Origin of the sequence: Rhizobium hidalgonense (assembly GCF_005862185.2) — a bacterium.
Lineage (GTDB): Bacteria > Pseudomonadota > Alphaproteobacteria > Rhizobiales > Rhizobiaceae > Rhizobium > Rhizobium hidalgonense.
Genome location: NZ_CP054027.1, coordinates 2,192,233 through 2,248,621, shown reverse-complemented (window position 1 = coordinate 2,248,621; position 56,389 = coordinate 2,192,233). Strand labels below are relative to the sequence as shown.

49 protein-coding genes, 1 tRNA gene and 5 pseudogenes (2 of these 55 running past the window's edge) are annotated in these 56,389 nt (G+C 61.7%); 26 read left to right on the top strand and 29 right to left on the bottom strand.

Annotated features, from left to right (window positions below):
* The 5 genes in view from FFM81_RS10730 to FFM81_RS10710 are tightly spaced (at most 25 nt apart) and all read left to right on the top strand, a layout consistent with a single transcriptional unit that may run on beyond the window.
* A protein-coding gene (locus FFM81_RS10730; protein WP_138384292.1) for a metallophosphoesterase family protein crosses the window boundary here: on the top strand, positions 1-382 show its final stretch. The gene continues 449 nt to the left of window position 1, outside the view; only the last 382 of its 831 coding nucleotides appear in the window; its start codon lies off the left edge, out of view; the stop codon is at positions 380-382.
* Positions 379-1,587 (top strand): ABC transporter ATP-binding protein, encoded by a 1,209-nt coding sequence (locus FFM81_RS10725; protein ID WP_138384291.1) that lies wholly within the window; start codon positions 379-381, stop codon positions 1,585-1,587. Before FFM81_RS10730 ends, FFM81_RS10725 begins: the two co-directional genes overlap by 4 nt.
* Positions 1,580-2,503, top strand: a complete 924-nt coding sequence (locus FFM81_RS10720) for a carbohydrate ABC transporter permease (RefSeq protein WP_037092926.1) — start codon at positions 1,580-1,582, stop codon at positions 2,501-2,503. Before FFM81_RS10725 ends, FFM81_RS10720 begins: the two co-directional genes overlap by 8 nt.
* Entirely contained in the window at positions 2,500-3,336 is an 837-nt protein-coding gene (locus FFM81_RS10715) for a carbohydrate ABC transporter permease (RefSeq protein WP_003573129.1), read from the top strand. The genes FFM81_RS10720 and FFM81_RS10715 overlap by 4 nt, the downstream gene beginning before the upstream one ends.
* A gap of 25 nt (positions 3,337-3,361) precedes the next feature.
* Positions 3,362-4,627: an ABC transporter substrate-binding protein gene (locus tag FFM81_RS10710; protein ID WP_138384290.1), complete on the top strand. Its 1,266-nt coding sequence runs from the start codon at positions 3,362-3,364 to the stop codon at positions 4,625-4,627.
* Between the two features lie 71 nt (positions 4,628-4,698).
* Here FFM81_RS10710 and FFM81_RS10705 read toward each other — a convergent pair whose 3' ends face one another.
* Complete coding sequence (locus tag FFM81_RS10705; protein WP_138384289.1) at positions 4,699-5,679, bottom strand: substrate-binding domain-containing protein; 981 nt, start codon at positions 5,677-5,679, stop codon at positions 4,699-4,701.
* A gap of 194 nt (positions 5,680-5,873) precedes the next feature.
* On the opposite strand from FFM81_RS10705, the pseudogene FFM81_RS10700 reads away from it, so the two are divergent.
* A pseudogene (locus FFM81_RS10700) lies at positions 5,874-7,690 on the top strand (M16 family metallopeptidase); the annotation flags it as partial.
* Positions 7,691-8,036: 346 nt separating this feature from the next.
* Here FFM81_RS10700 and FFM81_RS10695 read toward each other — a convergent pair.
* Entirely contained in the window at positions 8,037-9,203 is a 1,167-nt protein-coding gene (locus FFM81_RS10695) for an MFS transporter (protein WP_138384288.1), read from the bottom strand.
* 131 nt (positions 9,204-9,334) lie between these two features.
* On the opposite strand from FFM81_RS10695, the gene FFM81_RS10690 reads away from it, so the two are divergent.
* The gene (locus FFM81_RS10690) at positions 9,335-10,246 is read left to right on the top strand and encodes an agmatinase (protein WP_003573121.1); all 912 of its coding nucleotides are present in this window, start codon (positions 9,335-9,337) and stop codon (positions 10,244-10,246) included.
* A gap of 79 nt (positions 10,247-10,325) precedes the next feature.
* Positions 10,326-11,833: pseudogene (locus tag FFM81_RS10685) on the top strand (winged helix-turn-helix domain-containing tetratricopeptide repeat protein).
* On the opposite strand, the gene FFM81_RS10680 reads toward FFM81_RS10685, so the two are convergent.
* The 4 genes and pseudogenes from FFM81_RS10680 to FFM81_RS10665 all read right to left on the bottom strand — a co-directional run bounded on the left by FFM81_RS10680 (position 11,806) and on the right by FFM81_RS10665 (position 15,583).
* Positions 11,806-13,035, bottom strand: coding sequence for an MFS transporter (locus FFM81_RS10680; RefSeq protein ID WP_097533487.1), 1,230 nt, complete (start codon positions 13,033-13,035; stop codon positions 11,806-11,808). The pseudogene FFM81_RS10685 and the gene FFM81_RS10680 sit on opposite strands and share 28 nt — an antisense overlap.
* Positions 13,032-14,136: pseudogene (locus FFM81_RS10675) on the bottom strand (flavin monoamine oxidase family protein). The gene FFM81_RS10680 and the pseudogene FFM81_RS10675 overlap by 4 nt, the downstream one beginning before the upstream one ends.
* On the bottom strand, positions 14,133-14,837 hold the full coding sequence (locus FFM81_RS10670) for a cupin domain-containing protein (protein ID WP_003573115.1): 705 nt from the start codon (positions 14,835-14,837) through the stop codon (positions 14,133-14,135). Before FFM81_RS10670 ends, FFM81_RS10675 begins: the two are co-directional and overlap by 4 nt.
* 2 nt (positions 14,838-14,839) lie before the next feature.
* Positions 14,840-15,583, bottom strand: coding sequence for an SDR family oxidoreductase (locus tag FFM81_RS10665; protein WP_138384287.1), 744 nt, complete (start codon positions 15,581-15,583; stop codon positions 14,840-14,842).
* A gap of 104 nt (positions 15,584-15,687) precedes the next feature.
* Here FFM81_RS10665 and FFM81_RS10660 point away from each other — a divergent pair, with 104 nt between their 5' ends.
* Positions 15,688-16,593 (top strand): LysR substrate-binding domain-containing protein, encoded by a 906-nt coding sequence (locus tag FFM81_RS10660; protein ID WP_138384392.1) that lies wholly within the window; start codon positions 15,688-15,690, stop codon positions 16,591-16,593.
* A 37-nt stretch (positions 16,594-16,630) separates the two neighbouring features.
* On the opposite strand, the gene FFM81_RS10655 is transcribed toward FFM81_RS10660, so the two are convergent.
* On the bottom strand, positions 16,631-17,311 hold the full coding sequence (locus tag FFM81_RS10655; RefSeq protein WP_003573110.1) for a peroxiredoxin-like family protein: 681 nt from the start codon (positions 17,309-17,311) through the stop codon (positions 16,631-16,633).
* A gap of 69 nt (positions 17,312-17,380) precedes the next feature.
* Positions 17,381-20,626, bottom strand: coding sequence for an adenylate/guanylate cyclase domain-containing protein (locus tag FFM81_RS10650; protein WP_097533484.1), 3,246 nt, complete (start codon positions 20,624-20,626; stop codon positions 17,381-17,383).
* 299 nt (positions 20,627-20,925) lie between these two features.
* On the opposite strand from FFM81_RS10650, the gene FFM81_RS10645 reads away from it, so the two are divergent.
* Both FFM81_RS10645 and FFM81_RS10640 read left to right on the top strand, forming a co-directional pair.
* Complete coding sequence (locus FFM81_RS10645; protein ID WP_003573107.1) at positions 20,926-21,384, top strand: pyridoxamine 5'-phosphate oxidase family protein; 459 nt, start codon at positions 20,926-20,928, stop codon at positions 21,382-21,384.
* A 534-nt stretch (positions 21,385-21,918) separates the two neighbouring features.
* Positions 21,919-22,284, top strand: a complete 366-nt coding sequence (locus FFM81_RS10640; protein ID WP_003573105.1) for a hypothetical protein — start codon at positions 21,919-21,921, stop codon at positions 22,282-22,284.
* 30 nt (positions 22,285-22,314) lie between these two features.
* On the opposite strand, the gene FFM81_RS10635 is transcribed toward FFM81_RS10640, so the two are convergent.
* The 3 genes and pseudogenes from FFM81_RS10635 to FFM81_RS10625 all read right to left on the bottom strand — a co-directional run bounded on the left by FFM81_RS10635 (position 22,315) and on the right by FFM81_RS10625 (position 27,765).
* Positions 22,315-24,573, bottom strand: coding sequence for a bifunctional diguanylate cyclase/phosphodiesterase (locus FFM81_RS10635; RefSeq protein ID WP_138384391.1), 2,259 nt, complete (start codon positions 24,571-24,573; stop codon positions 22,315-22,317).
* Positions 24,574-24,925: 352 nt separating this feature from the next.
* Positions 24,926-25,400, bottom strand: a pseudogene (locus tag FFM81_RS33330) (helix-turn-helix domain-containing protein); the annotation flags it as partial.
* Between the two features lie 214 nt (positions 25,401-25,614).
* On the bottom strand, positions 25,615-27,765 hold the full coding sequence (locus FFM81_RS10625) for a mechanosensitive ion channel family protein (RefSeq protein WP_138384286.1): 2,151 nt from the start codon (positions 27,763-27,765) through the stop codon (positions 25,615-25,617).
* A 389-nt stretch (positions 27,766-28,154) separates the two neighbouring features.
* On the opposite strand from FFM81_RS10625, the gene FFM81_RS10620 reads away from it, so the two are divergent.
* The gene (locus tag FFM81_RS10620; RefSeq protein WP_003573097.1) at positions 28,155-29,111 is read left to right on the top strand and encodes an alpha/beta fold hydrolase; all 957 of its coding nucleotides are present in this window, start codon (positions 28,155-28,157) and stop codon (positions 29,109-29,111) included.
* A gap of 153 nt (positions 29,112-29,264) precedes the next feature.
* On the opposite strand, the gene FFM81_RS10615 is transcribed toward FFM81_RS10620, so the two are convergent.
* A complete protein-coding gene (locus tag FFM81_RS10615; protein WP_003573095.1) occupies positions 29,265-29,957 on the bottom strand; it encodes a DUF599 domain-containing protein in 693 nt (230 codons plus the stop codon).
* 451 nt (positions 29,958-30,408) lie between these two features.
* On the opposite strand from FFM81_RS10615, the gene FFM81_RS10610 reads away from it, so the two are divergent.
* Positions 30,409-30,930 carry a PAS domain-containing protein gene (locus tag FFM81_RS10610; protein ID WP_003573093.1) on the top strand — a complete coding sequence of 174 codons (522 nt, stop codon included), beginning with the start codon at positions 30,409-30,411 and terminating at the stop codon, positions 30,928-30,930.
* Positions 30,931-30,949: 19 nt separating this feature from the next.
* Here FFM81_RS10610 and FFM81_RS10605 read toward each other — a convergent pair whose 3' ends face one another.
* Positions 30,950-31,333 (bottom strand): hypothetical protein, encoded by a 384-nt coding sequence (locus FFM81_RS10605; RefSeq protein WP_003573092.1) that lies wholly within the window; start codon positions 31,331-31,333, stop codon positions 30,950-30,952.
* Between the two features lie 70 nt (positions 31,334-31,403).
* Positions 31,404-32,093, bottom strand: coding sequence for a hypothetical protein (locus FFM81_RS10600; RefSeq protein WP_025416197.1), 690 nt, complete (start codon positions 32,091-32,093; stop codon positions 31,404-31,406).
* A 286-nt stretch (positions 32,094-32,379) separates the two neighbouring features.
* On the opposite strand from FFM81_RS10600, the gene FFM81_RS10595 reads away from it, so the two are divergent.
* Complete coding sequence (locus FFM81_RS10595; RefSeq protein WP_097533470.1) at positions 32,380-32,985, top strand: TerC family protein; 606 nt, start codon at positions 32,380-32,382, stop codon at positions 32,983-32,985.
* 18 nt (positions 32,986-33,003) lie between these two features.
* Here the strand turns inward: FFM81_RS10595 and FFM81_RS10590 are convergent, their stop codons facing one another.
* From FFM81_RS10590 to metG, 3 genes are read right to left on the bottom strand one after another with little or no spacing between them, the layout of a single operon-like run.
* The gene (locus FFM81_RS10590; RefSeq protein ID WP_025416198.1) at positions 33,004-33,828 is read right to left on the bottom strand and encodes an MBL fold metallo-hydrolase; all 825 of its coding nucleotides are present in this window, start codon (positions 33,826-33,828) and stop codon (positions 33,004-33,006) included.
* Between the two features lie 4 nt (positions 33,829-33,832).
* Positions 33,833-34,615, bottom strand: a complete 783-nt coding sequence (locus tag FFM81_RS10585) for a TatD family hydrolase (RefSeq protein WP_003573084.1) — start codon at positions 34,613-34,615, stop codon at positions 33,833-33,835.
* A 4-nt stretch (positions 34,616-34,619) separates the two neighbouring features.
* Complete coding sequence (metG, locus tag FFM81_RS10580) at positions 34,620-36,170, bottom strand: methionine--tRNA ligase (RefSeq protein WP_097533468.1); 1,551 nt, start codon at positions 36,168-36,170, stop codon at positions 34,620-34,622.
* 234 nt (positions 36,171-36,404) lie between these two features.
* Here metG and FFM81_RS10575 point away from each other — a divergent pair, with 234 nt between their 5' ends.
* On the top strand, positions 36,405-37,193 hold the full coding sequence (locus FFM81_RS10575) for a sulfite exporter TauE/SafE family protein (RefSeq protein WP_003573081.1): 789 nt from the start codon (positions 36,405-36,407) through the stop codon (positions 37,191-37,193).
* A gap of 1 nt (position 37,194) precedes the next feature.
* Here FFM81_RS10575 and FFM81_RS10570 read toward each other — a convergent pair whose 3' ends face one another.
* The 4 genes from FFM81_RS10570 to FFM81_RS10555 all read right to left on the bottom strand — a co-directional run bounded on the left by FFM81_RS10570 (position 37,195) and on the right by FFM81_RS10555 (position 41,403).
* A complete protein-coding gene (locus FFM81_RS10570) occupies positions 37,195-38,220 on the bottom strand; it encodes a DNA polymerase III subunit delta' (protein ID WP_025416200.1) in 1,026 nt (341 codons plus the stop codon).
* Between the two features lie 8 nt (positions 38,221-38,228).
* Complete coding sequence (tmk, locus tag FFM81_RS10565; protein WP_097533466.1) at positions 38,229-38,909, bottom strand: dTMP kinase; 681 nt, start codon at positions 38,907-38,909, stop codon at positions 38,229-38,231.
* A gap of 131 nt (positions 38,910-39,040) precedes the next feature.
* Positions 39,041-40,234: a D-alanyl-D-alanine carboxypeptidase family protein gene (locus FFM81_RS10560; protein WP_025416202.1), complete on the bottom strand. Its 1,194-nt coding sequence runs from the start codon at positions 40,232-40,234 to the stop codon at positions 39,041-39,043.
* 74 nt (positions 40,235-40,308) lie between these two features.
* Positions 40,309-41,403, bottom strand: coding sequence for a septal ring lytic transglycosylase RlpA family protein (locus FFM81_RS10555; protein ID WP_025416203.1), 1,095 nt, complete (start codon positions 41,401-41,403; stop codon positions 40,309-40,311).
* A 366-nt stretch (positions 41,404-41,769) separates the two neighbouring features.
* Between FFM81_RS10555 and FFM81_RS10550 the strand changes: the two genes are divergently transcribed.
* Positions 41,770-41,973: a hypothetical protein gene (locus tag FFM81_RS10550; protein ID WP_138384285.1), complete on the top strand. Its 204-nt coding sequence runs from the start codon at positions 41,770-41,772 to the stop codon at positions 41,971-41,973.
* Positions 41,974-42,070: 97 nt separating this feature from the next.
* Here the strand turns inward: FFM81_RS10550 and FFM81_RS10545 are convergent, their stop codons facing one another.
* Positions 42,071-42,397: a GYD domain-containing protein gene (locus tag FFM81_RS10545; protein ID WP_003573069.1), complete on the bottom strand. Its 327-nt coding sequence runs from the start codon at positions 42,395-42,397 to the stop codon at positions 42,071-42,073.
* A gap of 259 nt (positions 42,398-42,656) precedes the next feature.
* On the opposite strand from FFM81_RS10545, the gene FFM81_RS10540 reads away from it, so the two are divergent.
* Positions 42,657-42,746, top strand: a tRNA-Ser gene (locus FFM81_RS10540).
* A gap of 50 nt (positions 42,747-42,796) precedes the next feature.
* Here FFM81_RS10540 and FFM81_RS10535 read toward each other — a convergent pair.
* Positions 42,797-43,681 (bottom strand): LysR family transcriptional regulator, encoded by an 885-nt coding sequence (locus FFM81_RS10535; protein WP_138384284.1) that lies wholly within the window; start codon positions 43,679-43,681, stop codon positions 42,797-42,799.
* A gap of 185 nt (positions 43,682-43,866) precedes the next feature.
* On the opposite strand from FFM81_RS10535, the pseudogene FFM81_RS10530 reads away from it, so the two are divergent.
* From FFM81_RS10530 to FFM81_RS10520, 3 genes and pseudogenes are all read left to right on the top strand, one after another.
* Positions 43,867-44,034: pseudogene (locus FFM81_RS10530) on the top strand (3-keto-5-aminohexanoate cleavage protein); the annotation flags it as partial.
* A 99-nt stretch (positions 44,035-44,133) separates the two neighbouring features.
* Positions 44,134-45,123, top strand: coding sequence for a quinone oxidoreductase family protein (locus tag FFM81_RS10525; RefSeq protein ID WP_138384283.1), 990 nt, complete (start codon positions 44,134-44,136; stop codon positions 45,121-45,123).
* A 390-nt stretch (positions 45,124-45,513) separates the two neighbouring features.
* Positions 45,514-45,735, top strand: a complete 222-nt coding sequence (locus tag FFM81_RS10520) for an alkylphosphonate utilization protein (protein WP_003573062.1) — start codon at positions 45,514-45,516, stop codon at positions 45,733-45,735.
* On the opposite strand, the gene FFM81_RS10515 is transcribed toward FFM81_RS10520, so the two are convergent.
* The 3 genes from FFM81_RS10515 to FFM81_RS10505 form a co-directional block, all read right to left on the bottom strand.
* On the bottom strand, positions 45,722-46,564 hold the full coding sequence (locus FFM81_RS10515) for a transglutaminase-like domain-containing protein (protein WP_003573060.1): 843 nt from the start codon (positions 46,562-46,564) through the stop codon (positions 45,722-45,724). The genes FFM81_RS10520 and FFM81_RS10515 overlap by 14 nt on opposite strands.
* A 99-nt stretch (positions 46,565-46,663) precedes the next feature.
* Positions 46,664-47,536 (bottom strand): transglutaminase family protein, encoded by an 873-nt coding sequence (locus FFM81_RS10510; RefSeq protein ID WP_003573058.1) that lies wholly within the window; start codon positions 47,534-47,536, stop codon positions 46,664-46,666.
* A 445-nt stretch (positions 47,537-47,981) separates the two neighbouring features.
* Positions 47,982-48,137, bottom strand: a complete 156-nt coding sequence (locus FFM81_RS10505; RefSeq protein WP_003573054.1) for a hypothetical protein — start codon at positions 48,135-48,137, stop codon at positions 47,982-47,984.
* 533 nt (positions 48,138-48,670) lie between these two features.
* Between FFM81_RS10505 and FFM81_RS10500 the strand changes: the two genes are divergently transcribed.
* Positions 48,671-48,925, top strand: a complete 255-nt coding sequence (locus FFM81_RS10500) for a GlsB/YeaQ/YmgE family stress response membrane protein (RefSeq protein ID WP_003573048.1) — start codon at positions 48,671-48,673, stop codon at positions 48,923-48,925.
* A gap of 76 nt (positions 48,926-49,001) precedes the next feature.
* Here the strand turns inward: FFM81_RS10500 and FFM81_RS10495 are convergent, their stop codons facing one another.
* Positions 49,002-49,283 carry a hypothetical protein gene (locus tag FFM81_RS10495; protein ID WP_003573046.1) on the bottom strand — a complete coding sequence of 94 codons (282 nt, stop codon included), beginning with the start codon at positions 49,281-49,283 and terminating at the stop codon, positions 49,002-49,004.
* 219 nt (positions 49,284-49,502) lie between these two features.
* Here FFM81_RS10495 and FFM81_RS10490 point away from each other — a divergent pair, with 219 nt between their 5' ends.
* From FFM81_RS10490 to FFM81_RS10470, 5 genes are read left to right on the top strand one after another with little or no spacing between them, the layout of a single operon-like run.
* Complete coding sequence (locus FFM81_RS10490) at positions 49,503-51,395, top strand: peptidylprolyl isomerase (RefSeq protein WP_138384282.1); 1,893 nt, start codon at positions 49,503-49,505, stop codon at positions 51,393-51,395.
* 8 nt (positions 51,396-51,403) lie between these two features.
* On the top strand, positions 51,404-52,420 hold the full coding sequence (trpD, locus tag FFM81_RS10485) for an anthranilate phosphoribosyltransferase (RefSeq protein ID WP_138384281.1): 1,017 nt from the start codon (positions 51,404-51,406) through the stop codon (positions 52,418-52,420).
* Between the two features lie 9 nt (positions 52,421-52,429).
* On the top strand, positions 52,430-53,242 hold the full coding sequence (gene trpC / locus FFM81_RS10480) for an indole-3-glycerol phosphate synthase TrpC (protein WP_138384280.1): 813 nt from the start codon (positions 52,430-52,432) through the stop codon (positions 53,240-53,242).
* 1 nt (position 53,243) lies between these two features.
* On the top strand, positions 53,244-53,741 hold the full coding sequence (gene moaC, locus FFM81_RS10475; RefSeq protein WP_138384279.1) for a cyclic pyranopterin monophosphate synthase MoaC: 498 nt from the start codon (positions 53,244-53,246) through the stop codon (positions 53,739-53,741).
* Positions 53,738-54,961, top strand: a complete 1,224-nt coding sequence (locus FFM81_RS10470) for a molybdopterin molybdotransferase MoeA (RefSeq protein WP_138384278.1) — start codon at positions 53,738-53,740, stop codon at positions 54,959-54,961. Before moaC ends, FFM81_RS10470 begins: the two co-directional genes overlap by 4 nt.
* Before the next feature lie 8 nt (positions 54,962-54,969).
* Here the strand turns inward: FFM81_RS10470 and FFM81_RS10465 are convergent, their stop codons facing one another.
* Positions 54,970-55,638, bottom strand: a complete 669-nt coding sequence (locus FFM81_RS10465) for a class I SAM-dependent methyltransferase (RefSeq protein WP_025416209.1) — start codon at positions 55,636-55,638, stop codon at positions 54,970-54,972.
* 108 nt (positions 55,639-55,746) lie between these two features.
* Positions 55,747-56,389, bottom strand: partial view of a DEAD/DEAH box helicase gene (locus FFM81_RS10460; protein ID WP_138384277.1) — the final stretch only. It continues 1,343 nt past the right edge of the window; 643 of the gene's 1,986 nt are visible here — the last part of the coding sequence; its start codon lies beyond the right edge, outside the window — the gene reads right to left on this strand; its stop codon occupies positions 55,747-55,749.

Genomic DNA, 56,389 nt, shown 5'->3' with positions numbered 1-56,389 from the left:
CGCCCACAAACCTCTGTTCGTCGATGCACCGGATGAAGGCGATACCGGCTACTGGAGCGTTCGTCCGGTCCAGCGCCGGCGGCTCTATGATCTGATAGCAGCCCATGACGTGGCGCTGTTTGCCAGCGGCCATCTCCACTGGGCCTGGCAGGGACGTTTCGACAATACCCAGCTGATCTGGGGTCCGTCGGCCGCCTTCATCATCGACAAGATGGAGCGCGAGATGCCGGGCGAGCGCCTGATCGGCGCCGTCGTTCACGAGTTCGATACATCGGTCGAAAGCGAGATCGTCGCCGTCCCAGGCATGACTGCTTATGTGCTCGACGACGTCGTGCACGAGGTCTACCCCCAGGCGGTCAAGCAGCGGGAGCCCGTCGAATGAGCGCGCTTTCGCTTCGCGGCATCGCCAAGGCATTCGGCGGCAACCAGATCCTCAATGGCGTCAGCCTCGATGTCGGGGCGAGTGAATTCATCGCGCTGGTCGGCCCCTCCGGCTGTGGCAAGAGCACGCTGCTGCGCGTTCTCGCCGGCCTCGACCATGCCGACCGTGGTGAGATCCTAATCGGCGGACGAGACATGTCCGGTGTGGCGGCTGCTGAGCGCAACATCGCCATGGTCTTCCAATCCTACGCACTCTATCCGCATCTGACGGCCTCGCAGAATATTGCCGTACCGCTGGCGATGCGCCGCCTGTCGAGAATGGAGCGGCTGCCTTTCGTTGGATCATTGATGCCGGGCCAGCGCGCCACCCGCGCGGCGATCGCCCGCGACGTCCGGGAGATGGCGGCATCGCTGAAGATCGACCACCTGCTCGACCGCAAGCCCGGCCAGATGTCGGGCGGCCAGCGCCAGCGCGTGGCGCTCGCCCGCGCCATGGTGCGCCAGCCGAGCATCTTCCTGATGGATGAGCCGCTGTCCAATCTGGACGCCAACCTGCGCGTCCACGCCCGCGGCGAAATCGTCGAACTCCATCGCCGCGCCGGCGTGCCGACGCTCTATGTCACCCATGACCAGGCGGAAGCGCTGTCGATGGCCGACCGCGTCGCCGTCATGATGGGCGGCCGATTGCTGCAGATCGCAAGTCCTCAGGTCATCTATGACGATCCGGCCCATATCGAGGTCGCCCGCTTCATCGGCCAGCCGCGCATCAACCTGCTTCCCGCCTTTGCCGAAGGCGGTGTCGTTCTCTGCGGCGGCCTGCGGCTGACGCTTGAAAATGCACCCGACAGCAAGATGCCGGTGACGCTCGCCATTCGCCCGGAATTCGTCTTTCTCGCCAAGAGCCGGCACGACGGCCTTGCGGCCCGGATCGAACGCCTCGAATTCCTGGGATCTGACGTCATCCTCCATTGCCGGCTCGACGAGATCGGCGAGACTATCGTCGCCAAGGTGCAGCCGTCCGAAGCCTCCGGGCTTGCGGCGGGCGATGCCGTCGGACTGCGATTGTCGCCAGGCCGCACGCTGATCTTTGCCGAGGACGGCAGCCGGCTGGCCGGCTTCGTTGCGAGTGGTGATGCCGGACTCAGCGCTACTGATGCCGGGCCTGCTGGCAATTCCGATGCCGAGCGGGAGAGGGCGCATGGCTAGCGTCGCCTCCCTGGTCATCCCTGATAGTGCCGCCATTGCGCATCGCCGCAGTGAGGCCCGCATCGCCTGGATGCTGGTGCTGCCGGCGGTCGTCCTGCTGTTTCTCTTCGTGCTGTTGCCGGTCGCGGCTGTCGTCGCCCTCGGTTTCACCGACTTCGAACTCGGTTACGGCAAGTTCCGTTTCGTCGGCTTCGAAAATTACGCGCACCTGATCACCGACCGCACCTTTCGCAAGTCGCTGTGGAATACGACGGTCTATACGGCGATCGTAGCACCGGTCTCGATCCTTCTCGGCCTCGGCATCGCCATGCTGATCGAGAGTGAGACCGCGGCGCGCAGCTTCTTCCGCACCGCCTACTTCCTGCCGGTCGCCTCGCTGATCGTCGCCATGGCGACCGTCTGGCAATATATGTTCCACCCGACGATCGGCCCGGTTAACGCGCTGCTGGCGCTTGCGGGATTGCCCGGCCCGAACTGGCTGGGCAGCTCCGGCACGGTGCTTTACAGCCTGTCGATCATCGGCGTCTGGCAATCGGCCGGCTTCAACATGGTGCTATTCCTGGCCGGGCTGACGGCGATCCCGCGCGAGCTTTATGCGGCAGCCGAAGTCGACGGCGCCAGATCCTCCTTCGACCGCTTCCTGCTGGTCACCTGGCCGATGCTCGGACCGACGACGCTTTTCGTCATCACCATCAGCATCACCAATGCGGTCAAGGTCTTCGAGACTGTGAAGACGCTGACCGAGGGCGGCCCGAACAAGGCGTCTGAGGTGTTGCTCTTCACGATCTACCAGGAGGGCTTCGTCTACCTGCGCGTCGGCTACGCCTCGGCAATGACGGTGGTGTTTCTGCTGATCCTCGTGGTGCTGATGTTCCTGCAATACCGCATTCTCGACCGCCGGGTGCATTACACATGATGGCGAGCGCTTTTTCCCTCGGCAGGATCATCCGCCTGAGCCTGCTTTCCGTCGGGGCGATCATTTTCCTCGCGCCCTACATCTTCATGATCTCGGCGGCCGGCAAGACGCAGAGCGACATCTTCACTTCGTCGCTGTCGCTGATACCGGCGCATCTCGCCTATGCCGAGAATTTCGCCAAGGCCCTGAGCCGGGTGCCGATGGCGCGGCTCTTGTGGAACGGCGTCGTCGTCTGCGGGCTGATCTTCTTGCTCCAGGTGCTGGTGGCGATCCCCTGCGCCTACGCCATGGCGAAGCTGCGCTTCGCCGCCGCCCGCGCCATGATGGTGTTGGTCATGCTCGGCCTTCTCGTGCCGATCCATGCGACCGCGCTGCCGCTCTATGTCGCTTTCAACAGTACCTCGCTGCTCAACAGCTATGCCGCTCTGGTCGCGCCCTTCACCATTTCGGTCTTCGCGATCTTCATGTTCCTGCAGTTCTTTCGCGCAATGCCCGACGATCTCATCCATGCCGCCCGTCTCGACGGCATGTCGGAGCTCGGCATCGTCGCCCGCGTCATCGTGCCGAATGCCTGGCCCGCGGTCACCGCCTTCGCCATCTTCTCGGTCGTCGCCCATTGGAACGATCTCTACTGGCCGCTGATCGTCATCAGCAAGCAGGACTATGCCACGCCACCGCTTGGGCTGATGTATTTCCGCGCCGCCGAAGCCGGCGACGATTACGGCGCGCTGATGGCCGCGACCCTCATCATTACCCTTCCCCTCGTCGCCGCCTTCCTGCTTGCGCAGAAGCGGTTCGTCGAGGGCATCACCATGACCGGTCTCAAAGGCTGACCGGCTTCAACCAGGAGAACGAGCGATGAAACATATCACCCAGCTTCTCGCCGCAGCGGCCGTCTCGATGGCAATCGCGCTTCCGGCGCATGCCGAAACGACGCTGACGGTTCATTACCCGATGCCGGGTTTCTTCAAGGACGTGATGGACACGATCTCGAAGAAATTCATGGCTGAGAACCCCGATATCAAGATCCAGTTTGCCAGCCCCTCGGCAACCTATGAAGAAGGCATCCAGACGATCCTTCGCCAGGTCGGCACCAGCGAAATGCCCGACATCACCTTCATCGGCCTGAACCGCCTGCGCATGCTCGACGAACGCGACGTCGCCGTCGACCTCGGCCCGCTCGTCAAGAAGGACGGCAACATGGCCGAGCAGGGTTTCTCCGACACGATCCTCAAGCTTGCCCAGGTCAAGGGCAAGCAGGTAGGCTTGGCTTTCGCCACCTCCAATCCGATCATGTATTACAACGCCGATCTCGTGAAGGCGGCCGGCGGCGATCCCGACAATCCGCCGAAGACCTGGGACGAGGTCATCGCCCTCGGCGGCAAGATCAAGGCGCTCGGCAACGGCGTCGACGGCATCGATTTCCGCTGGCAGGGTGACGACTGGATGTTTTCCGCACTGCTTTTCGGCGCCGGCGGCAAGATGTTGAGCGACGACGAAAGCAAGGTTGCCTTCAACGGCCCGGAAGGCGAAAAGGCCGTCGAAGTTCTGCATCGCCTCGTCACCGAGGGCGGCATGCCCGTCTTCACCAAGCCTGCCGGCGAACAGGCTTTCGCAGCCGGCAAGGTCGGTTTCGAATTCCAGACAACGGGCGCGCTGCGCAACACCATCAAGAATGTCGGCGATAAGTTCGATCTGCGCACCGCCAAGATCCCGCTGATCGATCCGGTCAACGGCCGTCTTCCCACCGGCGGCAACGCCGTCGTCATCCTGACGCATGACGCCGCCAAGCAGGATGCTGCCTGGAAGTTCGCCAAATTTGCCGCCGGCCCCTACGGCGCCTCCGTCGTCGTGCCCGGCACCGGCTATGTCCCGAACAACGAGCTTGCCGCCAAGTCGCCGGAATATCTCGGCGACTTCTACAAGCAGAACCGGCTGTTCCAGGCAGGCCTCAGCCAGATGCCGGTGATGATCCCGTGGTATGCCTTCCCGGGTTCCAACGGCGTCAAGGTCACGCAGACGATCGTCGACAATCTCTCGCGCATCGTCGACCAGTCGGCCGAGCCGAAGGAAGCGCTCGACGACGCGGCCGCCGATGTCGAGGGCATGCTGCCGCGCAGCTGATGATCCTGCCCGTCAGGGAAGAGGGTAGGGCCGCCACGCCAAGCGCGTGGCGGCCCTTTTGTTTCGAAGCTTCAGATGGCGCGCACCGTGCCACCGCGGCGAAGCGTATAGGCGACATCGAGATGGCGGGCAGGGGCGGCGTTCTCTGCCATGTCGAGCAGCAGCGAGGCGGCTGTCGCCCCCATGCTGGCATCCGGCATTTCGATTGTCGTCAGCGGCGGATCGATCAGCCGGCCGATGGCGATGCCGTCGAAGCCGGCGACCGAAACATCCCCCGGCACCGACAGCCCCTCGCGCTTCAGCGCGCCGATGACGCCGAGCGCCAGAAGGTCGTTGGAGGCGATGATCGCCGTCGGCGCAAGCGAGGTCATCGCAGTGCCGAGATCGAGCTGGTCATAGCCGCCGACGAAGGGGATCTGCACGGCGTCGAGCGGTGTCAGTCCGTTCTCCGCCATGGCGTCGAGATAACCCCGGTGGCGAAGGCGGGCGCGGTCGGAAGCGGCGAAATTGCCGGAGAGGAAGAGAATGAGGCGATGCCCCATGCCAATCAGGAAGGTGGCGATCTCGCGGCCGGCGCCGCGATTGTCGGCGGTGACGGCCGCCGGAAACTGCGCGGTCGGCAGGTTGTTGAGCAGCACGGTCGGCGGCAGCCCGGCCAACAGCGCCTCGCTGGTCGAGGGATCGCAGACGGTCAGGATCAGCCCGGTTGGCCGGTCGTTCAGAAGTGCTGCGACGGCATCGGCCTCGCGCCCCGGATCGTAATTCGACTGGGCGATCAACACGCCATGGCCGGCCACCAGCATGCGGTTCTGGATGCTCGACAGCGACGAGGCAAAGACCGGATTGGTGATGCTTGGAATCAGCACGCCGACCACCGGCCTGCGCCCGATCCGCCCGGCGGAGAGGCCGGCCGGGCGATAGCCGAGTTCTGCGGCGGCGCGGCGCACCTTGCGCACCATCAGCTCGCTCGCCGGTCCATTGCGGTTGAGGACCCGGCTTGCCGTTGCCAGCGAGCATCCGGCCCGGAATGCGACCTGCTGCAATGTCGCCATCGAAAACGCCTCCTGGTGACAGATAAGGCGCAATCCCTTAGGAGCCTTCGATGACATTGGTCTGACATTGGGTGAGGCGCTAGCCGAAGTTTTCGCTTCTCGTCGTCTCGCACACAGGGAAGTTGAAGAAAAATGCAACCTGTGGAATAGTCAGATCAACGCAATCCCCCCTTCACGCTCATCCCTGGACAAGAATGTTTCACAAAATGGAATGCTCCGCCGCCTGGCGGTTTCTCGCGACGGTCGCCCTTGTCGCAAGCTTCGCGTCGTCGACCTATGCGGACACCCTGTCCACGCCCTGGCCGCAAACGCAAAGCGACCTCCAAGCCGACACCAACGTCCATTTCGGCACGCTTGCCAATGGAATGCGATTTGCGATCATGCGCAATGCCACGCCACCCGGGCAGGCAGCGATCCGCCTTCGTATCGGCTCCGGCTCGCTTGAGGAAAACGACAACCAGCAGGGCCTGGCGCATTTTCTTGAGCACATGGCCTTCAAGGGTTCGACACATGTCGCCGAAGGGGAGATTATCCGCATTCTGCAGCGCAAGGGCCTGGCCTTTGGGCCTGATACCAACGCCCATACCTCTTATGATGAGACTGTCTATGCGCTCGATCTTCCCGAGGTCGATGCCGACACGGTTTCGACGGGCCTGATGCTGATGCGGGAGACGGCGAGCGAGCTGACCCTCGATGCCGGCGCCTTCGATCGCGAACGCGGCGTCATCCTGTCGGAGGAGCGGCTGCGCGACACGCCGCAATATCGCGCCGGGCTCGGAATCATGAATTCGTTGCTCGCCGGCCGGCGCGCGACCATGCGCGCGCCGATCGGCAAAACCGACATCATCAGCAATGCCCCCGTGGATATTGTCCGTGATTACTACCGGGCCAATTACCGGCCCGAGCGGGCAACGCTGATGGTTGTGGGCGATATCGACCCCGCGGCCATGGAAATCGAAATCCGGCAACGCTTCGGCGACTGGAAGGCCGTGGGGCCGCCGCCTGCAAAACCGGATCCTGGCACATTGGAGACGAAAGGCGAAAGCGCGGACGTCCTCGTCGTTCCCGGCGGCATGACCAGCATACAGATCGCCTGGACGCGTCCCTATGACGCCGCGCCCGACACGTTCGCCAAGCGCCGCGCCGGGTTTATCGAAGATCTCGGCCTGTTGGTGCTCAAGCGTCGGGTGAGCACCATCGCCAGCAAGGCGGACGCCCCTTTCATCAGTGCCGGCGTCGGCTCCCAGAATCTGCTCGATTCCGCGCATGTCGTCCTGATCGCGGCGAATTCCGAGCCGGATAAATGGCAGGCGGCGCTCAAGACCATTGATCAGGAACAGCGGCGTATCCAGGAATTCGGCGTTGCGCAGGCAGAGATCGATCGCGAAATCCTCGAATACCGCTCTGCCCTCCAGGCTGCCGCAGCTGGCGCCGCGACGTGCACGACCACCGACATCGCTTCCATGCTGGCGAGCAGCGTCGATGACGATCAGGTTTTCACATCGCCCGCCCGTTGTCCGCCGCTAAGCCGGAAGATTTCGAGACGCTGTTCCGGCCTATGGTTTCCAACGGCCCGATCGATATCACCATCGTCGGCGACGTCACGGTGGATGGCGCAATCCGGATGACAGCTGAAACCTTCGGCGCTTTGCCGCCGCGGCCGGAGGCAGCGCCGAGCAATGATTGGGGTGACTTGCGTTTTCCGGCGGCGAACAAGACGCCCGTTTTGCTGACCCATAGCGGCAGGGCGGATAATGCGGCCGCTGCCTTCGGAGTTCCGATCGGCGATTTGCTCTCCGATCTGCCGCGGTCGTTCACGGCCAATATCGCCACCCAGATTTTCCAGAACAGGTTGATTGACCAGTTTCGTATCGCCGAAGGCGCAAGCTACGTCCTGGAGGGTGACGCAAAACTGTCACGGGAAATTCCCGGCTATGGCTACGCATTTTTCTACGTCGAAACGGAGCCGGCAAAGATCGCGCGCTTCTATGCACTTGTCGCTGAAGTCGCCAACGACCTGCGGTCGCATGGTGTCTCTTCGGACGAGTTCGCACGCGCCCGGGAACCGATCATCGAGACACTGAAGCACCAGCGGCAGAGCAACGAATATTGGATTGAATATCTGCGCGGCGCTCAGACGGATGAGCGCCGCTTAGACCGGATACGCGACAATCTCAGCGGCTACGACAAGATCACCCCCGAGGATATCCGCGAATTTGCCGCGACCTATTTCAACCCGGAAAACTTCTGGAAGATGGAAGTGCTGCCTGCGGCGGTACGATAGGCGCTTCGAATGGTATAGGTTGAACCGTCGCCAGCAAACGGAGGTCCGCTGCGAGCACAAGGAAATTCCGCGATCAGCTCCGCCGTCTCTCGGCCATCAGAGACACTGCCAGGACGCAGCTGAGCAGGCCAAGGGAGGACGGCAGCCCTTGATGTCCGATCAGTTGCATCGCCGATCCTGCCGCGGGCGAGCCCGCCATGCCGCCGACGCCCCAAGCCAAAGCGAAGGCGGCGTTGCCGGCGATCAGGGCCTTGCCGGTAAAACGCTCGCCGAGCTGGATCAGCGATAGGGTGTAGATCCCGAACGAGACCCCGCCCCAGACGAAAACCAGTGGCCAGATCAGCCATGCGTCGAAGACCAACGGCAGCAGCAGGCAACCGGCAAGGCAAGCCAGGACGCAGAATGCCATGGTGGGCTTCGAGCCGAACAGTTCGGCGAGGCGACCGAGCAAGATCTGCATAACGGCATTACCGGCGATGAAACATGTGAGCAGCGAAGCGATGCGTCCCTCGGCGCTGCCGAGCGCCGCGCCATAGACTGCGAAGAGAGAAAGCAGGATCTGTTCGAAGGCGGCAGCTGTGAAAACCGCAAACAACAGCAGCGGCGCCAGCACGAGAAAGCCGCCCAGCGATGTTGCCTCGCCTTCACCAGGCATCTTTGGCACGCGTGGCGCGACGGCAATCACGATGAAACCGCAGGCGAGGAAGGCCGCGATGCCGATCACGAAGGGCGGCCAGCCCTCCGTGCCGGTGAGGCCGAGCGACAGCGGCCCGATGGCGAAGCCTGCTGAAACGATCGACGAATAAAGGCCCATGATACGGCCGCGCCGCAGCGCCGGCGTGATCGAGATCAGCCACGTCTCGCTGATCACATATAGCGGATTGGCGAAGACGCCGAGCAGCAAGCGCAGCGGCATCCAGGCCCAAACATTCTGCATTAAGCCAATCACAATCAGGGTGAGGGCGGCCAGGATCGCACACAGAATGGCCAGCCGCGCCCCGCCCAGGCGCCGCGACAGCGCCGGAATGAAGGGCGCCGATACGATGAAACCCAGCGGCGTCATCGCCGCCGACAGGCCGATCAGGCCAGATGTCGTTCCCTGCCGCTCCAGGATGAAGCTCAGCAGGGGATAGGTCAGCCCCTGCGCCACGGCGAATACCGTGACGGTCGCGATGATCCCAGCCATCGCCGCCCATGGGATGCGGGCCCTCGTCGGTGATGGGATAGTTTCGGCACTCATGCAGATGTCCTCGCTCAAGAGGATGAATTCTGCGGGAAATGGCGAGCGCCGTAATTAAGGTCTCCCAAAAAGTTCTCAAAAATTTCCAAAAGGGCTAAACAAGTCAGGATCGAACGCAGGACTATCAGGAAATGACCGCCTCACCCACTTTTCTCGGCCTTCCCAATCGCCTCGCTGATGATCGTTTGCCCCGCGCGGTGATTTTCGCGGCTGCCCACGGCACCACCTATCCCGGCAAGGACAGCAGCGGCTATGCCTTGGCCGCCGGCGCCATCCGTACTGCAAGCCAGATCGATGCCGGGCTCGTCGAGCACTGGGATTTCGATCTCGGCGGTCCGCTGTTCGGAGGCAAGCCGATCTCATGCATCGACGCCGGCGATGTCGAAACCACCATGCACGACAATATCGGCAACAGGGCTCGGATCGAGGCGAAGACGCGTGAGCTATTGGCGCTGCCGGCCATACCGATCCTGCTCGGCGGCGACTGTTCCGTGACCATTCCGTTCCTTGCCGGCTTTGCGGCGCAAGGGCCGGTCTGGGTCCTGCAGATCGACGCCCATATCGACTGGCGCGACGGGGTGCATGGCGAACAACACGGCTATTCAAGTCCGATGCGCCGAGCGAGCGAGATGCCGCATGTCGCCGGCATGGTGCAAGTCGGCCTGCGCAGTGTCGGCAGCGGGCGCACCGCCGACGTCGAAGCGGCGCAACGCTATGGCAGCTGTTTTGTGACCGCTCGCGAGGTTCATAGCCAGGGCGTCGGCGCCGCCCTCCAGCATATCCCGGACGGAGTGCAGGTCGTCGTCACCCTTGATTGCGACAGCATCGATCCGGGCATCATTCCGGGCGTGGCGGCGCGTACCCCCGGTGGCCTCACCTACACGCAGGTGATCGACCTGATCGCCGGCCTCGGCAGACGGGCGAGGATCGCGGGATTCGATCTTGTCGAGCTCTATCCTCCCGCCGACATCGCCGGCCTGTCGGCGCTCACCGCCGCGCGGGTCCTCGTCAATGCGATCGGCGCCATCGTCCGGCAGACTTGATCCTGCTTCGCACAGCGAGCCACGTGTATGGGATCACGAGCGAGTTTCATCCAAGCTTTAAAGACTCTAGGATAAGCCTATGCAGGAGTTTCATTTTGCCTTTGGTCCGTTCGTGCTTGATCCGGCTGCGGGAACGCTCCTTCGGAATGACGATCCGGTTGCCGTCGGCCATCGCGGGCTGAAGCTGCTAGCGGCGCTCGTCGGGCGCGCCGGCGAAATTCTCGGCAAGGCGGAGTTGATGGATGCGGCCTGGCCCGGCAGGGCCGTCGAGGAGGGCAACCTCACCGTCCAGATCGCGCAGCTGCGAAAGCTGCTTGGCCCGGCTGCTGACGGCCGCCAGTGGATTGCCACGGTTCCGCGCGTCGGCTACCGCTTTACCGGGGCAATGCATCAGCTCGGCGCCGTCAAGCCGAAAGCTTTGCCGCTGCCCGACCGGCCATCTATAGCTGTGCTGCCCTTCGTCAGTATCAGCAACGATCCGGAGCAGGAATTCTTCGCCGATGGGTTGACGGAGGACCTGATTACCGACCTCTCCAGGATCCCGGGCTTGTTCGTCATCGCCCGCAATTCGGCTTTTTCCTACAAGGGAAAGGCGGTCGACGTGGGAGAGATCGCCGAGGAACTCGGCGTGCGTTACCTCCTCGAAGGCAGCGCCCGACGCGCAGCAGGGCGGGTGCGCATCAATGCCAAGCTGATCGACGCCGTCAGCGGCGATCACCCATGGGCGGAACGCTTCGATCGCAGCCTCGACGATATCTTTGCCGTTCAGGACGAGGTGACGGAGAAGATCGTCGAGGCGCTGCTCGGGCGGCTGCGCGCACCACCGCCGCGCAAACGGCCAAGCAGCCTCGAGGCTTACGATCTCTGTGTGCGGGCGCGCAGGCTGATGGACGATTCCCCGCAGGCGGCTGAGGAGGCGCATCTGATGCTAACACGCGCCGTCTCCCTCGACCCCGATTATGCCGAGGCCTATCGCTGCTTGCCATGAACCACTGGATGGGATGGGTTCATAGCGGCGGGCCGACGGAATCCCGCCGTAGTCTTGCTATGGAACTGGCGCGCAAGGCTGCCGCGATCGATCCCAACGATGCCGGCTGCCGTTGGGTCCTGGCTTACCTGCTTGCTTATGATCGCGATTTCGAAAAAGCGGATGCCGAATTCGCCAAGGCGATCGAGCTCGATCCGAACGAGGCCGATACTTTTGCGGCGCTATCCGACATCACCGTCCTTGCCGGCCGGGTCGGGGAGGGGCTCGAACACATTCGCAAAGCGTTCCGGCTGAACCCGTTTCCGGCAAGCTGGTACTATCTGACGCTCGGTCAGGCGCAATATGCGGCCGGGCAATATGCTGCCGCCGTCGAGACGCTGCGCCGCGACGAGACCTATCGCACAAGCTCACGCCGTTTCCTGGCGGCAAGCCTTGCCCAGCTTGGGCGGCTCGACGAGGCTCGCGCCGAGACCGACCTCTTCCTCGTCGCGAACCCGCATTTTTCCATCCGTCACTGGGCAGAAACCGAGCCGTTCCGCGACGCTCGAACGCGCGAGCATTTCGTCGATGGCTATCGTAAGGCCGGTCTTCCCGAATGATCGCCGGGCCGCGCCGCCCGCCAGACCAGCGGAACCAGCACCAGGGCGGCGGCCGGAAGGACGATCCAGTTGATCGTCTCCCAGCCGGAGCTATGGAGAAGCGACCCGGCTGAGAAAGATGCGCAGGCGACCGTACCGAAGACCATGAAGTCGTTTGCGCCCTGCACCTTGCTGCGTTCCGCCGGCGTGTGGCAGTCGGCCACCATGGCGGTTGCTCCGATGAAGCCGAAGTTCCAGCCGATGCCGAGCAGAACCAGCGAGAGCCAGAAATGGGCGATGTCGAAGCCGGAGAGCGCGACGGCCGCCGAACTTCCGATGAGAAGCAGGCCGACGGCCGCGACGCGTTCCTTGCCGAAGCGCACCATCAGGCGGCCGGTAACGAAGCTCGGGGCATACATGGCGAGAATATGCCATTGGATGCCCAATGCCGCCTGGTCGATCGAGTGACCATGCCCGACCATGGCGATCGGCGACGCCGTCATGACGAAGGTCATCAGCCCGTAGGATACGACACCGGTTGCCATGGCAAGGAGATAGCGCGGGGATGTCAGGATCTGGAAAAGGGGCCGCTCCGGCGCGCTTTCCGATGCATGAGCCGGCGGCGGCGTCGATGTGCGAAGCATGAGCAGCACCGGAAATGCCACGGCTGCAAGGACGGCCTGACTGAAGAAGCTTCCGGCGAAGGGCGTTCCCGGAAGCGCATCGCGGGTCCAAATTACCAGTTGCGGGCCTATGATCGCTGCGATCAGGCCACCGACCATGACGCGGGCGATCGCCTTCTGGCTCTGCGCCGCGGTGGTATTGTCAGTCGCGGCAAACCGGTAGCTTTGTACGTAGGAGGAATAGAAGCCTGCGAGACAGGTGCCCAGGCAGAACACAAAAAAGCTGGAGAGCATAATCCCCAGCGCAGCGATCAAGCCCGAAACCACGCCGATCACCGAGCCCAGCAGATATCCGGACTTGCGTCCGAACCGACGCATCACCCAGGCGGCAGGCAGGGTCCCGAGCGCCAGCCCAAGGCTGAGAAGGCTGACGGGAAGCGTGACCAGATCGGGATCGGTCGACAGATGCTGCCCGACCAGACCGCCGAGCGAGACGATGATCGGAGCATTAGCGCCACCGAAGGCCTGTGCAACCGTCAGGACCCAGGAGTTGCGCTTTGCGGCTGCCGGGTCGGCCGAGGCTTGATGCATCACGTTCATCTGGAATCCATCTTCGACAGGATGTCGGCGACCGCGCGACCGGCAGCGACGACTGCGCCGGCGAGATAACCAGGTTCGGAAGGACTTGTCTCGCTTCCCGCCAGGATGAGGCGGTCCTTCCACAGGCCAGACACCCATTGCGAGTTTCCCGGCAGCGGATGCCCGCCGCCCACACGGTCGGCGGCGGTGGCTGTCAGCGGATCGGCCGCCCAGTCCTTCAGCAGAACCGCTCGAGGCTTGAGGGCCGCTGAGCCGAACAATTTGGAGAGTTGTGCCAGGCAGGCTTGTTTCAAAGTCTCCTCGCCGAGCGCAGCGCGCTGATCTGCGCCGACACCTGGGAAGCCGAAGAGGGCGGCCTTGCCCGAGGCGGTCGTCGCGTCATGGATTTCCACCAGCGGTCCCACCATGCTCTGCGCGGTGCCCGACAAGCCGGCTGTTCGCCAGAATGGTTCGTCGTAGACGGCAAAAAACTTCGCGTGCGGAGCCATCCATGTGGCGGTGTCGCGCCAGCAGGCGGCGGTTGCCTTATCCTGCTCCGGGCTGAAGCTGACGGTCGCTTCCAGCAGCCGGGGCGGGAGGGCCGCGACAACTTGCTCCGCCTGGAGGATGTCGCTGCTTCCCCGGCCTGTTTTGACGGTAAGTTCAATCCCGGTGTCGGACAGCGACATCGCCGTCACCGTCGCATCGCAGAGGATCCGGTCGGGCGGGAACGTCGCGCGCCAATGCACGCACCACCGATGCCATGCCGCCGGAAAGCCGCATCGACTGCTGGTCCGCCATTATGGGTTGGTAGCGCTGCGGCGTCTCCCGGGACATCCTTTCGATGATCACGTCGCCCTCACTGTTTTGTGCGAAGGAATGGAGGCTGAGTTCGCCGATCAGCGTCTCCATCGGCGGCTGCATCTGCGGCCAGTACCAGGACGGGCCGAGGTCGAAGCCGTCTTCTGCCGGCATGCCGGCTTCATCGGCCGTCAGAATGCGGCCGCCCAGCCGATGCCGTGCTTCGAGAACGATCACGTCGATACCCGAAGCGTGGAGCGTGCGTGCCGCATAAAGGCCGGCGAGGCCGGCACCGACGACGGCTACGCTGCATGCTTTCATCTCGCCGGTCCTTCATCTTCTGCCTGGTCGAAGCTGCAGACGTCGTCGTGAAGCAGACGGGCCGCCTTGTGCCAGACCTTTGCGCCACGATCTCCAACCCGTGCGCGGAACATTTGGCCCTGGGGAAGGCGTAGCCAGCTCCAGCGTTCAAGTGTATCGCCGGCCTCGGTCAGGGAGCCGTCGATCACCAGCAGCTCAAGTCCTTGGGGATTGGCGAACTCGATGTCGGCATTCGCTCGCCAGTCCTCGAGCATTACACGCTCGTATGCTCCCTCGAAGAGGGTCGTCGACGACGTGACTGTATCGCTAAGCCCGCCGCTCCGGCCTTCGCCGGGCAGGCGGACGATCCGTTCCCGGTCGCCTTGCTTGAACTGCCAGAGCTTGACGAAGATCACGCATCCGTCCCCGCTTCCGGGTGCATGCCCGGTTCCGGGAGGGTTTCTGACGTAGCTGCCGGCCGGGAAGTCGCCGCTCTCGTCCTGGAAGACGCCGTCCAGAACGAGAAACTCTTCACCGCCTGGATGTTCGTGATGCGGGAACCGGCTGCCGGCCGCATAGCGCACGATCGAGGTGGCGCGGGCCTTTTCACCGCCGATGCGGAACAGCATGCGCCGATCCACGCCTTTCGCGGGGCTCGGCATCCACTCGAGCCGGCCGGCATGAGCTAGGGCGCGCCGGGAGAAGTCGTCATTGAGCAACATGGTCAAAGCTCCGATCTGCCGCCGTCGACGACGATCTCCGCACCGAGCATATAGCTCGACGCGTCGCTGGCAAGGAAGCAAACCGCGGCTGCGATCTCCTCCGGCCTGCCCATGCGCCCGATCGGCACCTGTGCGCCGACCCGCTCTGCATAGGCGCGAAACTCTTCCTCGGTCTGGTGCTTTCCGCGGTGAATAGGTGTCTCGATCGAGCCCGGGCTGACGGCGTTCACCCGTATCCTGCGGTCGATCAGTTCGGCCGACATCGTCCGCGCGAAGGAGCGAACGGCCGCCTTGGAAGCCGAAAGGATCGCCCGTCCCGGCGTGCCGACCTGGTTCAGCCAGGAGGTGTTCAGAATGATCGAGCCACCCTCGCGCATCAAGGGCAGCACGGCCTGGACCGTGAAGAAGACGCCCTTCACATTCGCATCCATGATCTTATCGTAGGTCTCTTCATCCGTGGTTGCGAGCGGCGTACCAAGCGCCACGCCGGCATTTGCGAAAACGATGTCCAGCGACCCGAACGTGTCCTCAAGCTCTGTTCGCATGCGCTTCAGGTCATCAAGCGAGGATATATCGGCACGGATCGCAACGACACCGCCGCCCAAATCATCCACAGCGTTGTCGAGCTTCTCCTGCGATCGGCCGGCAATGGCCACCCGCGCATCGCCATTGCGCAACTGTCTTGCAGCCGCGAGACCGATCCCGCTCGAGCCGCCTGTGATCAATGCCGTCTTTCCCTGAAACATTATCCTGGAACCTCTTTGTCTTTCCTCCAGGGTAGCTCACGCGATTGCATTGGCGAGGAAAACCGGGCATACCGCAAAGAAAGAAAATCTTTGTCGTGAGCGAAATGCGAGACCTGACTAGATTGAAGTCCCTGCAGGCGCTGGAGGCTTCCGCGAGACATGGCAGCTTTGTCGGAGCGGCAGCCGAGCTGGATGTCACGCCCCCTGCCGTCGGGCAGCTCGTGCGTTCACTGGAGGATTGGGTCGGCTATCCGCTGTTTAGGAGGAGCCGTTCCGGCGCCGAAAGGCTGACGCCGGTCGACGAGGCGCAGGACGCGCTGGATGATATCGCGGAAGGGCTCGACCTTCTCGAAACCGGGCTGCGGAAGCTTCGAGGCAGGAAAGCCCGGTCGGTCGTGGTGGTCACGGCGTCCCAGGCGCTGGTTGCCAACTGGCTGCTTGCAAGATTGGACGACTTCTCGACGAACTACCCGACGATCGATGTCCGGCTTGATGTGTCGGACAGGGTCATCGATCTGGCCCAAGGTGAGGCCGATGTCGGCATACGCTGCGGCCTTGGTTCCTGGAAGGGTGTGAAATCGACATTCCTGATGAGCGAGGAGATTATCGCGGTTTGCCACAATCGGCTGCTGCCCGTGGATCGGGACGTGACCGCCGGGTGGATCGTCGATCAGACGCTGATCCATGACGGCACGCCGCACCCGGGCGGCGACTTTCCGACATGGGCCGAATGGCTGGCGAGATCCGGTGCAAACCAGGTTCCATCGGAATGCGGGCTGAGGATCAACTCCACGGCGGCGGTGATCCAGGCTGCCGTTGCGGCGAGGGGCGTCGCCCTCGTACGCAAGGCGCTCGTGGCACAGGAACTCGACAGCGGAAGGCTCGTTCACCTATTGCCTAATGTCCGCTGGCCGGTGAAGTGGGCGTATTACATCGTTGCTGCGCCAAAGGCGTTGCGTCGATACGAGATTGCGGCGTTTCACGACTGGCTGGTCGCGCGCCCGAGATAGGTGCCGAGGAATGATCCCGAACGAATGATCGCGCGCTTCAAACGGCCATATTCGACGCTGCCGACATCACCTCCCGGGGCGCGGGACCGCCGAACATATGACGGCCACCGTCCTCGACTTCGGTGAAACACCAGCGCACGACACCATCGCGATCGAGGAGGAATTCGCCGACAAGCTGACCATGACCGGTCGCGATCATCTGCGTGTCATCCTCGGTGAATTCATAACCATCGGCCTTGTCGAGATATTCCACCGCCGCCATCACGCCCATGGGCGCCGGAAGCTCACCCGGCATGTCGATCTGCATCGATGACACCGTGCTCATGCTGACTTTGTGCGGCCAGTCGTTCTCGTCTTCCGTGAACTGAAGATTCGGCAGGCCGAAGGCCTTGTGCGAGACACGTTCCGGATCGGAGGCGGCCAGCAGATTGGGAAGCGGATGGTAGCGGAAATAGAGGCGGGCGCGGTCGATCGGCGTATTGACGACGGTCAGGCTGTCGATGCCTTTCTCCTGCAATGCATCGGTCAGTTCGGCCATGGCGGCGATCTGCCGTCGGCAGAAGGGGCAATGCAGCCCGCGGAACAAGCCGACGAGCACCGGCTTCTGGCCGCGAAAATCGTCGATGGCGATCTTGCCCTGCCGGGTGATCGCATCCAGCACCACGTTCGGCGCCCGATCTCCAGGCTGCAACGGTCTTTCCGAGTGGTTCTCCTGCATGTTTAGTTCCTCCTCTTATCCATTTGACGTGATTGAACTAACCCATCTCCAGCGGTTGCCCTGAGAGGGTCAGTCGAGAAACGGCAAGACGACGAGCGTGCCTGGATCAAGGTTGTGGCGGATGCACACATCCTGCGCCAGCGTGAAATACCGTTCCGCCTCGTCCATGTTGTCATGCTCGAGGCTCAGCGTCGCTAATCCATCATAACACGGAAAGAGCAGTTGCGGTTCGTCAATTTCCTTTGCAACCTCAAGGGCTTCCTCGTAATACTTACGGGCTAGGTTCGGCTGTCCGTGGCATTGATGAATCTGCCCGAGGACGATCAGCGGTACCGAGAGATGGTCGCGCTGGTCGAGCGCCCGGTCGATTTCGACCGCCTTTTCCGCTGCCGGCACACCTTCGGCAGCGCAGCGATCGGTAAAGGTGCAGCAGGAAACCGCAAGGTTGGCGAGAAGGCGCGCCTGGAAGCCGAGGTCACCGATGCGGGTTGCCACCTCCAGGCCGCGCCGGCAGATCTTGATGGCACTGGCCGGATCGACGATCGTGTAGAGCACACCGAGATTGGAATAGGCGCGGCAGGCGGCACTTTGCAGATCGGCCTTTTCAGCGACCGAAAGGCTGCGCTCGACTTCCTGCACGGCATCGCGGCGGCGCCCGAGCCGGGCAAGCGCTGCACCCTTGGTATTCAGCGCCTCCGCCATTGCGCGCGCCGCCTCCCGCCCGGCCTCGGTCGTTCCGTCGATCGGTAGTGTTTGCAGGCATTGCAGCGCCTGCGTCGCCCACTCGGCGGCCGCAGCCTGATCGCCCATGCGGAAGGCCAGATGGCCGCGCTCCTGCAGGAGATGCGCATGTTCGACCGGCGCATCGATTGTCGCGATCATCGCCTCGGCCGCAGCGCAATGGGTCTCCGCCTGGTCGCGGCGTCCTGCATCGAGATGCAGACGGCCAGTCTTTCGCAATATCCTCGCTGCGGCAATCCGGTCGTCTTTGGCGCGATGGATCGCAAGCGCCTGCTGATAGTGGTTCAGGGCATCGTCGCGGCGGCCGGCAGGAGCGCAGAGGTCGCCAAGACGCTCCAACAGCGCCAATTGCTCCGCCGTCGCCTCCGGCTCATTGGCGAAGGCCGCAAGGGCCTGCCGGTAAAGGCGCATGGCATCGTCATTGGCGTAGGTCTTGCGTGCCAGATCGCCCGCAGCCATCAGATAGCCGGCGCCTTTGGCCTTTTCGGTGGTCAGGCTGAAGTGATGGCCGAGTTGCGCCAGATGCTCGGGCCGCTCGGGTGCCAGGCCATATTGGCGTTCCAGAACCCGGCCGATCCGAAGATGCAGTTCCATGCGCCGTTGCAGCAGCAGATTGTGATAGATGACGTCGTGCATCAGGGTCTGGCTGAAGCGATAGCCTGGGGCGCTCCCGGCATCCGGCCCGCGCAATTCCTCGATGATGTCGGCATCGCAGAGGTAATCCAGCGCCGCATCGACGGCGGCTGGGTCGAAAGTGACTGTGCGGAGCAGGGCGGTATCGAATTTCGGCCCGACGACGGCTGCCTCCTGCGCCAAGCGTCTCATCTCCTGCGGCAGACGATCGACACGGGCAAGCAACAGGGCTTGCAAGTTGACGGGTATGTCGACGTCCGTGTCTTCGGCGGCGAGGTGCCAGCGCTGACCATCATTGTGCAACGTGCCCCTGTCGATCAGGACCCGGAGGATTTCTTCGATGAAGAGCGGATTGCCGCCGGCCCGGTCGAGGATGCGTTTGCGCATCGTGACTGGCAGCTTGCCGTGACCCTCGCCGAAAAAGGCAGCGAGCAGCTTCTGGCCATCGGCCGCAAACAGCGGGTCAAGACGTTGCACGGTAACGTTGACGCGATCGGAGTTCAGCGGATCGGTCTGCGATGTCGGCCGGTAGATCGCCAGCAGCATCAGCCGGCTGCGCTCCAGCCGATCCATCATGAAGCGGAGCACCTCAAGCGAGGCGGCGTCCGCCCAGTGCAGATCCTCGATGACCAGCAGCAGCGGACCTTGCGCCAGCCGCCGCTCGAAGACGGTGCGCACCGCATAGAAGATCTGTCGCCGCAACTGTTCCGGCTCGATGTGCCGCAACGCCCCATCGGGATCGCCGAGGCCGAGCACATGCAGAAACAGCGGCAGAAGCCCCTCGACATCCTCCTGGGTGAGATCGAGTGCGCGGAATCCTGTTGTCAGCATTTGCCGCGTCCTGTCGAGATCATCCCGCTCGCCGATGCCGTAAGCGCTGCGCACGACCGCGGCGAGCGTGCCGTAGGATTGTTCGCCGAGTGGCGAGCAAGTCGCTTTGCGGATGGCAAGGCCGGGGAAACGGGCCGCATCGCCGGCGGTTCCGACGAATTCGTTGACCAATCGCGATTTGCCGATACCGGCTTCGCCGATCAGGCGGACGAGCTGCGCTGCACCGCCGCAGGCGAGATCGAGGCAGGTCAGCAGCCGCGACATCTCGCCGTCCCGTCCGATCATCGGCGCCTGAAGGCCGAAACTTTCCAGCCCGCGCGCCGTATGCGGCGCTTCCAGCAGCCCTGTTAGCCGATGGACGAGAACGTTTCCGCTTTTGCCGCGCAAGGTCTGTGCGCCGAGACTGTCGAAGGCAAAGGCATGGCGGGTGAGGCGATAGGTCAGCGGCCCGACGAGGATATCGTTTTCGCCCGCCATCGATTGCAGCCGTTGGGCGGTGTTCACCGTGTCGCCGGTCACCGAATAGGATTTTGTGTTGACGGCACCGAAGCCGCCGGTGACGACGGGTCCGCTATTGATGCCGATATGCAGACGCAACGGCACGCCGGCGCGGGCGTTCCAGCGCTCGCCGACCTCGGTGGCCCGACGGATCATATCGAGCGCGGCCCCGAGCGCCCGGACCGGATCGTCTTCATGGGCAACCGGCGCGCCGAACAGCGCCAGCAGCGCATCGCCGACGAACTTGTCGACGAAGCCGCCATAGGCCTCTACCGCCTGCGTCATCTCCTCGAACAATTCGTTCTGCAGCACACGCATGATTTCGGGGTCGATCTGCTCGCTCAGCGTCGTGAAGCCACAGAGATCGGCAAACAGCACCGTCACCGGCCGCCGATCGGCATCGCTGTCCGATTTCTGCGGCACTACCTCGATGCTTGGCTTCGGCGCAGGCGGGGCTTTGCCTGAGATCGACGCGCCGCATCTCGGACAGAAGGCAAAATCCGGCTGACAGGCGCAGCCGCAAGCAGCGCAGGAGAGGGGCTGCCTTGCGCCGCACCGCGGGCAGAAGGCAAAACCACTCTGAATATCGAAACTGCAGCCGGCGCACTCCATCGCACGCGTCCCACGAAGGCCCGATGTGTCACGGCGATTTCGACCGCAACCAGCGGGCTTTAAACAGGGGCAGCATGAACCTGCCGCGTGGGGCCTGCAAGCCCTAAACAGAACGGCTTGCATGCTGCCACTTCCGAAAGCGCTACTGCCTAAGTTACCTGACGCCCGGTGCAGGAGCGGAAAGCAGTTGGTGTCCGGAGAGGCGCCTCGGGCAATGAAATTGCGCATTGATTAAGATCAAAGCGGATTGAGCGTAAAAGCGCGAGCCTGCTATGTCGTCATGGAGGAGGGAGCCACCGATGAGCTACATCCTGAAAGACCTGACCCCGGCGGAATGCTCCGCCGTTCTCGAGCAGTCCCGATTTGGCCATCTGGCCTGTTGCAAAGATGGCCGACCCTACGTGGTCCCGATCTATTTCGCCTACGCAAAGACCACGATCTATAGTTTTTCAATGCCGGGCAGAAAGGTCGACTGGATGCGCGCGAACGAAAATGTCTGTCTGCAAATCGACCGGCGCGGCACAGGCAAGGGTTGGACGAGTGTCGTCGTCGATGGGAGGTTCGAGGAGTTCCCGGATACAGACCGTTGGCGCAGTGAGAGGCTGCAGGCCTGGTCGTTGCTGCAAAAACACTTCGATTGGTGGGAAATCGGCGCGTTGAAGCTGCAGGAACAACCGACGGGCTCGGTCTCCGAACATATATTTTACGGCATAGTCGCCCGGGAGGTGAGCGGTCGAACGGCGCTCTCGGTTGACTGAGACTGTCGCCAGGGAAGGGTGCCCGGACGATCCCGGGCGATTTGTTCAGGGGCGAGAAACAGCGGAATTTGAGTTTGCCTTCGACCATCGATCGCACAACGCCGCCGAAAAGACGCTGCTGCAGCCGAGGATGATATAGGCGCCCATGACGATCTGGCGGCCGCCGAGGACGATGCCGGCGGATCGACAAGGGTGACATGCACCGATTTCAGCAGCCTGCAAGAACTCGATCATTCATTGATTTAACGCAAAGCGGCCGTGTTCGAGCAGGGTAGGATCGGCTGGCAGGTTAGAGCAAGACGATCACAGATCCGATCCTATTATATGCCGAGGGAATGCTGGGACGGTTTCGCCACGGGAGGAGCGCGCAGGGTCGGGATAAAAGGGGATTGAATCGCCATACGCGCAACCATCCAGTCTCTGGAGGCGTATAGTGGACATGCGGACGCGTTGATGTGTTGGGAGGAGGCATTGCAAGGGACATCGTCGGCTGAAGAGGGCGGCCAAAAGGGGTGAAGTGACGGGAGAACGAAGATGTTGGTTACAGATCGTGACTGCCAGACTGGAGGAGCGCGGTTCGCCGTACCGACGTTCGGCGAAATCGAGGGAAAGCTGTTGGTTTGCGAAGTGGTGGCGACCTGCTGCTTGCGACAGCTCCTCGCTCACTCCGCTTCCGCCGCCATTCCAATCGTCAAACGCCGGGTCAGACGATTGCTTGAGACCCGCTGCCGCGGCGAAAAACTCTGCCAGGACGACATGGAAGCGGCCGTCGAATATGCGTTTCAGCTGGTGGATGCGGCCGCCGAAGCAGCCGGCAGGAAGACCGCGGTTTCGAAAACGACCGATGGCTGCGAAACAATTCGCCGGCTGCGGGCAATGCACGCTCCATCTCGTCGTTAGCGCGCTTTAGACTAGGCTGGCGGGGTTTCTTCAGCCTGCCACCGTCCGTCCTTTGTCCTTCATGCTGCAAAATTCGATCAACTGTTCCGATGTCATTGGTCGCGCTAGAGCATAGCCCTGCAACAAATGGCAACCAAGGTCTTTCAGGATCTTCGCGTGCTCCATTGTCTCCACGCCCTCGGCAACGATGTCGATGTTCTGTGACCGGCCGATTTCGATAATGGAGGAAACCAGGCGGCGTTGAGACGGAGAAGCTATGATCGGTTTGATAATTTCGCGGTCGATTTTAAGTCGCCGCGGCTCAAATCGAAGCAGACTAATGATGCTGGCATGTTCCGTGCCGAAATCGTCGATCTCGATTTCAATGCCAAGCTCTTTGATAATCGCAATGATATCATTGAGCGCAGGCTGAAGCTCGTCGAAGGAAATTGTCTCAAGCAACTCGAAACACAGTCGACCCTTCGATACGGGAAGCTCGGACAGCTCGGCAAGCAGATTTGGCTGCGCCAGGCGGCGCGCTGAGATATTGACTGAGACACGCGGGATCTGCATTCCCAGACTATCCCATCTCGTAAGCTCGAACAGGGCCTTCTGCAGGATTAGCCTATCCATGTCGCCGCTCCGCCCCAGTCTTTCCGCGGCGTCAAGAAAATTGTTCGGGCCGAGCAGACCTTTTCGCGGGTGATCCCAGCGGGCAAGGGCCTCGACGCCGGCGATAGCCAACGTATCTGCGTTGAACTGCGGTTGGAAGAAGGCGACAAGTTCATCGCGGTCGAGCGCCTGATTGAACTCATCCGCCAATTCTTTTGAATGGATTGCAGCGCTACGAAGCTCTTCGGTGAAGATGGCCGCGCGGCCACGGCCGGTCTTTTTCGCCTCGTAGAGAGCCAAATCGGCATTCAGAAGCAACTGACCAAGATCCCGCCCGCGGGCACGTTCAGTCTCCCAGGCGACACCGACGCTCGCTCCGACCACATACTCTGCCCCATCGATAAGGATGGGCCGCTGGAGGCCGTCGACGATCTGTTTGGCCAATTCGGTTGCTTCAGTCTCGGGATCGGCGCTCCACCGGGCGAAGATGAACTCGTCTCCACCGATCCGAGCCGCGACGTCGTTTGGACCGGTCAAATCGGCGAGGCGCGAAGCCGTAGTTTGCAGGACCATGTCGCCGCCGGCATGTCCTTTCGTGTCGTTGATCTCTTTAAATCGGTCGAGGTCGATATGAATGAGGATCAGACTATGTTCTCCACCGGGTCTCTGTGGTTGCGAGATCATCTGGTCGACAAACCGTCGGTTCGCCAGCCCCGTCAGCGCATCGTGCAACGACAGATATTCCAGCCGTTGCCGCGCTCGAACGAGCTTCTTCTTGTGAAGGCGAAGCTTTTCAATCGTTCTTTGACGGGATTTGGTCAGGAGGCCGACCCAAATGATCGGCGCAACGACACACAACGCCAACAGGCTCGCATAAAACTCAAAAATGCCTATCCCGCTATTTTGTCCCCATCCCCGCTTGGGCACGGCGACGAAGGTCCATCGGCCATAAGTCATATCAACGGATGTCACGACCGGCTGCTTCGAAAAGGTTTCCAGATTTCCGAGAAAAACCTGTTTCGCCGAATTTGGCTCCGGCACGGTGCTGATGGCAATCTCAAGCTCGGTCGATCCGAGGCCGCTATCGCTATAGAGTCTTGGGATATCTATGATTCCGGAGAGCAGACCCCAAAAGACCTCGCTGTTTCCGTCATTGTTATAAATCGGGCACCTGACGACGAAAGCAGTTCCGCCTTGGACGAGCTCCACCGGGCCTGTCAGAACGATGTTGTGGGTGTTGCGCGCCAGCATCGCGGCAGCCCGTTGCTTCTCATTTTTTCGGTAATCGAGCCCGATGGCCTTTTCGTTTCCTTTTTCCGGATAGACCCACTTGACCACCATGTCGGGCGCCGCAGCGAAGCTGCGCAATTGTGAATCGGGCTGCAGTATCTGCGCCGCAAGTTTGGAAAATCCGTTTTGGTCCATTGTCGGATCGACGGCGATACCGGCTGCCAGCCCTTGCAGCAGCTTCACATTGCTATTGAGGTTGGTCTGTAGCCGAGATGATATTGTGGCAAGCTCGCCGGCAACAATCGAGCGTTCTTCGGCCAGCGAGCGCTCCAGCCGCCAGTTCGTTGCAACCCAGACGATGATGACTGCAATCATTGCCGCGAATATTGCCGGAGCAAATGCGCTGGCATGGCTGGCTGTGGAAGTAGCGAGGCCACGTACTATCTTTGGACTTCTAAGAAACTTCATCTGGTTGCCGGCGCGGATGGACACGCCTGCATCCTTGCACAGTTTCTTTAAGGCAACGCTAAACCGGCCGGCCTGGGAGAAAAGCCGATCCGGTTCGGATGTCGCCGCCTCTTGCTTTCAGCACGCTGGTGCAGCGACAGCGATCGGCGACGGTCGGTTGGAGATTGCGTCGAGATATTCAAAAATATTGTATTTGAATTTCTCTGCCGTGCGGCGCGCGTGCCAAGCCGCGATAAGATTGATTGGCACTGGCGAACCGGGCAGGTGAGGGCGCCAACGACGGCTTCTGCCCGCGCGGCTGAAAAACCCGCTTCTTGCTTTCGCGCCGCGAGACCCAGATGCCGGCCTCGGTCATCCATTGGCGCAGCCTTTCCTTGGCGACTGAAATCTGATGTAGTTCGATCAGCTTCTCACGCGCCAGTGTCGGACCGAAATCCAGATAGTCTTCGCGGATCAGATTCCAGCGCCGCATTGCGGAAATCATCGTTGTGACGCCGGTTGCTCGGGCGCGATCGCTTCTTCGAAACCAGACCGTCTGGACCGGCCTGATCATAGGCTTGCAGCACCTGAACGACGCTCAGACGCTGATCACGGGTCTTCTGATCCCGAACGCCATCGCTGATCCGGTGGTTCGACGGCCGACCAATCGCCTTATGGCGGATCGACGCCGCGCCGGTTGTGCGGATGCGACCCAACAACCGCCGCACCTGGCGCTCGCTCAAATCAAGCACATGCGCCGCCGACACCAGCGTCATCCGACCGGCGATCACCGTCGACAGAACCTCGATCCGCTGCAGATCGCGCTCGCTCATCGCAATCAGTCCCATCCGCTTGTCTCCCACGTCATCAAACGCGGGGAGATTGACATTCCAACTTTGCAGAAACAGGACAGTTCAACTTTGCGGCTACATCAGAAGATCGCATAAGATAGATTATGGAACATAAAGATATCTTTTGATTACAATGGCCTATCTCCATCGCTCGTCTCACGGCCCGGCTCTGGGCCCGGTCGAACTGCATTTTGACGATCGCACGCCACAATTATTCCTGCAGTGTTGGGATGACTTTGGCTGGCCTTTGCAACTCCGCTGCGGCGGCGGACGCTGCTGCATCGGCCGTCCCGTTGGAAACATGAACCGTCGGGGTTGCAAACTGGATCCCTTTTTCCGCGAATGTCTTCTTCAGCATGGCGAGCGCCTTTCGGCGAACGCCGAATTGTTCGCCGGGTTTGGCCATGAACTTCAGCCGGATCTGCACGCCATAATCCGCCATCTGCTCGATTCCCTGCATCTTCAAGGGCTCGATGATGTTAGGCCCGAGCTCGGCATCTTCCAGCAGTTCGACGCCGATGCGCTTGATGGTCTTGCGGACCTCTTCGAGATCGCTGTCATAATTCAGGGTGAGCGTGATGATGTCGATCACCCAGTCGCGGCTGAGGTTCTGCACAGCGCCGAGTTCGCCGAACGGGACGATGGTGACCGGACCGCGGTGGTGTCGCAGGCGGATCGATCGCAGCGAGAAACCTTCGACCGTCCCTTTATATTTTGCCGCCTGAATATATTCGCCGATGCGAAACGCGTCATCGAACAGATAAAGGACACCTGATATGATGTCCTTGACCAGTGTTTGGGCACCGAATCCGACCGCTATGCCGACGACGCCGGCGCCTGCCAGCAGCGGTCCGATCTGAATGCCGACGGCATCCAGGATCATCAGGAAGCCGACAGCTCCGATCGCCAGGAACAGGACATTGCGGAGAATGGGAAGCAGCGTATTCAACCGTTGACGACGGCGGGCTTCCGGTCCGTCCTGATGCCCGGCCTCTGCGTTTCGCGACGCCACCGCCATCTGACTGTCGATCAGCGTGCTGGCGAGCTTCCAGATGACGTCGGTCACCAGCAGCACGATAACGATGCGGATGCCTGCGCGGATCAAACGCGTGGTCACCGTTTCGGCGGCGGCAAGGTCACTGAGATTGACATCCCAAGCGCGGGCAATGAGAAGCGCAGCGACCACGATGAGGCCGTTCCGCAGCGTTTGCATGATGACAACAGACCATCCGACGATGGCCGGATCGTCCACCGCGTGCTCGCCGCCCGATTGTATGATGCGACCGATGATATCGCGAGCCACCGAAACGGTCAGCGGCAGGAGCGCGATGACGAGCATCGTCCAGAAGGCACCGCGCAGCCCGGACACCCACAACAACCACGATAGTACGATGCTCGCACTGAAGCCGACACAGACCAGCCGGTTCACCGGCGGCCCGTCGGAACGAAACTGCCTTAGCCAAATCATGACGATCAGCGCGATTGAAACGACGCCAAGCCACGCCGCGGTAAAGAGGTCGACTAGGATGGGTGAAGCGCCGATCGTCCGGATCACTTCGATGGTGGCCCAGCCAACTGCCAGTACCGCGACGATTCCGAGGAGCCAGTAGTACCAGAACCAGGCAAGCGAGGTGACAAGCGTCAGAAGCCGCATATGCGGCAGGCGGGCGCCCGGCGCGATGACGATGCGGCCGATAAGTACGCCGAGGCGCACCATCAGCGCGGCTGACAACAGGATGAGGGCAACATCGCGAAACACCGCAGGCCACGGAAAGAGAATAAACGCGCCGAGGCTGCCGATCAGGTAACCGATCAAGGCGAGAACACCCATCGAAAGCCGGCCCGCATGGAGCTTGATCCGCTGTCGGACGGTGTCGGCAGGCGCGGTCAGCACAAAATGCAGAAGCCCCCGCCCCGACCACCAGGCCAGGCGTTGCGCGACGAAACCGCCAGCTATGAAGAGTATGACTGCCAGGATCAGGCCGACAGGGTCGATATGGTTATCCGTCTGGAAGGCCCGGACCGCCGCCTGAATCTGTCCCGGGAGGGTCGGCACTGCATTGAGGAGCGCGAGCAGCCTCTGGCGCAAATCCTGTAATGAAGTGGCAATCGACGGCGGTGGCGCCCCCTGCGGGACCGCCGCCGGCAGCACGGGTTCCTGACTACCGGGAACGATCCGATTGACCAGCGCGCGGCCGGAATCATCATTCGGCAATTCGATAATAACCCGGATCGGCGCCGAGGAATTGGTCGGCTCGGCCGCGGGCGCGGGATTTGCGCTGGCGAGTAGAAGCGTTGAAAATACCACCGTCAGCAATGTGAACACTCCGCCGAAGAAATGACGGTCGTTGTTGATGCGCATGTCGCTGTGGTCCCCGCGAAGTGGTCGCGCTGTTGTCTAGTCGATAGAACTTCGCCACTTTGTGAAGCGTTGCATCATCAACGTCAATCGACGACCGGCCTGGCGGACGCAGACAATATGTTGCAGCGACGCTCGGAAGCGACAAACGCTCGCGGCTGGAGCGGACATAAATTTCCCGAGTCTATCTTCCGTGGGTAACTTCGAAGGGGAAAGATACCCTGCCCCGCTTCCCTGCCCGGTTCGATGCCGAAACATCGGGCCTGGTCCGCAATCGTCATCGAGAGGGTGCCTCTCATTTCCGGCGGCTACCATGCGCTGGCGCCGTGTCTACTTATTCTGGGGGGTCGCCAATTTTCGAGCTTGGGCCGTCGTTCACGAAAGGACCGCATATGTCTGAGAACAACATCGCACATGCTGCCGCATCGGTCGCAGCAACTCCATCGTTCGGCGCCGCCGAAGCCTTCGCTTCCGCGTCTGGAGAAGCCGCGCACGCGGCCGTTGACTCCATCGAGATCGACGAGATCCTGACGCTGAGGAGAATGATTGTCCGGGCTCCGGCGACAAAAGGCACCGTACTTTTCCTGCATGGGTTTCCGGAAACGCTGAGCGTCTGGAAGGGCATCGCAACAAGGCTTGCTCGCGACTACGACGTCCACGCCTTCGATTGGCCGGGCTACGGCCAGTCGTCGCGGCCGGTTTTGGAACGGTTTTCCTATGCGCCAAGGGCGTATGCCCAGGTCTTGAAGGCCTATATCGAACGGGCAGCCATCGACCGGTCGAGCCTCGTGATCTACGCGACCGATATCGCTGCCCTCCCCGTTCTGCTGCTTGCTCTCGATGAGCCGACGATCGCCAGGCAGATCATCGTTGGCGACTTCGCGCCGTTCGACCGGCCGCAATATATGTGGGAGAACCTGCAGAACCTCAAAGCTGAGCCGACCGCCTCGCCGACCCGCGCTTACATGAACAAGACCAGTGAGGAGATCCTTGCGAACGTGCACAGGCGCGGCCTCTCGCCCGCGGAGCAATTCGATCTGCCGATCGACCTTCAACAAGACATGGCCCGTTCGTGGAGCCTCGATGGGATCACTTCGGCGGACGCCTTCGCCCATTATTACGCGAATTTCACCCGCGACCAGAACGTCCTCGAGGCCAATGTCGAGTGGTTGAAGACGCCGGTCAAAGTGGTCTGGGGCGAAAAGGATCTCTACATCAAAAAGGAAATGGGCATCGAGTTCGCCGCCAAAATCGGTGCGAAAATCGATATCCGGCCGGGTATCGGCCACTTCCCACACCTTCATAATCCGAAACAAACAGTTGAAGATATCCACAGATCCTTCAGATAATCCTTGATTATCGTGTTGAATAGTCTGGCAACGGTCATCACATGCGCATCGCTTCGAGGCGGTCCATCGGGCACCGTTTCTGTTTTTGTTCGAGGACCACGGCTGTCACACGATGCCGACAAATTCCGCTCCAGCGGAACTTAAGTCTTGGCCCTAGTCGAGCAGCTTGCGTATGGCCATGATCCCTTTGGCGGCATCCGACCAGGATTGACGCCAGACCAGCATGCCGACGCTGAGAATGGCCGCAACGATGAAGGGGATCGGCCCGAGAAACCAGAAGGCGGCTGCGAAGGTGAAGTAATAAGACCGGACCCCGACGCTAAACGATCGAAGCGCGGGGTTCAAAACCAGGGTCAGCGCATTTGTCCAGCTGACAATGTCCCTGTCTTCATCGCGCGACGGACTCGCCCCAATCGCCGCCAGGCAATAGTTGATCTGCCGGACCGCCCAGATGAAATCGGATAGTCCCCTAAGCAGCGTGGCCATGATCAGGAGCACCTTGCACTGGAAAAACCAGGCGGGATCCTGGGCGGCAAACATCTCGATCAGACCGCCACCCGATCCATAGTTCGGCTCCATGAAGAGCGCGCCGCTGAGCCCGACGATGACGATGAGGTTGGCGGATCCGAAGAAGGATGCCGAATTGATCGTGTGCCCGAGGATCGCCGCGTCGCCGATGAAGTTATTGTCTCGCGTCAGAACCTCGCGCATCCAGGCGGTGCGGATCCGCACCATATCGACGGAAAGGCTGTCGTTTCTCCTCGGCCAACCCACTGCCATCAAAGGCTCGAGCGCCACCCAGACAAGAAGGAAGAAAACGATTGCCGCGACGTTCAGAAAATCCATGGGGCCCTCGAACTGAATCTGGATCTTCTGGAAACACTACTTCGAGGAAACAGCAGCTCCAAGCGTCTATCGTCGCCCGCGATATCGTATCCGGCCGCTGCGCACGATCGCCAGGGCAGATGCCTGCGCGTGACGCGTTTATGTGGCGGACGCCGGCCGCGTCCTACGCGTCGCCTTGCGGTGTGTAACGAGCCCGAAAACGTCGATGTGACGAGGGCGATACGCGCCGCGCCGCGCTTCGGTGGCAAGCTTGTTGACTATGCGGCGCAGATTGAGCCATCAGGCGTGGAGCCTTAACAAGCAGGCTGCTCGGAACGTTCTTGCAGTGGCGTCGAGTGGAACGCGACTAAAATCGGGAGGAAAATAGTACTGCTTTGTCTTTGATCAGGCATGTCGTATTCTTGCAAGTGCTGGGGATTGGTCAACCGGCCGCTCAGACTGGGGGTGCGAAATGAACCTTGTCAGCGGGACTTTCGGAACGCCCGAATTTCTGTCTGAAGAGCCTGGTATCTTCACGTGGGATTTGGCGACCGACACGGTTTATGCAGATTCGGCGCTGGCAATTCTCTTTGGGCTTGATCCGGCGCAGACCGTCGCCGGGCTGCCGATCATAAAATACCTCGACCGAATTCACCCGGACGACAAGCCATCCGTGGCCAAGGCGATTTCAGACTCGGTGATCACGGGAAATCCCTACCGCCATGACTATCGAGTATTTGATCGAAGCGGACAAATCGTAGCCGTGGCTGCCTTCGGCCGCTGCTTCCGGGACGAAGCCGGAAACCCGTCACACTATGCGGGCATCGTATTTCCGACGAATGATCACACCCCGCAAGATGAGTTGTTAGCTCACTGCACGGCGGCTCTAAAAATTGCGCAATCATCCGGCCTGCAGACGACGGCCGATGCGCTTGAATCGATTCTGAAAGAACTCGCCAAGCCGATGCCGGCCGACCCCGCGCCGATTCATTGATGACGTTTTTACGGGGCTGTCAGTGCCACCGTCTCGCCTCGGAAAGTTGACCGGCAAATCCGGTCAGCATCACCCCCAGCGCAAGGCGTCGAACCAGTCTGGTTGCGACGAAAGCTGCACACATAGCCGCGGCAAGCTTCGCCCAGGGATAGTCGCCGAGTTGAACATGGGCGTTTGCATCGACCGAAGTGGCCTTGGCTTTCAGTGCGGCTTCCGCATCCTCACGCAGCATGCCGATCCGGGCGCGCAGCAGCCTGACTTCATGCCGCAGCACGGCCAGATCATGGTCGGCCTTTTGGCGCGCGCTCTCTGTGGCGGCATCGGCAAAAGGTGGTTCGCCTTCGGCGACCAGGTCATCGGGGTCGAGCGGAAGAACGCCGTCCCGGTTGATGGATGATTGCATGGATCTGTCCTCCAACTACTAGCAAGGGAACCAAGGCCAGGCATAGCGGCCGGGGCCTTGGTCGTGCATATCAATGATCGCGCCGGAAACTCTGGCTCTGTCGCGATCCATCTTGTGACTGGCTCTGGGATTGCCGGTCGGCGTCGCCCGACGGCGAGCCGGCGCCGGTGAAGGTGTAAGCCCGCACCTTGGCGCTTCCATGCGCGGTGTCGCGTGTGGCAACCGGATGCAGGTCGTCGGGATTGGCAGAAGAATCCCGGCCTTCGAAGGCGCTTTCGGAGACGGCGAGATCTTCCGCAGCTTTGCCGCCTCCAGTCGAGCCGGCAAACCCCGTGTTCGAGGCGCCTTGAAATGCGCCCTCCGACGACCAGAGGTCCGCCCGCTCATCCATGTCGATGCTGCCCTCGTCGTCGAGAATATCGTGGACTGTCTCATAGAGCGCGTCATCGATGTCATTGACCTGGACGAGGAAGCCGCCACGCCGCAGCCCCTCCGCGTAGACCGCACGATCCTCGTCGGGGAAAAAGAAGTCGGCCAACGCGTCGAAGAAGCCGCTGCGGTCGCCGCTCATCGCGCCGGCGGTTTTTTCATCCGCCTCATAGCCTGGCATCAACCTGATTCTCGCGACCGGCACGCCCGCATCTTCAAGACGGGAGACGGCGGATTCGGCCTCCGATCGACTGTCGAAAAATGCGGTGAGGCTACCGCCCCCTGTCGGGCCCGAGAAGGCTGGCTTGGTATCGTTGTAAATGCTGCTCACGGGAAATCTCCTCTCGATGCATAGACCCACGCCGCCGATGCGGCGGCTGGTTTCCTGATCAGAAAAACAGGTGGACGAGTGGAATGTTCCAAGCCAATGCGCCGGAGGCGGTGGCGGCCTCAGCGGCATCGCCCACCCCCATATTGGCGGCTCACCGACATTAGAAAGAGGAACGGTTTGGCATCGAAGATCGTTGTCCCGCGCCACCGCAATTCAAGGTGCTCTGCGGTTGACGTCATACCTTCGAGACGCTAGCACGGCTATTGACGCATTGGGGATATTTCATATGGACATCTTTACGGCAGCCGGTCTGACGGCTTTGCTGCAGGTCATTGCTATCGACCTCGTTCTCGCCGGCGACAACGCCGTGGTTATCGGCCTTGCCGCTGCCGGACTCGAGTCCACGCAGCGCCGAAAAGCGATCATCGTCGGCATTGCGGCCGCGACCATCCTGCGTATTCTCTTTGCCAGTGTTGCGGTCTATCTGCTGGCGATCGTCGGTCTGTTGCTGGCCGGCGGACTTCTGCTCCTCTGGGTCTGCTGGAAGATGTGGCGCGAGCTACGCGCCGGCCATGGCAACAACCACGACGCGGCGGGCGCCGAGGGAGCCCCGAAAAAGACCTTCTTCCAGGCGGCGACCCAGATCGTCATTGCCGACGTTTCCATGTCGCTCGATAACGTGCTCGCCGTTGCCGGTGCCGCGCGCGAGCATCCGAGCGTGCTGATCATCGGTCTGGCCTTGTCGATCGCGCTGATGGGTATCGCCGCCAACCTGATCGCCCAGTTGCTGCACAACCATCGCTGGATCGCCTATGTCGGCTTGCTGATCATCCTCTACGTCTCGCTCGACATGATCTATCGCGGCGCCGTCGAGGTTATGCCCTACGTTTAGGTAATGTGGGATCGAGGCTCAAGCCCCGATCCTGACCTCGGTTTCGAAGCTCATCTGGTCATAGGCCGGCACCACATGGTCCGGCGTCTCGGCCATCACCACGTCGTAATCGAGCGGCGTGTGCATATGCGTGAGGATCGCCCGTTTCGGCTTCAGCCGGCCGATCCAGTCGAGCGACTGTTCCAGCGACAGATGGCTCGGATGATAGCTATATTGCAGCGCGTCGATGATCAGCACATCGAGATTTTGAAGCTTGTCGACGGTCTGCGGCGGGAAGTCGCTGATATCGCTGCAATAAGCCACATCGCCGATACGGAAGCCGAGCGAGTGGATATCGCCATGCTGCTGGATATGCGGATGGAACTGTATCTTGCCGCCTGGGCCGCGGATTTCGACGGGTTCGTCGAGGTTTTCGATGACAACAGGCAGCACGATCGGCGGATAATTGCTGCCCGGCGGCGTTTCCAGGCAATAGCCGAAGGCTTCGCGCAGCCTGTCCATCGTATATTGGTCGGCAAAGATCGGCACCCGGCGGCGCGTATTGTGGAAATAGCCGCGCAGATCGTCGATGCCGTGAATATGATCGGCATGCGGATGGCTGTAGAGCACGGCATCGACATGATCGGCCCCTGCCCTGATCATCTGTTCGCGAAAATCCGGTCCGGTGTCGATGACGACGGTGGTGATACCGCCATCCGGCGCAAATTGCTGCACCAAGAAGGCGGCGCGTGTGCGCCGATTTTTCGGATTGTCGGGATTGCAGGCGCCCCAGTCACCTGTAATGCGCGGTACGCCGGGTGACGACGAACAGCCGAGAATGGTGAAGCGCCGCCGGTAGAGCACGCTCTCAGACCCTCGGCATCTTCGTAAACAGGCGCAATGCGTTCTCTGTCGTGATCCGCGCCACCTCTGCGTAGGAAAGACCGATCGTCTCGGCCAGCACCTCGGCGGTGTTGACGACATAGGACGGTTCGTTGCGCTTGCCGCGCCATCGCTTCGGCGCCAGATACGGCGCGTCCGTTTCCACCAGCAGCCGCTCATGCGGAATCGTCTTGGCGATCTCGCGCAGCTCTTCCGACTTCGGGAAGGTCAGAATGCCGGAAAAAGAGACATAGCCGCCGAGTTCGACACCGGTCTTGGCCAGTTCCGGTCCGGCCGAAAAGCAGTGCAGGATGAAGGGGAAGGTCCCCTTCCCGGCTTCCTCGGTCAGGATCGCTGCCATATCCTCATCGGCGCTGCGGCTGTGGATGACGAGCGGCAGCCCGGTCTCGCGTGCCGCCGCGATATGGCGGCGAAAGCCGGTCTGCTGGTCTTCAGGCTTCTGCGTATCGTAGAAATAATCAAGCCCGGCCTCGCCGATGGCGACGACCTTCTCATGAGCATTCGCCAAGCGGACCAACTCTTCCGTCTGGATATCAAGCTCCTCATCGGCATTGTTCGGATGCGTGCCGACCGAGCAAAACACCGACGGATATTTCTCGGTGATGGCAAGCAGCCCGTCGAGCTTGCGCACCCGCGTCGAGATCGTCACCATCTGCCTGACACCGGCCTGATGGGCGCGCGCGACGATCTCGTCGCGCTCCGCCTCGAAGTCGGCGAAATCCAGATGGCAATGCGTATCGATCAGCACGGCCTCAAGCCTCCGGAGCCACGTAGCGCGGGAAGACCGGCGTCGGCGCTTCGAGCGGCGTTCCGGCAACGAGACGGCCGGCTTGCCCGAGAGCGGCGAAGTCGCGCTTGTCTGCAGGCGCCGCGACCAGATCGAGCAGCTTGCCGGAGGATTCCGGCATGAAGGGCTGCAGCAGAATGGCGATCTGGCGCACGACTTCGGCGGTGACATAGAGCACCGTGCCCATCCGCTCCGGATCGGTCTTCTTCAGCGCCCACGGCGCCTGGCCGGCGAAATAACGGTCGGTCTCGGAAACCACCGCGATAATCGAGGCGAGCGCCCGGTGGATCTGCTGCTTGCTCATGTCGTCGCGCGTCGAGCCGTGCAGCGCGTCGGCCTGCTCCAGCATCGCCTTGTCCTCGTCGCTGAGCGGCCCGCATTCCGGGATCTTGCCGTCGCAGTTCTTGACGATCATCGACAGCGAGCGGCTGGCGAGATTGCCGATGCCGTTGGCAAGGTCGGAGTTGATGCGGATGCCGATCGCCTCTTCGCTGTAGCTGCCGTCCTGGCCGAAGGAGACTTCGCGCAGGAAGAAGTAGCGCACCTGGTCGAGGCCGAAATGGTTCACCAGATTGACGGGATCGACGACGTTGCCGAGCGACTTCGACATCTTCTCGCCCTTGTTGAGCAGGAAGCCATGGGCAAAGACGCGCTTGGGCAGCGGCAGCTTCGCCGACATCAGGAAGGCCGGCCAGTAGACGGCGTGGAAGCGGATGATATCCTTGCCGATGATGTGCACATCGGCCGGCCAGTATTTTGCCCGCGGGCCGTTCTTGTCCTCGATATAGCCGGTCGCGGTGATGTAGTTGGTCAGCGCGTCGACCCAGACATACATGACATGGGCGGGATCGTTCGGCACCTTGATGCCCCAGTCGAAGGTCGTGCGCGACACCGAAAGGTCCTTAAGGCCCGACTTGACGAAGGAGATCACCTCGTTACGGCGTTCGGCCGGACCGATGAAATCCGGGTTCGCCTCGTAATGGGCAAGCAGTTTCTCCTGGTATTCGGAGAGCTTGAAGAAATAGCTCGCCTCTTCCACCCACTCGACGGGCGTGCCCTGCGGCCCGTAACGCACGCCGTCGGCGCGCAGCTCCGTCTCGTTTTCCTGGTAATAGGCTTCGTCGCGCACCGAATACCAGCCGGCATAGCTGTCCTTGTAGATGTCGCCATTTTCGGCCATCAGGTTCCAGATGTTGCGCGAAGTCTCGTGATGACGCTCCTGCGTGGTGCGGATGAAGTCATCGTTCGACGCATTCAGCAACTTGGCCATCGCCTGGAATTCACCGGAATTGCGGTCGGCAAGCGCCTGGGCGGTGATGCCCTCGCCGCGCGCCGTCTGCTGCATCTTCTGGCCGTGTTCGTCGGTGCCGGTCAGGAAGAACACGTCCCTGCCATCCAGGCGCTGGTAGCGCGCCATCGCATCCGTCGCGATTAGCTCATAGGCATGACCGATATGCGGCTTGCCGTTGGGATAGGAAATCGCGGTGGTGATGTAGAAGGGTGTCTTGTCTGTCATGGCGGCCAATGTCCGGCTAACTCTATAAAAATGGTCAGCCGCTCTTAGCGCATGTCACCGTCAAGCGAAACATCAAGTTTTACCCTCGCCAATGATTTCCGGGAGGTGGGCACGGTGAACTTGACTCAGCTTGTGCCGCAATCTACCCCTCATGAAAAAGAGGGCGGAACAGAAGCAGGTGCCAGTTTTCATCTACCGGGATAGTCGTGGCCGCGCGCCGTCGGAGGCGCTTGCTTGACATTCGAGCCTCTCTATTCGCTTTCGGGCCTGTTCGTCGGCGCGCTCGTCGGCATCACCGGTGTTGGTGGCGGTTCACTGATGACCCCGCTGCTGGTGCTGCTCTTCGGCGTTCATCCCGCAACCGCGGTCGGCACCGATCTTCTCTACGCGGCAATCACCAAGACCGCCGGCACCGCGGTTCACGGCGTGCATGGGCGCATCAACTGGAAGATCGTCGGTGCTCTCGCCGTCGGCAGCGTGCCCGCTGCCCTGCTGATGCTCTGGCTGCTGGCGGGCGTCGACCGCAAAAGCATCGGCGTCACCAATACGATCACCACAGCACTCGGCTGGCTTCTCGTCATGACCGCGATCATGCTGGTCTTCCGGGGCCCGATCCTCGAATTGGCGCGCCGCGCCATCGGCGATCGTACGCCGCCGCGGCCGGCGGTCATCCTCACCCTCACCGTCGTACTCGGGTTCCTGCTCGGCGTCCTCGTCACCCTGACCTCGGTCGGCGCCGGCGCGCTGGGCGTGACGATCCTACTCGTCCTTTATCCCAGGCTCGATGTGCGCGAGATCGTCGGTTCCGATATCGTCCACGCGGTGCCGCTGACCTTGATCGGCGGTATGGGTTACTGGTTCATTGGCGAGATCGACTGGCCGATGCTGTTTGCCCTGCTTGTCGGCTCTATCCCCGGCATCATCATCGGCAGCCTTTTGGCGCCGAAGCTGCGCGAACGCACCATCCGCATCGTCCTTGCGGTTACCCTTGCCGTCGTCGCTTGGAAGCTGCTGGCCAGCTGACCTACAGGCCCGGCTGCTTGATGTCGGCGAGAATGCTGATGATCGTCTGTTTGCGGTCGAGGTTATAGGCATCCGAAATGGTGAGCCGCTCGGTGATCTCGGAATAGAGTCGCGCCAGCCGCTCTGCGGCGATGATCTGCCCCTCGCCAGCCGCAATACGTGCCCGGTTCATGATGTCGTCGCCGACATGGCTGACGAAGAAATCGAAGATCGTGTCGCTTTCCCGGCCTGAAAGTGCGTCGGCCAGCCGATGCATGGCCTTGCGGGCCGCCGGCCCTTCCGCCGACAGCATCTCGTCATAGGCGGCGATGATCTCGCCGCCCCCGTAGTTCAATAATTTCAGCGCCTCCCCGACGCTGCCCTTGGCGGCGGAAAGCACCGCCCCGCCCTCGCCGGCTATGCCGAGATGGGCAAGGGCCGCCATGAGCGCATCGTCGGCAAGCGGCGCCAGCTTCAGCGGCAGGCACCGCGAACGGATCGTCGGCAGCAGTCGCCCCGGCGCATGCGAGAGCACCAGGAACAAAGCCCGCTTTGGTGGTTCTTCCAGGATCTTCAGGATGGCGTTGGCCGCATTGCGGTTCATGTCGTCGGCCGGATCGATGATGACGATCCGCCAATTGCCCGTGCCTGAGGTTTGCGAGAAGAATTTGCCGGCGCGGCGCACCTCGTCGACGGTGATCGCCGACTTCACCTTGCCGGTCTTTTCATCCACCGGCCGGGCAAGATGCAGGAGATTGTGCGAGGCGCCGGAGGTGATCTGCCGGCTGACTGGAGAGGCAGGATCCGGATCGCCGATCGTCTCCGGCGCGGTGGCAGGATCGGGACAGGAGAGCACGTGATTGGCAAAGCGGAAGGCGAGGGTCGCCTTGCCAATACCTTCCGGCCCCTCGATCAGGATGGCGTGGTGACCCTTGCCGGAGCGATAGGATTGCGCCAGGAAGGCCTCTGCCTCCTCATGGCCGAACAGCCTGGTATTTTCCGCCGGCCAGATGGCGCCGTCGAGCAGTCCGGGTCTCTCTTCACTCATAATGGCCATCACTCATGATGAGCGGCTTCCGGCATCCGCGCATGGCCTTCAGGCGACATGAGTTGCCGGACGATCGTCAGGATTTCGACGGCGATCGCCTCCTCGCTTTGCAAGGCATTGACCACATGGCAGCGCTCCGGCTCGCGGGCGGCGATATCGAGAAAGGCCTCGCGTCGCTTCTCGTGCGTTTCGAGCCGCTCCTTCTCGAAGCGATCGGGCGCATCGGTGGCGGCGCGCTTCTGCGCCCGCTCCAGCCCGATGCTGGCGGGAATATCGAGGATCACGGTGCAATCCGGCATGACGCCGTTGATAGCGATGCGCTGCAGCGTCTCGATGAAATCGGGTTCGAGATTGCCGGTGATGCCCTGGTAGACGCGCGAAGAATCCATGAAGCGGTCGCAGAGCACAATCTTGCCGGCGACGAGCGCCGGCCGGATCACCTCTTCGACATGGTCGTTGCGCGCGGCCGCAAACAGGATCGCCTCCATCCGTGTGCCGAAGGCCTCTGCTGCCCCCGACAGCAGCACGTGGCGCACGGCCTCCGCACCCGGCGATCCGCCCGGTTCCCGCGTCACCAGCACATCGTGACCTTCGCCCTTCAGCGCCTCGGCGAGGCGGCGGATCTGCGTGGATTTCCCAGCGCCTTCCCCGCCTTCAAACGTAACGAACAATCCCGCACCGGATGACAATGACAACTTCCCGCATTCCAGGCGCCGCACGCGCCCCGCCCCTTCTATCTATCCGAAGACGGCAGGAAGGAAAACCTTTCGCCGCGGCGACATATTCACCTTTCCCGGCAAATTCTGTCAGCAGCCGCAGTTCAACCCGGCGCGGACTTGTCCCAAAGCCAGGAGAAAAACAGCGATTCGCCGAGTTCCAGCATGGCGTCGACAGCCCGGCTGCTGAGCGATCCCTCGCCGACCGCCTGCACGGTATAGAGCGGCACTTCCCTGAGCAGCCGGCTGCCTGCGAAAATCCTCAGCGTGCCAGCCTGAGTATCCGGCTCTACCGGCGCCGTCAGCGGCCAGCGATAAATGATGCGGGCCGACAGCCGGTCGGGATTGCTGATCGGAATATAGACGCTGACCGGCGCCTTTGCCACGAGATCGACGGTGCGCGCCGTGCCGCCATAGACGCTGGCAGCGCCGATCACTTCCTTGTCGGCGAAGATCTGCCGGTTCTCGAAGGCCGTCAGCCCCCATTCGAGCACTCGCTTGGCCTCCTCCGTCCGCTCCTTGTCGGAGGCAATGCCGGCAAGCGCCAGAAACAGCCGCCTGCCGTCGCGCTCAACCGACGCGACGATCGAATAGCCCTCCCCCTCGGTAAAGCCGGTTGCCAGCCCGTCGGCGCCGAGATCGAGCCCCAGCAGCGGATTGCGGTTGCGCTGGAAGATCTTGTTCCACTCGAAATCCGGCTGGGCGAAATAGGGATAGAGGTTCGGATAGGACTTCTGCAGGGCCGTGGCCAGCGTCACCATTTCGCGCGCCGTCACCTTGCTCTTTCCATCGGGAAGGCCGGTAGAATTGCCGAACTCGGCCTTCTCCATGCCGAGCTCGCGAGCGCGGCGCGTCATCGACACGGCAAATTGCTGCTCGCTTCCGGCCATGCCTTCGGCGAGAATGATGCAACTGTCATTGGCGCCCTGGATGGCGACGCCCTTGATCAGATCCTCGACGCGCACCCTCGATTTGAGGCTGGCAAACATCGTTGCCGTCCTCGACGGCGCGCCGCCGGTTCTCCAGGCATATTCGGAAACGGGATATTCGGTATCGAAGGTGATCTCGCCCTTCGTCACCGCGTCGAAGACGAGATCCATCGTCATCAGCTTGGCGAGCGACGCCGGCGAAAACCCCTGATCCTCGTTCTTGGCGAGAAGCACCGTGCCGGTGGCGGCCTCGATCATATAGGCCTGCGCCGCCTTGGTGGCGAAACCGGCCGTGCCGTTATCGGCCGCAAGCGCCCCGGTGGCGAGCGGTAACAGGCATGCAAACAGGCGAAGCACAGGCTTCAGCATCGGGAGTTTCCATCGATCGAGCGGCGTGTCGTCAGAAGGTTAGAGCGAGAGGAAATCCGATGCAATCGCAGCGCTCAGCGCGCGGCGAATTTGGTCTGATGACGTTTGGCCGCGGCAAGGATCGACTCCTGCGTCAGCCCGTCATTGCGAACCATTACGGCGTCGAAGGCGAGATCGACGGTCACCGTCTTCACATCCTCGTTCTGGTAACCGAGCGCCAAAGAGCCCAGCGGCCGTTCGTAGGGCATGGGACCGATCTCCGGCAGCACGACCATCTGGTCGAAGGCCTGCGGGGCATTGCTGGCAGACGATGCCGCTGGCGCCACTAAGACATGGGCACCGGGAGCCGGAGTGGGCGCCGCATTATAGCGTGCGCTCGGCGTCGAGCCGGCATAGGAGGTCGCCGACACCGGCACCGGCACGTTGGCCGGGGTCTCGTAATCTTCCGAACTCTGCAACTGGTCGCGGGTAATCTTGCGGCTGTTGGAGGCGACCATCACGCCGGTTGCGATCTGGCCTTCCGGATTGACGCCGGGAATGCGGCTGCCCTTCGGCGTGTAGGAGGCCATCAGGTAGGGCATGTCGTGGCCGTCCATGCGGGCGCGGCCGACATATTGCACGCGCACCTTGCCGGTACCGCTGTGCTGCAGATCCAGCATGTCGGCCGTCTTGTTCGACAGGTCGATGATGCGGCCTTCGTGATAGGGGCCGCGATCGTTGACGCGGACAATGACGGAAGAACCGCTTTCAAGATTGGTGACGCGCGCATAGCTCGGCAGCGGGAAGGTCGGATGCGCCGCAGAAAGATGCATCTGGTCGTAAACTTCGCCGTTCGCCGTCAGGCGGCCATGAAAGGCCGAGCCATACCAGGACGCGACGCCGACCTTGTTATAGGCGAAGTCTTCCTTCGGATAATACCACTTGCCCTTCACCTCGTACGGATTGCCGACGATGTAGCGGCCGCCGCCCTTGGGAATATTGTTGCCGGTGGCGACCCGCGGGCTGGCCTTCACGCCATATTCGGATTCGGAGAAATATTCTTTGCCGTGAGCTTTCTTCTTCGGCACCGCCTGCGTCGTGCCGCACGCCGCAACCGTCGCACACATCGCCGATACCGCCAGCCACCGTGCTGTCGTTGCGAAAGACGCCGCCCCGTATCCCAATTTCATTTGTCCCACGCCGCTCAAAGATCGTTATGGTTAAGGAACTTGCCCCATACCGGGCCAATACGCCTTATCCCCGCCCGCCTAACGAGGCTTTAATCTTGCGAAGTTCGTGGCAAATTTACGAACGATTTCGCAGCGATAGCGACAATTCTAATGATTATGGTTTACAAATTACTAACGCGAGCCTTGCCGCCCTGCCCTGCCGCCGCCGCAAATAGGTCTGAAATTCCCGTGCCGATCCGGGGCAGATGCTAAACATCAGAACGCTCGAAAAGCTCAATATGACGCCGTCGCCACGGCTTCACGCGCGGCTATTGGGAACGAAGTGTCTCTCACGGGCTTTCAAGGTTATGCCTTTGGAGGATCCCCATGAACGTTGAAACCATGACGCAACTCGACACGGTCAGTCAGCAGTTGCATGCCAGATCTCGATCGCTTTCCCAGCCGGATCAAGACAATGACATCGCAATGCTGATGTCGGCACTCGCCGTGACCATGGAGGCAGTCCGATCTCTCTGCGAGGATATGAACCAGCTCAACGGTCCGAAGGGCCTCGGATCTGACGGAGGCTAGATCTCTCCTAGATCAGGCGCGATTCAATGAGAGCTTTGCGCCGGCAACGAGATACGCGCCAAGCACCGATCTTCAAATAGAAGCAGCAGTCCGTCCCCTACGCTGCCGGGGGACGATAACGCACCGACTTAGCCTTTCCCAGGGCTTCGATCGTATCCTCGACGCTGAGGAGGACCGTGGTTTCCATGGAACTGACCGCCCCTCCCGCCCCGATAGCAATCGCGACGGCCGCCATCGACACGTTATCGGGCGCCTCCCACAGATTCCAACCATCATGTTCGCCAAAGGCATACCAGAACCCGTGGAGCTTGCCGCCCACCGATTCAATGTAACGGCGGGCCGCCTCTCGGCGATCCTCGGGGTTTTCGATCATGCGCGCCCATGTGTCGGGCGTGTAGCTGAAGCGCGTGAGATACATGGCCATGGTTTTTCCTCCGCCGGAACGATAGAGTAAACGCTCAAGCCGGCGCGAACGCCAGTCATTTCCAACGTGCGGAACAAGCAAAGATCTATCCGCCGGAACTGCAATCGGCGCAGATGCCGACAAATGCTACCGGGCACGTTGACGCTGCTATCAAAGCTGCTAAAAAGCCAGCCGTCGAGTGATTGGGTCGCAAATCGGTAGCAAACTCCGATTTCAGATGGTCAACAAAATGTTGATTGGTCAACCTTTTCAGCTAGATGGAAGAGTGTCCGAGTGGTTTAAGGAACCGGTCTTGAAAACCGGCGTGCGGGAAACCGTACCGTGGGTTCGAATCCCACCTCTTCCGCCATGCCGCATTGATTTCTTTGCGGAATTCGATCTGTCGCGTGTCAGCACCGCTCAACCCTCCAGTTGGTCAGCATTCTCCGCGAGAATCTTCACCAGACATTCCTTCACGATCTGAACCCTCGGCGACCGGCCGGCCTGATCCTGCACGAGAAGCCACAGATCGAGCGTCAGTCTGGGGAGGTCTTCGAGCACCGGTAACAGCCCGGTTCGGCGCGCGGCAAAACAGGGCAGAACCGCGATGCCGAGGCTGCTTTCGACGGCAGTCAACTGGGCGGTGAAGGAACTCAGCCGCATGGCCGGCTGCAAGTCGGGGAACAGCTCGTCCAGCCACACCGACATCGAGAGGTAACGCAGTTCTTCGCTCCAGCCGATCATTCGGTGAGAGCGCAGATCGCGGTCGTTCGACGGCTGTCCATAGGCTTCCAGATAATTCCGGTGGGCGTAAAGGCCGAATGCGACTTTGCCGACGCTGCGCATCCGGTAACTGCCCCGTTCCGGCGGAACGATCCGGAGGACGATATCGGATTGCTGGGTGCCGAGCTGCACCGGCCGGACGCTGGAGCGGATGTCGAGCTGGATGCCGGGATAGTCCTCCATGAAGCCTGCAAGGCCGGGGAGCAGGATCTGCTGGCCGAGCAGTTCGGGCGCGTCGATCCGGACGATGCCCGACAGGGTGTCGCTCCTGTCCTTGGCTGACCGTTCGAAAGCCTTCAGGGAAGATTCGGCCTGTTCGGCCGGTATCTGCAGGTTCATCCCGGCCTCGGTCAGTTCGTATCCGTCGAAGTGGTGCCGGAACAACGCCACGCCCAACGCCTGCTCGAGGGCGGCGATCCGGCGCGAGACCGTCGATGTGCTGACGCCCAATCGGCGCGACGCCGCACTCAGCGATCGCGACTCTGCAACGGCGAGAAAGAATTTCAGGTCATTCCAGTCCATATGACTTTCCATTTTTGGAATAGCGGTTTCCCATATCGGCAATCGCTTACTGCGCTGGATTTGATATCATCGCGGCTGCAACGGCAAGAGATGTCGCCGCAGTGGCGGCACTTCAAAGACATAGAGTTTCCAAATTTGGTGTGGCCAATGTTCACGCCTGCCCAACAAGCGCGAGGCCTGTCTCTATGATCGTTCAAGCCTGCATCAACGGTGCCCGCGCGAATGATTTTCATCCGCGTATTCGTCTGACGATCAATAGGTGCGCGATGCCCGCCGCTTCGGTAGCGGCCGGCGCTGCGGAACTCCACACTCATCCGCGGGAAGCCGATGGCAAGGAGAGCCTCGCCACCGTCGCGATCTTTCCGGGCCAATCGCGCTGACACGATGTCGAATTTTTTCTCCGCTGCCAGGTCAGCCCGATCCGGTCTACCTATCGCTCCCACGAGGCAAGCATGACAACAAGAACAGACGCTTTCCGATTTTCAGAATTCGGCGCCCCTGACGTCCTGCGCCGGGAAACCCTCGAGTTGGCCGCGCCGGCTGCCGGCGAGATTCAGATCAGGCACCTCGCCATCGGCGTGAACTATATCGACGTCTACCATCGCCGGGGCGTCTTCGCGGCCCAACTGCCCCTGCCGAGCGGGCTGGGCGTCGAAGGGGTCGGTATCGTCACCGCTATTGGCGACGGCGTTCGCAATTTCAATGTCGGTGATCGGGTCGCCTATGTCGGCGGTCCGCCGAACGGCTATTCGACCTATCGAAACCTGCTCGCCGTCCGCGCCCTTTCGGTGCCGGACGCGCTCGACAGCGAGACAGTCGCCGCCCTGGTTTTCAAGGGGCTGACGGTCGAATATCTGATCCATCGCTGTGTGCCGGTGGCCAAAGATGACACCGTCCTCTTCCATGCCGCAGCAGGCGGTGTCGGCTCAATCGCCACCCAATGGCTGAAGCATCTCGGCGCCACCGTGATCGGCACTGTCGGTTCGGAGGAAAAGGCCGAGATTGCGCGGGCAAACCGCTGCGACCACACGATCGTCTATAGCAGGGAAGATTTCAAAGCCCGCGTTGCCGAGATCACCGGCGGCAAGGGCGTGCGCGTCGTCTACGACTCCGTCGGCGCCGACACCTTTACCGGGTCCCTGGATTGCCTGGCACCGCGTGGCACGCTTGTCAGCTTCGGGGAAGCCTCCGGCCCGGTCGCGCCCTTGAATGTTGCGTCGCTCGGCACCAAGGGTTCGCTGTTCGTCACCCGTCCGTCCATCGCCCACTATACGGCTGATCGCAGCGAGTACGAAGCGGCAGCGAGCAACCTCTTTGCCGCTATCGAGGCCGGCATCGTCAAGGCGCCGAATATATCGAAATACAGGCTCGGCGATGCGTCTAAAGCGCATGAAGATATGGAAGCCCGTCGAACCCGCGGTTCGATTGTCCTCATTCCATGAGGCTGCACCGGCACCCGCTCACGAAAGCATCGAATATATCAGGACGCCGACAGAACCCCAGAAGATAACCGGCGTCAGTATCATTCCCGCAAAAAAAATCTTCGTCACCGCAAAACTCCGTAACTCGACTCATGCCGCGACAACCTATTGCAGTAGCGTGAGTTGGCTATAGGCCTGAAGTCCGGGATAGATCGGACCTTGGTCTCAGTTTCGGTTGCTGAAGACCGTCGCGATCGGGCGGCGGCGGCCTGTCATAGCCCTGAGCTTTGCGGCATTCGATCTCGCGCTAGATTTGATCGCCCTGCTCGATCCGTTCGTAATGGTTGACTATCCCGTGTCGACGTGATTTCCCGCCCGAGATCATCAAGTCAATCATCAGGCGGGAACATCATGTCCGACATCATCGTAAAGGACAGCAACGGAAGTCAGCTTCACGACGGCGATTCCGTAACGCTGATCAAGGACCTCAAGGTCAAGGGAACGTCCGAAACGCTGAAGCGTGGAACCCTCGTCAAAGGCATTCGCCTGACCGACAATCCAGGCGAGATCGAGTGCAGCACCAAGCAGGTCAAGGGTCTGGTGTTGAAAACGGAATTCCTCAAGAAGGCATAGGATCGGCCTCGCCCGCCGCTTCCTGCGGCACTTCCTCTGTGATCACCTCGAAGCGGGAAAGCACTGCCGGTCCGAAGGCCGTCGACATTGCGACGTCGGTAGCGTCACGGCCGGTCCCCATCAGGATTCTACCGATTCGCGGCGTGTTGTGGCGGGCGTCGACCGTATGCCAGTGGCCGCCGAGAAAAACCTCGAACCAGGCGCTGAAGTCCATCGGATTGGGATCGATCGGAACGCCGATATCGCCGAGATAGCCGGTGCAATACCGGGCTGGGATATTCATGCATCGGCAAAGCGAGATGGCGAGATGGGCAAAGTCGCGGCAGACGCCTGCCTTGTCGACGAAGCCGCCATGCGCGGTCCTGAGCAGGTCGGCCTTCAGGTAGTCGAAGGTGATGTGGTCATGGACGAAATCGCAGATCGCCTGGACGCGCGCCCAGCCGAGAGGCGTCGACGAGAAGGTTGCCCAGGCAAAATCGCCAAGCCTGTCGGTGTCGCAATAGCGGCTGCCGAGCAGGAAGACGAGCACCTCGTCCGGCAGGTCGCTGATCGCGTGCTGGACGGCATCGTCGGGAACGACGTCGGGTTGGCCGCTGTCGTAGATCTCGAACTCCGTGGAGATCGTCGTCAATCCCGCTGGCGCGACGATCCGGCTGCAGGCATTGCCGAAACCGTCGGTATATTCCCAGGCCTCGATCGGCCGGTCGAATGTCAGGACCTGCTCGCTGAGAAGATCGGTGCGGCGCGAAGGATGAATGTTGAGAGCGAGCAGCATCGGCGTCGGCTGTATGCATTCATAGCCCAGATGAAACCCGGCGCGTATCTTCATTATGGCGTCCTCGCATCCCGCACAGGTGGCGTGACTATGCAACGTCGATCGTGCTGCCCGGTTCCCGCAGCCGCGACTGTCGCCGAACCCAAACCGCGATTACTTGGTGGTGACGTTGACCTGCACCGTCATGCTGTCGAAATCCCTCCCATCGCCATCATAGCTGCCGCTCAGCGGGACGGCCTGGCGCGGATCGCGGGCAACGGCGACCCGAATGAGATCGCGATTGCCGACAATCCCGTTCGTCGGATCGAACTCCGCCCAGCCGGCCCCGGGAAGATAAACCTGGCACCATGCATGGGTGGAACCGCCGCCGAGCACGGTCGAGCCGTCCCGGTCGGGAACATACACATAGCCCGTGACGAAGCGCGCCGCGAGCCCCAGCACGCGTGCCGCCTCCATCATCAGCAGCGCGAAATCCCGGCAGGTGCCTGAGCGAAGCTGCAAAGTTTGCAGCGGCGTCTGCGTTCCGTGCTCCATTCGCCGCGCATAGACGAAGCTTTCCCGAATCGCGTAACAGAGCGTCATCAGCATATGCCCGGTCTCGGTCGGTCGCCCTTGGCGCACGAACCGGCGCGCCCAGCGTCCGACCTCGTCATTGGGATCGGGATAATGACGCTGCATCGCCGGCGTCAGATCGGCAATTTCGTCCTTGTCGTAGGAGAACGGATAGGTCAGCGCCTGGTCATCCACCTTGAGGTCGAGGGCAACATGGGGCGTATGATCTAGCGTGATCCAGGTTTCGAAACGTAGCTCGGACGCCGGCCTCGAAATATCGATGAGCGCCACGCAATTGCCGAAAACATCGTGGATCCAGCGCACATGACTTTCCTCAGGATATATCGTCAACGACGCTTCGATCAGCCGCTGGTCGAAACTGTCGCGCGGCCGGAACATCAAGCGATGCTCGCCGAAATCGACATCCCTGACGTAACGATAGGCCGTGATATGGCGGACGGAGAAAATCGTCATAGGCCGCCTCTCCTCTGCGTGAGGCGCCCCCTGCCTGCTCCCCGCTTATCCCGAATTCTTGTCATATAAGCACATTCGAAAGATTGCTATTCTGCATCAACCGATCGACGGCAGAGCCGTCCAACCTAAGAGGATAAAATGCATATCATCTGGGACGTTCTGACGCTTATGCTGACAATCGGCTCGCTCTATGGCGGTCGCGAATACAGAATTATTCGCGCCCGTGCCCGCGCCCAGAACTGGGGCAACTTCTGATTCGACTGCGATAGACTAGTCGCTTCGGCTCTGCCGGAGCGGCGGCGCCGGATACGTCGAATGACGTAAAGCCACGCGCTTAAGCAAATGCTTTATTACCTGAGACGGCGTCGATCCGTCCATTCTCCCTGTTACTGCAAGCCCGCCTCACCCCAGGCGGGCTTTTTTCGCCGTCGTCCTCTTGCGCGCTTTATTTCTTGGCGCCTGCGGAAAGCACCCGATGTGTGGCATTGTCCATGGCGTGGCTCGCCTCCTGTCCATCCTTCTTCAGCCCGTATGCGGTATTGCCGCAGCCGGAAAGTGTGAGCAGGCAAATGCAGGCGACGGCGATTGCAGCTTTTGACATCAGGTGTTCCCCTCGGATCGAATGGCTTCTGGAGTAAAATGATGCGCTTCGCGTCAAAATCAATCGTCCGGGCTGGCATGACGGCAAAGTTATCCTGTAGGTCGTCCGCCAGCGGAACAGCTTCATTTGCGCCCTGGAAGCCCAAGACAAGCAACCTATGCCGCATAAGCACGCACCCCCTGTTCGAGTATTAATTCTTTCGTATTGAAATATAACATGTCGTGCCGTTTCGATATCTTAAGTTTTACTCAAAAACTAATCTTAACTATTTATTAGTAATAATCTTGCGCGGCGGCTGCTTAAGCTTATTCTTTCCCCAAAAGGGGGAGAAAAGAATGTTTAGCAAAAGTCTGATCATGCCCTACGGCTTTGCAATGCTGGCCATATCAGGACTCCTGTTCCAGCTGGCCGTTTATGCGCTGGACACGCCGGTCACCCATCTGCACCCGTGAGCGCTTTAAATTCTGCCGGGAGTGGAATTTCTGTCCGTTTCATGCATTGTTTGGAGTCGGTTTGCCAGGAGGGAGATAACCATGGAAAGCGCAGGCGTAGGTTGGATTGCAGCCATCATCATCGGTGGCATCGCCGGATGGCTGGCGGAAAAGGCCATGAGCAGCAGCATGGGCTTGCTCATGAACATATTGCTCGGCATCGTCGGCGCCATCGTCGCCAACTGGATCCTGGGTCTGTTGCACATTCAGCCACTGGCCGGTTGGCTGGGTTACCTGATCACCGGCTTCGTCGGTGCATGCATTCTGATCTTCGTCGGCCGCGCCATCCGTCGCTGATTGCCGCAGATGGAGCAGACATAGTTCAAAGCCGGGCGCGCTTCGCGTCCGGCTTTTCTCTGTCCTGAAATGTCGTTCAGCGGCGGCTCAGCAGGCCGAATACATAGGCGATGCCTGCCGTCACCGCGAGCGCCATGAGCGGTTCCTCACGAACCTTGTCACGCAACTGCTCCGTCATCAGCGACGCCTCGTCGGTCACCGCCGACTTTGCCCCCTGCCCGAGCGCGACCACGCTTTCCGTCAGCCGGGAGAGATCGTTGCGAAGGGCTGCGACCTGCGCCGACAGGTCGTCTGCTGCCATATCGGCTTTGACGCGCGCAGCGGTGGATTCGGCGGAAGCGGTTTTCAATTCAGCCATGGTCTGCTCCTGTTGCATGGGATGCCGTTTCAACGAAATGACGGCCTGAAAGGTTCCGCCGCAGCCGATCTTTTGTTGGCCCCAAAGCCACCACGGATAAGCGGCGAGCTTGTGCAGCTTTTCGCACGACAAACCCTTCATTTCCTGTCGGGTTTGTTTTAAGGAACGTCGAATGTCCGCCCGCGCGCGGCTCAATGATACTGCGAGGTTTGCGTTTCCATGTTCCATATCCTGAGAAGAGCTGCTCAGACCTGGGTTGCCAAGCTGCTCCTGCTTCTCCTCGTCGTCTCCTTCGGCGCCTGGGGCGTGTCGCATCAGCTCTTGTCGGGCGGCAACAGCACCACCGTCGTGACCGTCGGCGATCAGCATGTGGACGTCAACGAATTCCACCTGGCCTATCAGCGCCAGGTGGCAAGTCTCGGCCAGCAGTTCGGCATGCGCCTCACCCCGGAACAGGCCCGCGCCTTCGGCGTCGAACAGCAGGTGCTTGCCCAGCTCGTCGCCGGCGCCTCGCTCGACCAGCTCGCCGAAGACATGAACCTCGGCCTGTCCGAAGACCGCCTCGCTCAGCTGATCGCCGACGATCCCGCTTTCAAGGCCGTCAACGGCAAATTCGACCGCGAACTCTTCGTCTCGCGCCTGCGCAATGCCAATATCCGTCAGGACGATTACATCAAGGAGCGCAGCAAGGTCGCCGTCCGCAGCCAGGTCGTCGATGCCATCTCGAACGGCTTTTCCGCCCCGAAGACGCTGGTCGACGCTCTGAAACTTTATGGCAATGAAAGCCGCAGCATCGACTATCTGCTGCTCACCAATGCCAATATCGAGCCGATCAAGGCGCCTGCCGATGACGTGCTGGCGACTTGGTTCGACGGCGTCAAGCAGCGCTATCAGGCGCCGGAGTACCGCAAGCTCGTCTATCTCAAGCTGCAGCCCGCCGATATCGCCGACGCTGCGACTGTTACGGACGACCAGATCCACGAAGCCTTCGACAAGAGCAAGGATACCTACCGCACGCCGGAAAGCCGCACCATCGAACAGCTGAGCTTTGCCAGCAAGGATCTTGCCGCCGCCGCCGAAACGGCGCTGAAGGGCGGCACCAGCTTCGACCAGCTGGTCACCGACCAGGGCAAGACGGCAAGCGACGTGCTGCTCGGCGAATTCACCAAGGACAAGGTACCCGACCAGGCCGTTGCCGATGCGGCCTTCGCAGTTTCGAAGGACGGCGGCACGACACCTGTCGTCGATGGTTCCTTCGGCGCGGTCATCCTGCGCATCACCAACATCAAGCCGGAAACGGTGAAAAATTTCGACGAGGTGAAGGAGGACATCCGCAAGCAGCTGGCGCTCTCCAATGCCTCACAAGAAGTGATCAACGTTCATGACCGCATCGAAGATCTGCGCGCCGGTGGCGCCACGCTCGAGGATATTGCCGGCCAGCTGAAGCTTAATGCCGTGACCGTCGACGCCGTCGATATGACCGGCGCCGACAAGGACGGCAAAGAGGTCAAGGATATCCCCGTCAGGCAGCAGCTGCTCGGCGAAGCCTTCAAGACCGAGGTCGGCGTCGACGCGCCGCCGCTGCCGATCGGCAATGACGGCTATGTCTGGTTCAACGTCCGCGAAATTACCCCGACCCGCGAGCGCCCGGTCACCGAAGTCCGCGAAAAGGCGGTCGAAGACTGGACGGCGGAACAGCAGAAGGCCGAACTCGCCAAGAAGGCTGATGCATTAAAGGCTGAGGCAGCCAAGGGCACCGCGCTTGCCGATATCGCAACGCCGCTCGGCATCGCAGTCGAAAGCAAGAGCGGCATCACTCGCTCCACCGATGATCCGGTGCTTGGCCGCGCCGGTGTCACCGCGGCCTTCTCCGGCCCCGTCGATGCGGTCGCCAGTGCCGTCGGCGCCGATCCCTCGACGCAGATCCTGATGAAGGTCACCGAGGTCAACAGCGAGCCGACCAGCGACGCGCTGAACAACCGAGATGCCCAGATCACCGCCATGGCCAATGCCGCCGGCGACGATATTCTCGATCAGATGGTCAACCTACTGCAGACGCAGTACGGCGCACAGATCAACCAGACGCTCGCCGAACAGGCGACGCTTCGTTAGGAGGCTTTATGACCGATCTGAAGCCGTTCCTGGCCAAGGCCGCAAACCGCGAGCCGCTGACGCGTGACGAGGCGCGCGCCGCCTTCGACATCCTGATGTCCGGCCAAGCGACGCCCTCGCAGATCGGCGGCTTCCTGATGGCGTTGCGCGTGCGCGGCGAAACCGTCGACGAGATCGTCGGCGCCGTCACCGCGATGCGTTCGAAGATGCTGACCGTCGAGGCGCCGGCCGATGCGATCGACATCGTCGGGACAGGCGGCGATGCCAGCGGCACCTACAATATCTCGACGCTGGCGGCGCTGATCGTCGCCGGCGCCGGTGTTCCCGTCGCAAAACACGGCAACCGGGCGCTGAGCTCGAAATCCGGCGCGGCGGATAATCTGGCCGCTCTCGGCGTCAAGCTCGATGTCGGCCCCGAGATCATCTCCCGCTGCATCACCGAGGCCGGCGTCGGCTTCATGTTCGCGCAGCTTCATCATTCCGCCATGCGCCATGTCGGCCCCTCGCGTGTCGAACTCGGCACCCGCACCATCTTCAATCTTCTGGGGCCGCTCTCCAGCCCGGCCGGCGTCCGCCGCCAGCTGCTCGGCGTCTTCTCGCCGCAATGGTTGGTGCCGCTTGCCGAAGTCATGCGCGATCTCGGCTCCGAATGCGTCTGGGTTGTCCATGGCGACGGCCTCGACGAGATTACCACGACCGGCGTCACCAAAGTCGCAGCCCTTGAAGACGGCAAGATCCGCACTTTCGAGCTGTCGCCCGCCGATTTCGGTGTCAGCCCCTGCGTACTCGCCGATATCAAGGGCGGTGATGGTGTTGCCAATGCCGCAGCGCTTCGCGAGGTGCTCAGCGGCGCAAAGAATGCCTATCGCGATGTCTCGCTCGCCAATGCCGCCGCCTCGCTGGTTATCGCGGGCAAGGCGGCGACAATCCGCGACGGCATGACACTTGCCGCGCAGTCGCTGGATAGCGGCGCCACCGCGCTCGCCCTCGACAAACTCATCGCCGTTTCCAACGATATCGACTAGGATTGGCCGATGACCGATATCCTGAAGAAGATCGAACTCTATAAGCGCGAGGAAATCGCCGCCGCCAAGGCTGCCGTGTCGCTTGCCGATCTCAAGGCGATGCAGGCCGGCCAGTCGGCCCCGCGCGGCTTCTACAAGGCGCTGGTCGCCAAGCGGCAGGCCGGCGATTTCGGTCTGATCGCCGAGATCAAGAAGGCAAGCCCCTCCAAAGGGCTGATCCGTCCGGATTTCGATCCGCCGGCGCTGGCAAAGGCCTATGAAGCCGGTGGGGCGGCATGCCTTTCGGTACTGACCGACACGCCGAGTTTTCAGGGCGCGCCGGAATTTCTGACGACGGCGCGGGCCGCCTGCGCCCTGCCGGCCCTGCGCAAGGACTTCATGTTCGAGACCTATCAGGTCCATGAGGCGCGTGCCTGGGGTGCTGACTGCATTCTCCTCATCATGGCGTCGCTGAGCGATGACGAGGCTGAGCGTCTGCAGGACGAAGCCTTTTCGCTCGGCATAGACGTGCTGGTCGAGGTTCACGACGCGCCGGAAATGGAACGCGCATTGAAGCTTTCCTCGCCGCTGATCGGCATCAACAACCGCAACCTGCGAACCTTCGAGGTCAGCCTGACGGTCAGCGAGACGCTTGCCTCCATGGTCCCGGCAGACCGGCTGCTCGTCGGCGAAAGCGGCATCTTCACCCATGCCGATTGCCAGCGGCTACAGGCGGTCGACATCAATACCTTCCTCGTCGGCGAAAGCCTGATGCGCAAGGAGGATGTGGCCGCAGCCACCCGCGCGCTGCTCTTTGGCGAAGCCGCCATCGCGGCCGAATGATATGAGCGGCGCAAAGCCCGGTCTGACCCATATCGATGCCTCCGGCGAGGCGCATATGGTCGATGTCTCCGACAAGGCCGAGACGGTGCGCATCGCCACGGCCGAGGGCCATGTGAAAATGGCGCCGCAAACACTCGCGCTGATCCGCCAGGGCAATGCCAAGAAGGGCGATGTGATCGGCACCGCGCGCCTTGCCGGCATTATGGCGGCAAAACGCACCGCTGATCTCATCCCGCTCTGCCATCCGCTCATGCTGACGAAGGTCACGGTCGAGATCGAGGAGGATGCCGCCCTGCCCGGCCTGCGCGTCACGGCAACCGCCAAGCTGACCGGCAAGACCGGCGTGGAGATGGAGGCGCTGACCGCCGTCTCGGTCGCTTGCCTGACGATCTACGACATGGCCAAGGCCGCCGACAAGGCGATGGAGATCGGCGGCGTCCGACTGCTCGAAAAATCCGGCGGCAAATCCGGCGATTTCCGTCATCCGGAGGCGAAATGAACCTTCTGCCTGTCGCCGAGGCCCTCAACCGCCTGCTCTCCCGCGCAAAGCCCGTTGCCGTGACCGAGACGCTGCCGCTCGCAGAAGTTGAAGGCCGCGTTCTCGCCGTCGATCTCACGGCCGGCCTCACCCAGCCGCCCTTCAATGCGTCGGCCATGGACGGCTATGCGCTGCGCCGTGAAGACGCACCGGAGCCGGGCGCCGTGCTGAAGGTCATCGGCACCTCTTCCGCCGGCCACGGCTTTGAGGGAAGCGTCGGCAAGGGAGAGGCCGTCCGCATCTTCACAGGGGCGCCTGTCCCTTCAGGCGCCGATAGCGTCCTGCTGCAGGAGGATGCGGAGAAGATCGAAGGCGGCGTCCGCACCAATTTCCCTGTACGGCAGGGCCAGCACGTGCGTCCCCGCGGCCAGGATTTCGTCGAAGGCGAAGTCGTGCTGCCTGCCGGCACGGTGCTCGATTTCTCGCGGCTGACGGTCGCTGCCGGCATGAACCGGCCTGAGGTCGACGTGCTGCGACGCCCGCTAATCGCCATCCTTGCAACCGGCGATGAGTTGCTGCCACCCGGAAGCACGCCCGGCCCTTCGCAGATCATCGCCTCCAATACGTTCGGCATCGCAGCCCTTGCCCGCAAGGCCGGTGCCGATGTGCTCGATCTCGGCATCGTGCCTGACGACAAGGCAAAAATCACCGCGGCGATCGACATGGCGCGGGACGCCAAGGTCGATGTCATCGTCACGCTCGGCGGTGCTTCGGTCGGCGACCATGATCTGGTTCAGGCGACGCTGATCGAGGCCGGCATGCAGCTCGATTTCTGGCGCATCGCCATGCGCCCCGGCAAACCGCTAATGGTCGGCAGCTTCGGCGAGACGCATGTGCTCGGCCTGCCCGGCAATCCGGTCTCGAGCCTGGTCTGCTCCTTGCTCTTCCTCGAGCCGCTGATCCGCAAACTCGCCTCCCTGCCGCCAATGCGGCGCGAGGCAATGGTGGAGGCGGCCGTCACGCTGCGCGCCAATGATCATCGGCAGGACTATATCAGGGCAAAACTTACGAAATCCACGACCGGAAACTGGCTGGCCGAGCCCTTCGGCAAGCAGGACTCCTCGATGATGAAGGTGTTTGCGCAAGCCGATTGTCTCATCATCCGCCCGCCGCATGCGCCGGAGCTGCCGGCCGGGGCGCCCTGCCCGGTCATGCTGTTGCGGCCGGATCTTCTCGGGTAATTTTGGCTTTAAACTTTGTCGGCGAGCGAGAAAACGCCCGCCTGCACCGCCGTGCCACGGCTGCCCGCCCCAAAATCGGCGACCGCATGGGTGGCGATTCGCCTGAGTTCCCTTTGCGGCAGGTGAGCGCGCTCGGGATCACCGATCAGCACCTCAATCCCGCTCGCCTGGCAACGCTGCAGGAAAGCCATCACCCGCACAGCAAGGGCGGAATCGTAGAACAGGTCACCGACAACGAGGAGATCAGTCTTCTCCGGCGGTGGTGAGTCGATGATATCGCCGGCGACGGCAACGATGTCCACGCCGTTGATCGCCGCATTGAGACCGATTGCAGCAATGGCATTGGCATCGATATCGATCGCCGTAGCCGCAGCAGCTCCAGCCTTCGCCGCCGCAATGGCGACGAGACCGGAGCCGGCGCCGAGATCGAGGACGCGGCGGCCGGCAACGATTTCCGGCCGGTCGAGCAGATGGCGGGCAAGAACCGCGCCGCCGGCCCAGGGATAGGCCCAGTAAGGCGGGAGATCGGTCTCTTCCCGGCCTGCAAGCCGCCAGAGCCCGCTCGCAGGCCCTGCCGTATGCAGCAGCATGTCGGGGATGGCCGGGACTGGCGAGATCGGCAGGTTGGCCTGGATGAAGGCGGCCGCATCGGGATGCGATATGCCGGAGCGTTTCATCATCGTCACGCTCCCTGCCCCATCATGAAATCCGGCGTTTCAATACACGGCATGCGATGTCGAGAAACAAAGCCCTCCGCCTGACCCGGCGAAGGGCTGCCGGCGCAATCAGCCGGGTTTCTTCTTCGAGAACTTGCCCTTCGGCCCAGCGCCACCCTTGCCCTCATATTTCGGGCGTTCAGACTTAGCGCCTTCGGACTTCCCGCCTTCAAATTTCGGCTTGTCGTATTTAGGCTTGTCGGATCTCGGGCCGTCGAAACCGGGCTTGCCCGATTTCTTGCTCCAGGGCTTGCTATCCTGTCTTTGCTGGCCGCTATTGTCGGCTGCAGCATATCCGCCGCCCGGGCCCTTGCCGAACTTGTTCTTCGGGCGTTCGTCGCGGAATGTGTCGCTCGGCCTGTCGTCGCGCGACGACTTGCCGGCATAGGGTTTCGGCGACGGCGCCCGGCTGAAGTCCGGCGTGCCGGAAAGCCGGGTCACGCGGATGCCGCGTTCGAGCGTCTTGTTCGGTCCGAGGGCTTCCTGGAAACCATCGGCACTTGCCGCGGCGATCTCCACGAAGGTTTCCTCGGGCTGCATCTTGATGGCGCCGATCTCGCGCTTGGTCACATTGCCGTTGCGGCAGAGCATCGGGATCAGCCAGCGCGGCTCGGCATTCTGCTTGCGCCCGACCGAGACGGAGAACCAGACGCTGGCGCCGAAATCTTCGCGCGGCCCCTTCTGTGCCGGCTCGTAGGGCTCGGCATTGTCG

Bases quoted from the DNA above. Each gene is read 5' to 3' on its own strand.
- FFM81_RS10725 (WP_138384291.1), top strand. From the start codon at position 379: ATGAGCGCGCTTTCGCTTCGCGGCATCGCCAAGGCATTCGGCGGCAAC.
- FFM81_RS10720 (WP_037092926.1), top strand. From the start codon at position 1,580: ATGGCTAGCGTCGCCTCCCTGGTCATCCCTGATAGTGCCGCCATTGCG.
- FFM81_RS10715 (WP_003573129.1), top strand. From the start codon at position 2,500: ATGATGGCGAGCGCTTTTTCCCTCGGCAGGATCATCCGCCTGAGCCTG.
- FFM81_RS10710 (WP_138384290.1), top strand. From the start codon at position 3,362: ATGAAACATATCACCCAGCTTCTCGCCGCAGCGGCCGTCTCGATGGCA.
- FFM81_RS10705 (WP_138384289.1), bottom strand. From the start codon at position 5,679: ATGGCGACATTGCAGCAGGTCGCATTCCGGGCCGGATGCTCGCTGGCA.
- FFM81_RS10695 (WP_138384288.1), bottom strand. From the start codon at position 9,203: ATGAGTGCCGAAACTATCCCATCACCGACGAGGGCCCGCATCCCATGG.
- FFM81_RS10690 (WP_003573121.1), top strand. From the start codon at position 9,335: ATGACCGCCTCACCCACTTTTCTCGGCCTTCCCAATCGCCTCGCTGAT.
- FFM81_RS10680 (WP_097533487.1), bottom strand. From the start codon at position 13,035: ATGAACGTGATGCATCAAGCCTCGGCCGACCCGGCAGCCGCAAAGCGC.
- FFM81_RS10670 (WP_003573115.1), bottom strand. From the start codon at position 14,837: ATGTTGCTCAATGACGACTTCTCCCGGCGCGCCCTAGCTCATGCCGGC.
- FFM81_RS10665 (WP_138384287.1), bottom strand. From the start codon at position 15,583: ATGTTTCAGGGAAAGACGGCATTGATCACAGGCGGCTCGAGCGGGATC.
- FFM81_RS10660 (WP_138384392.1), top strand. From the start codon at position 15,688: ATGCGAGACCTGACTAGATTGAAGTCCCTGCAGGCGCTGGAGGCTTCC.
- FFM81_RS10655 (WP_003573110.1), bottom strand. From the start codon at position 17,311: ATGCAGGAGAACCACTCGGAAAGACCGTTGCAGCCTGGAGATCGGGCG.
- FFM81_RS10650 (WP_097533484.1), bottom strand. From the start codon at position 20,626: ATGGAGTGCGCCGGCTGCAGTTTCGATATTCAGAGTGGTTTTGCCTTC.
- FFM81_RS10645 (WP_003573107.1), top strand. From the start codon at position 20,926: ATGAGCTACATCCTGAAAGACCTGACCCCGGCGGAATGCTCCGCCGTT.
- FFM81_RS10640 (WP_003573105.1), top strand. From the start codon at position 21,919: ATGTTGGTTACAGATCGTGACTGCCAGACTGGAGGAGCGCGGTTCGCC.
- FFM81_RS10635 (WP_138384391.1), bottom strand. From the start codon at position 24,573: ATGAAGTTTCTTAGAAGTCCAAAGATAGTACGTGGCCTCGCTACTTCC.
- FFM81_RS10625 (WP_138384286.1), bottom strand. From the start codon at position 27,765: ATGCGCATCAACAACGACCGTCATTTCTTCGGCGGAGTGTTCACATTG.
- FFM81_RS10620 (WP_003573097.1), top strand. From the start codon at position 28,155: ATGTCTGAGAACAACATCGCACATGCTGCCGCATCGGTCGCAGCAACT.
- FFM81_RS10615 (WP_003573095.1), bottom strand. From the start codon at position 29,957: ATGGATTTTCTGAACGTCGCGGCAATCGTTTTCTTCCTTCTTGTCTGG.
- FFM81_RS10610 (WP_003573093.1), top strand. From the start codon at position 30,409: ATGAACCTTGTCAGCGGGACTTTCGGAACGCCCGAATTTCTGTCTGAA.
- FFM81_RS10605 (WP_003573092.1), bottom strand. From the start codon at position 31,333: ATGCAATCATCCATCAACCGGGACGGCGTTCTTCCGCTCGACCCCGAT.
- FFM81_RS10595 (WP_097533470.1), top strand. From the start codon at position 32,380: ATGGACATCTTTACGGCAGCCGGTCTGACGGCTTTGCTGCAGGTCATT.
- metG (WP_097533468.1), bottom strand. From the start codon at position 36,170: ATGACAGACAAGACACCCTTCTACATCACCACCGCGATTTCCTATCCC.
- FFM81_RS10570 (WP_025416200.1), bottom strand. From the start codon at position 38,220: ATGAGTGAAGAGAGACCCGGACTGCTCGACGGCGCCATCTGGCCGGCG.
- FFM81_RS10560 (WP_025416202.1), bottom strand. From the start codon at position 40,234: ATGCTGAAGCCTGTGCTTCGCCTGTTTGCATGCCTGTTACCGCTCGCC.
- FFM81_RS10555 (WP_025416203.1), bottom strand. From the start codon at position 41,403: ATGAAATTGGGATACGGGGCGGCGTCTTTCGCAACGACAGCACGGTGG.
- FFM81_RS10550 (WP_138384285.1), top strand. From the start codon at position 41,770: ATGAACGTTGAAACCATGACGCAACTCGACACGGTCAGTCAGCAGTTG.
- FFM81_RS10545 (WP_003573069.1), bottom strand. From the start codon at position 42,397: ATGGCCATGTATCTCACGCGCTTCAGCTACACGCCCGACACATGGGCG.
- FFM81_RS10535 (WP_138384284.1), bottom strand. From the start codon at position 43,681: ATGGACTGGAATGACCTGAAATTCTTTCTCGCCGTTGCAGAGTCGCGA.
- FFM81_RS10525 (WP_138384283.1), top strand. From the start codon at position 44,134: ATGACAACAAGAACAGACGCTTTCCGATTTTCAGAATTCGGCGCCCCT.
- FFM81_RS10520 (WP_003573062.1), top strand. From the start codon at position 45,514: ATGTCCGACATCATCGTAAAGGACAGCAACGGAAGTCAGCTTCACGAC.
- FFM81_RS10515 (WP_003573060.1), bottom strand. From the start codon at position 46,564: ATGAAGATACGCGCCGGGTTTCATCTGGGCTATGAATGCATACAGCCG.
- FFM81_RS10510 (WP_003573058.1), bottom strand. From the start codon at position 47,536: ATGACGATTTTCTCCGTCCGCCATATCACGGCCTATCGTTACGTCAGG.
- FFM81_RS10505 (WP_003573054.1), bottom strand. From the start codon at position 48,137: ATGTCAAAAGCTGCAATCGCCGTCGCCTGCATTTGCCTGCTCACACTT.
- FFM81_RS10500 (WP_003573048.1), top strand. From the start codon at position 48,671: ATGGAAAGCGCAGGCGTAGGTTGGATTGCAGCCATCATCATCGGTGGC.
- FFM81_RS10495 (WP_003573046.1), bottom strand. From the start codon at position 49,283: ATGGCTGAATTGAAAACCGCTTCCGCCGAATCCACCGCTGCGCGCGTC.
- FFM81_RS10490 (WP_138384282.1), top strand. From the start codon at position 49,503: ATGTTCCATATCCTGAGAAGAGCTGCTCAGACCTGGGTTGCCAAGCTG.
- trpD (WP_138384281.1), top strand. From the start codon at position 51,404: ATGACCGATCTGAAGCCGTTCCTGGCCAAGGCCGCAAACCGCGAGCCG.
- trpC (WP_138384280.1), top strand. From the start codon at position 52,430: ATGACCGATATCCTGAAGAAGATCGAACTCTATAAGCGCGAGGAAATC.
- moaC (WP_138384279.1), top strand. From the start codon at position 53,244: ATGAGCGGCGCAAAGCCCGGTCTGACCCATATCGATGCCTCCGGCGAG.
- FFM81_RS10470 (WP_138384278.1), top strand. From the start codon at position 53,738: ATGAACCTTCTGCCTGTCGCCGAGGCCCTCAACCGCCTGCTCTCCCGC.
- FFM81_RS10465 (WP_025416209.1), bottom strand. From the start codon at position 55,638: ATGAAACGCTCCGGCATATCGCATCCCGATGCGGCCGCCTTCATCCAG.